Source organism: Synechococcus sp. Minos11 (assembly GCF_014279855.1).
Taxonomy (GTDB): domain Bacteria; phylum Cyanobacteriota; class Cyanobacteriia; order PCC-6307; family Cyanobiaceae; genus RCC307.
In genome coordinates this window covers 1407801-1458533 of record NZ_CP047953.1, presented here as the reverse complement: position 1 = coordinate 1458533, position 50733 = coordinate 1407801, and the positions used below count along the sequence as shown (strand labels likewise).

Sequence of the window (50733 nt, the reverse complement as noted above, 5' to 3'; positions counted from 1 at the left end):
AGCTTGGCTGTGCTTCTGTGCATCAAAACAACGGACGTTGGATGCCCTGCTCCGATGAAGCTGAATTGCATCGCATGCTCAGAAAGCAATGAAGCCGAGAGTGGTCCACAGGGCAGTGGTTGTTGTGGCGGCATTGCCGCTACTCATCACTTCGGCAACAGGTTCGATCTATAGCTTGTTATTGGAGCAGGGAATCGATGCATTTTGGCTGCTCAAAATTCATACCGGCCGTTTTGGAGTGATTAATCTCCAGCCCTATTACTCCTGGCTGCTTGGAGTGCTAACGCTCCTCGCGATTGGCTCGGGAATCCTGTTGCTTTTGGTCAAGCCAAGACGCGCATTTAAAAGTTGAAGACCAGTCCCCCTCTGAGGATTTGAACAAGGCCTGGCTGTTCAGCTTGAAAGATGTAAGTCGGTTCGTATTCCACAAATAACTCATAGTGATCTGTTGGGCTGATTCGAAAGTCGACTTTGCCCGCCAGGTCTGTGTGTGGAGACCTGTTATCGCTCCAGCGAAAGCTTGGTCCCGCTTCCAGGGCGAAGGCAACTTGTTCAATCTCAAGACCGTATCCCAACCTGGGGCTTGCCAGGATCAACTCTTGATGTCCACCAACACTCCAGGCACCTTCTTGCTCAATCTTGAGGTAAACATCCGAAGCATCTGCAAAGCCTTGGCCAACATCAAATTGTGGTTGACTGGAAGGGCTAAGGGGAATGACCAGGCCCCATTTGGCTGTTTGGTAAAGCCCACTATTGTCAGTTTCAGTGCTTAATGCAGGCTCATATTCACCGTAAATTTCGAAGGGAGTGTTTTCCGGAACCCATGCTCCTTCTAGTTTTGCACTCCAGTCAGTTCGATTCTGCAAATCAAACGTACTGATGAAGCGCGGACCGAGTTCGAATCCAATCGTGAGTTGAGGGCCTTCCACTGCATAGCCAAGCCGTGCAGATGTCACTGCTGCTTCGGCATCTCCTTTCAACCATCCAACTTCTTGTTCCGTATAGAGGTAGAAGCCGTCACTAATTCCCGTTGTTTCCAATTCTTGAGCATTGGCTGGAACAGCGAATACTGAGGTGGTCGCGAGCAAAAATAATCCGAGAGCGCGATGCACCTGAATTGGACGGTAGTTGCCGAGAGGCTAGACGGGGTCTCCCCGTCTAGCCGTGAGGGTTGGCTCAGAAGCTAAAGGTCACACCGCTGCCGATGTGATGTTGGAAACCTTTGCCCCAACCTTCACCGCCTTGGGTGCTGTACATGGGCTCCCAGTGGGCAAACAAGACTGCGTTCTTGCTAACTGGTAATTCGAGAGCTATCTCCCCACCCCAATCGGTGCGACTGGGCAGTTTGGCGTACGAGCCTGGGGTGTAAAAGCGGGGGCCTCCTGAAATGGTGATGTTTAGGAGGTCGTAGTTAAAGCCAAAACCAGGCCAAACATCAGTGTAATTGCCGACATACATGCCATCACTTTCCCAGCCAGTTGCATTTTTTGCTGAGATGAAAATGCCATCAGCAATGGTTTCCAGCCCATCGCCCAAGGCAAAGTTCACATCGCCATCACCAAAGGCATAAATCGCGCCAAACACCATTTCGTTCTTGAGGCCTTTGGTCTCTTCATCGCCTTGGTCAGCGGTTACGTAGTAGGGCTTCCACTCAGCTGAGAAGGCGAGCTTTTCGTTGGGCTCATAGCGCACTTGCAGGTAGCCCTTCACATCCGTACGGCGATAGGGGGAGCCACTGCTGTGGCCATGGTCTTCGTGCTCTTCTTCGGCGTGTTCATCGTGCCCTTCTTCTTCCTCGTGATGATCGTCTTCGTGCTCCTCAATGTGCACCAAGCCATAGAAGTGCTCGGCTTCTCCCCAGACGGCAGCCTGTCCAACCTGCGCCTCAATCGCCAAGCTGCCGCCATTCTCTAGACCCCATTCCAGGACGCCGCCGAACAGGCCATCGATGGCGTAGTGCTGAGGCCTCCCCTCCAGGTTGTTCTCAAAGCCGCCATGGCCTTCGATGGTGATGACCGGCCGGGCGCGGAATTCTCCAGGCTCGAGCTCCTCTCCTTCGCCATCACCATGGGCATGCGCCTGAAGAGTGGTTGGCCCTGCAAGGCCCAATCCGCAGGCCATAGCAAGGCCTAGTGCCTGAGCGGTGTGTCTCGTCAGGCGAGGTTGAAAGGAGAAAAGCACCGATTCACTGGAAGAATGATAATCATTCTCGTTATTGGTCGGCTCGTTGGCTGCCTGCGTGTTCGCTTTAGTGGCTGACTGCTTTTGGCGAGCTCCTCAGCGGTCGTTGCTGCAATTCACGCAATACCCAAATACTTCCAGGGTGTGGAAGAGCGGCCTGAATCCGTCTGGGGTTGGCAGCGTTAGCCCTTGCTGCTCCATCGGGCAGAAGTTCAGCGGTTCACTGCTGCCGCATTCCAGGCAGGTGAGGTGATGAACATCCCGGCCCAGGGGGGCGTAGAGGGCTTCACCACTGGGCAAGTGGCGGCAACGAACTTTTCCTTGCTGCTGCAGAACCCGCAGATTGCGGTACACCGTTGCCAAGCCCATGGCATTGCCTTGCTGTTGGAGCCCGGCATGCAGCGCTTGGCCGCTTAATTCATTGGTGCTGGCTTCCAGTACAGCCAAGATCTGTTGCTGGCGGGCACTCAGGGCAGTCGTCGTCATCGAACCCAATCGGGCTTGGCCTCCCAGTAGGCGGCATTGCTGGAATTCTCCCTTGCTTCCACCTTCCAGCACCAGCTGCGTCCGCCATCGCGCTCCTGCAACAGGGCATTGACCTGCTCCCATACCCAGTGGGCACTGCCTTCCATGCCCACATTGGCCATCACCCTCAAATCCAAGGCGCCGAGCTCATGCAGCCGCTCCCACTCGCTCAGCAGGGGGTCATCGCTGTTGGCCAGAAAGGTGTGATCGAACTGATCGTTGAGCTGTTTTCTCAGTTCTTTGAGGCTGGAGAAATCCACCACAAACCCGTTTTCATCGAGCTCGCTGGCGCCAAACCAGCAGGTGAAGCTGCGGCTGTAGCCATGCACAAACCGGCAATGGCCCTCGTGGTTCGGCTGGCGGTGGCAGCACGGGAAGCCTTCGAAGCTTTTTGAGCAGGTGTACATCGCGCTGCCGCTGCGCTGCAAAGCTAGGTATAAGTCTCCCTTGCCCCATGGCCGAGCCGTTGCAGCTGCCGATTGAGCAGCTGCGTTTCAACGCCGATGGCTTGATTCCAGCGATTGCCCAGGACTGGCTGGATGGCGCCGTGCTGATGGTGGCGTGGATGAATCGCCAGGCCCTGGAGCTCACTCTCTCCACGCGCGAGGTGCACTACTGGAGCCGCTCACGCCAGGAGCTTTGGCACAAAGGCGCCACCAGTGGCCATTTCCAGGATTTGAAGGCCATCCGCTACGACTGCGATGCCGATGTCTTGCTGCTCACCATTGAGCAGCGCGGTGATGTGGCCTGTCATACCGGCGCCCGCAGCTGCTTTTACGAAGACGGACCTGCCCCGACGGCTGGCGGGCCCCAAGCTCTTCCTCCTCCAGCCGATGCCTGCACCGAATTGGCCCGGGTGATCGCAGGCCGCCGCGATCAGCCTGAGGAGGGCAGCTACACCAACAAGCTCTTGGCCGGTGGTGACAACCGCATCCTCAAAAAAATTGGTGAGGAGAGTGCTGAATTTGTGATGGCCTGCAAAGACGACGCCAAAGACGAGATCGCTGGTGAAGCCGCTGATTTGATCTTCCACATGCAGGTGGCCTTGGCCCACCACGGCGTGGAGTGGCGTCAGGTGCTCGAGGTGTTGGCGGCCCGCCGCGGTGCACCCCGGCGCAACTGAGTGATCTGCCGCGATGGCAGCCAGCCGGCATGGCCGATTGGCCCGGGGATCGCTTGCAGCACGCCGGTGTCGACGGTAAGCAGGTGGGCTTCAGGCAGGGCTTGGCTTGCCCCTTGCGCTGATCGCTGCTTAAGCAGCAACAGCAAGGCGCGCCGGCTGGGGTCGTAGTGCATCTGGCTGCCGGGTTCTGGTTCGTAGCCCTCTAGGGCCATGCGCTTGAGCACCTCACCGTCGCGGTTGAGCTCAACGAGCTCCAGTAGCGGGTCGGCCAGGCCACTGAGCAGCAGGATCCAGATGCGATCGGCTGCTCCAGCACAGGCGCTGCTCAATAGGGCTTCGGTGCCAATCCAAAGCTGCCGCGGTGCCCGTCCGGGTTCCAGCAGTTCGATCGAGCGGCGGTAGTCGGGCCAGTGGCGCACCAATACAGCGCGTCCGGCTTGCGGGCAGAAGCTGCTGAGATCGCGCAGACCAGGTAGGAAATCGCGCTTGGCCGGCAACGGCGGCAGGGTTTGCAGGGTGATGCCGTCTTCTTCTGGCACCACCGCCAGACCGCCTTGGGGCACAAGGCGGATGGGGCCGCCTGCCGTCATCGGCAGTTGGCGGCGTTTGCCTTTGGCATTCCAGAGCTCCACTTGGGCGTAGCTCTGTTGCAGCTTGGAACGCTGCACCAACAGATCACCGGCGTTGTTGGTGCTGAGGCTGGCGAACACCACCGGCTCCCGCTCCAGGGGGCGCTGGTCGATCAGAGTCAGATCTGGGGACAGCCGCAGCCGTTGCACCTGTTTTTCCAGTGGGTCGGTGGCGGTGACCAGAGCTGCCCCAGAGCCATTGCCGAGTGGCAGTAGGGAATGAACGCTGCCGCTGAGGTTGGTGAGCTTTTGCCAGCCCGTGGCCTCTTGCCAGCTGAGGAGTTGCTCGTTCTCGCCGGCCGGCCGGCTAGCCAAGAGCGCCGGGCGCGGTTCCCATTGCCATTGGCTCGGCTCGAGCGCATTGCCGCGTTGATCCACTCCGGCGATCTGCAGCGTGAGCGGCTTGCTGATGGGAGTGGTGCCGCTGAGCTGCAAGCGCCAGCGGTTGCCTTCACCCAGCAGTTCATGGGGTTGATCGGCGGGCAGCTGCAGATTGGCCTGCAAGCTCGCCCCATCCATCGGCCGGCTGAACTGCAGCTCCACAGCGGCCAAGCCTGAGCCGGCGGCAGCTGGTTCGATCGCCAGCAATCGTGGTGGCCGGCGCTGCAGCCACTGCTGCTGCACCGCCGCCAAGGCCAGAGCCAGCGTCAGCGGGATCCAGAGCCGCTTCATGGCTCAAACGGGCGTTTGGGTTTGGGGATTGGCTGCACGCGCTCAGCGATCACCACACTGCGCAGCACCCCGCCAACGCGTTCCACGCCCATCTCTCCGCTCACGGCGAGCCATTCATCAGCCTTTAGCGATTCACCCTCTGGCCAGATCACCGGAATGCCAACTGGTGTGGCATCAGCCAGACAGCAGCGCACGGTGAGGCGGGCGAGCACTGGAGCTGCCTGTGGGGTTGGCATCACAAAACCGCTGATGCGCACCGGATCGCCGCGATAAAGCTCAGGGTCGGGCTGACTGCGCAGCAGTCGCACCCAGTCGGTGAGGCTGCGCTGCTCTGGTGGGGAGAGGAAGGTGAGCGTTTCGTTCTCTCCTTCCAACGCACCACTGCTGCGGTTAGCAGCGAGGGTTGAAAACGAGGGCCGCGGCGGAATCAGCAGCACCAGCGGTGCCGCCAGCAGCATCACCAACGCGGGCGTGCGGCCGCTGCGGCGTTTTGGGGCAAAGCGCGCAGCCAGCCCAGCCAACGCCAGCAGCAGTAGGCCTGAGACCAGCACAAGCCAGTGGAAATCAGCTTGCAACAGCAGGTTCAGCCGGCCGCTGCCCCAGGCCTGCAGCAGCACAGCGCCCCAAAGCCCCAGCACAAATGGCGGGAGCCAGTTCATAGCAGCACCAAGTTGAGCCATTGGCCGATCAACAGCACTGCCACCACAACGCCAGCCAGCATCAAAAGGATGCCGCGGCGGCGAAAGATGCGGCTAAACAGGCTGATGCTTTTTAAATCGATCACCGGCCCGAGCAGCAGAAATGCCAGCAGTGCCCCAGGGGTCACCATCGCTGCAAATCCCAAGGCCAAAAAGGCATCCACGCTGGAGCACACGCTCACCACCACCGCCAGCAGCATCAAGCTCAACACCGACAGGGTTGGTGCTTGGCCAACGGCGAGAAACAGATCGCGGGGAATCAGGGTTTGGATCGTGGCGGCGATGCCGCAACCCAGCAGCAGCAGGCTGCCCAATTCCAAAAATTCCCGCAGACCGTGATCCAGCAGCACGCCCATTGAGGGTCGTTCGGCTGCGATGGCAGGCGTTGTGCTCAGTGGTTGGTTGCCGATCAAGCCGCTACGTCGATCCAGCAGGCTGGCGGTGGCCAAGGGCTGGCCCATGCGCCGCTCCTCCAACAGATCAGGGGCCAGCAAGGCAGCTTCACTGAGTTGTTGCAGCAATGCGGTGAGCACCAGCGCAATCACAACGCTGCCAAGCGGGCGCAGCAGCAATAACCAAGGGCGATCAGGGAAGGCGGCCCAGGTGCTCAGCAGCACGATTGGGTTGAGCACCGGTGCGGCAAAGAGGAATCCCAACGACGCTCCCATGGGCGCGCCTTGGGCTAGCAAGCGCCGGGCCACCGGCACGTTGCCGCATTCACAGGCCGGCAGTGCAAAGCCCAAAGCAGCGCCACTCAGCGGGCCGAGCAAGGGATGGCGCGGCAGCCGTTGTAGCCAGCGGCCGCGGGGATCCCATGCCCGCGCGGCCGTGGCAATGGCCACGCCAATCAGCAAAAAAGGAATGGCTTCCAGCAGCAACCCTTGAAAAACGGCCCAAACGGTCTGCCATTGGGAGCCATCGGGCCAATTCATTCCTAGTTTGAGAACGATTCCCATTCAGGTTGAACGGCGTGGCTCGTTGTCTCAGAAGGTTGGCGGGGACTCTGGCATCTGTGCCGCTGTTGGCGATGGCGGTGGCCTGTTCTTCAACTGAGCCGGTGGATCAGGCCAGCAGCCAGAAGCTGCAGGTCGTCACCACGATCCTCACCACCACCCTGTTCACCAAGGCGGTGGCTGGTGATTGCGCCCAGGTCAGCTCGCTGCTGCCAGCTGGTGCCGATAGCCATGCCCATCAAGCGCGTCCCCAGGATGTGGCCAGCCTCGGCAAGGCCCAGGTTTTAGTGATCAATGGCCTGGGCATGGAGAGCTTTCTGGAGCCAGTGCTCAAAGGTGCTGAAAACAAGGAACTGATCACGATCGACAGCAGCTCTGGGATCAACCCCTTGGCGATGGAAGAGAAGGACGATCACGGTCATGGCCATCATCACCATCACGACCATGGCCATGCCCACGGCGATGCGGTAGAAGCGGTGAACCCCCATGTGTGGCTCGATCCCACCTTGGCGGCCAAACAGGTGGAGACCATTCGCGATGGCTTGATGAAAGCCGATCCCAGTTGCGCCGATGGCTACCGCAACCGCGCCGATGCCTACATCACCAAGCTGCAACAACTTGATAGCGAGCTGGCCGCTGAGCTGGCGCCGTTTCAAGGCCGCACGGTGGTGAGTTTCCACGAAGCCCTGCCTTACTTCACCCGCCGCTACGGACTCAGTGATGAGGCCCTGGTGACCCTGCCGGAAGATCAGCCTTCACCGGCTGATGTGCAGCGCATTAATCAGGTGCTCAAAGCCAACAACATTGCTGGGGTGCTCACCGAGCCTGGTGGGGGCAGTGCTGCGTTGCAGTCGCTGGCGAAGGATTTGACCCTGCGCCTGGAGGTGTTTGATCCCCTGGAGCTGGTTCCTGAAGCTTCAAAGCGCACGCCGGAGCTTTACATCGAGGTGATGCGCCGCAATGGTGAAGCTGTCAAAGCCACCATGAAGTCTTGACGGCGTCCCTGCTGGAGGTGAACGACCTGTGCATCTCTCGCGCAGGTCATGAGGTGGTGTCTGGCGTGAGCTTTGCCCTGCAACCCGGTAGCGATACCGCTGTGATTGGTCCCAACGGGGCGGGCAAAAGCACCTTGGTGCAAGCCCTGGTGGGGTTGCTTCCCCATCAGGGGGGCACCATCCGTTTGTTGGGGCACACCCTGCCGCGCAGCGGTCGCCTGCCCAGAGAGGTGCGCGATCAGGTGGCGTACCTGCCGCAAAAGTTGCTGCTCGACGGCCGCTTCCCCTTGTCGGTGAGTGAATTTGTGCGGCTGGGCTGCAGCCCGTGTTGCAACCACCGCAAGGCTGTTCCCGCTGCTTTAGAGCGTTTGCAGGTGAGCCATCTGCGCCGCCGCTTGCTCAGCGAGCTTTCCGGCGGTGAGCTGCAGCGGGTGCTGCTGGCCTTTTGCACCGTGCATCCGCGCAAGCTGCTGGTGTTTGATGAGCCGCGCACGGGCCTCGATCCCCAGGCTGCTGTGCAACTGCAGGAGCTGTTGCAGCAGCTACGGCTCCAAGAGGGGCTGACGATTTTGCAAATCACCCACGACCTCTCGATGGTTCGCCGCAGTTCGGATTGGGTGCTGTGTTTGAACCGAGCCCTGTGCTGCCAAGGGCCGCCAGAGCACACCCTCAGCCGCGAGGAATTGGAGCGCCTTTATGGCCGCGACTACGTGCTCTATGAGCACAGCCATCACCACTGATCGCTATGGCACCTGAACTGATCAGCAGCCTCAGCTTGTGGCAAGAGCCCTTCATGCAGCGGGCGCTGATCGGTGGTGTGATCAGCGGCATCTTGGGGGGCTGGGTCGGCAGCATTGCTGTGCTGCGGCAGCTTTCTTTCTTTGCTGAAGCCTTGGGGCAGGCCTCGCTGTTGGGCATCAGCTTGGCGCTGTTGGTGGGCTTGAGCCCGCCTGTGCTGCTCTGGCCCTTCGCCCTGGGGTTTGCCTGGCTGCTGCGGGAACTGCTTAAACGCAGTTCGCTCTCAGCTGATGCGCTGCTCAGCTTGATGTGCTCGGGGGCCTTGGCCCTCTCGGTGGTGTTGTTGAGCTCACTGCCTGGGGCGCGCTTGAGCCTGCAACAGCTCCTGTTTGGCGACATCCTCGGCATCGCCTGGGCTGATCTGCTGCCCCTGACGCTGCTGTTGGTGGTCACGCTGGCCTATGGCGTAATCAGCCGCCGCGCCCAAATCCTGATCAGCGTCGATCCGGTGCTGGCTCGCTCCCGCGGGGTGGCCGTGGAAACTCACCGCTTGATCCTCTTGGGTCTGTTGGCCTTGGTGGTGGCGGCCTCGATCAAGGCGGTTGGGGTGCTGCTGATCAGTGGCTTTGTGGTGATCCCGGCCTGTGTGGCCCGGTTGCTCAGCCGCAGTTTCAACGTCTACGTGCTGCTGGCTGCAGCGATCGGAGCGCTGTCGGCGGTGGTGGGGTTGTTTGGATCGGCAGTGTTCAATCAGCCGTCAGGTCCGATGGTGGTGCTGGTTCAGGCGCTGTTGTTTGTGGTGGCGCTGTTGGCAGGGCGCTGGGTTGGTCAAACAACCACTGCAGCGTCTGTTGATCGCGCTCGCTGAGCTCGAGAGCTGGCTTGGCGCCGGGCACCGCTCCCATCACATCACTGCTCAGCTCGCTGTGGCCCCAGAGCCCAAAGCCATGGCCCAGTTCATGCAATGCCGTGGCTTGGATGGCCGCTTGCCGTTGCCCCGGGCTGATCAGCACCTCCACCAATGGTTCCAAGGCGGAGCTGTCGCGTCCTTGGCGTTGCACCTGTTGCAGCTGCAGCAGAGCCCGGCCATGGCTGGCCCTGCCGTTTTGCAGCGGCGGGCGCCGGCGCCAGAGTCGAAGTTGCGCATCCTCTGGGTTGCTGACGCGCACCAGCCGCACCTGCTCCCCCCAGGTTGAGAGGGCGGTTGTCACAGCTGTTTGCCAGCGCTGATTCCAGCGGTCGGTTGTTGGGCCCGGCTCCACCCAGACGCACCATTGTTTTTGGGCCACCCAGCCCCAGCGTGATGGCCGCAATTGGCTCGCGTAGCCAGGCGCACTCGCTGGAGCGGGTTTCGTTGTGACCTCAGCAGGCGGTTCAGCCGGTTGCCGCCACTCCACCGGCGGACAGGGAATCATCCCGGCAGGCCAACACCACGCGCCATCAGGCTGGCCATGAAGGGCAGGCTGCCGAAGGCCACAAGTTCAATGTTGATCACCCAGCCAATGCGGCTGGCCACCCCAGCGCTGACATTGGGGGCTTCGCCTTTGCGCAGCGGGATGGCCCACAGGATGTAGGTGATGGTGGGGTACAGCGACAGGGCACCGGCGCCTAGGTAGAGGCCAACCTTCCACCAGAACAGCGGGTTTTGGGTGTAGAACTCGCTGCCCTGGCCGAAATAAAGGACGCGCATGATGCCGCTGCCCAGCAGGGTCAGCGCGGCGAGGCCGTAAATGATGTCGGTGATGATCAGCTTTGTGGCTGTTCCCTGATCGGGGTCAGGGCGGATCATCAAGCGTTCAGCGGTCAGCGCTGCAAAACAGACCATGAAACTCAGTTCATGGGCGTAGGCCATCCCGGCACGGCTGAGCAGGTCTTCGGGCATGGCAGGTCAGCAATCGCCGGGACAGTAGCTCGAACGCTCGCGCCCTGGAGTGCTCATGCATGGTTCCGCTGAAGGAAGGGATTGAAGAACTAAAGGATTTGTGCTGATAAAGAGCTCAAAACATTGTCGATCCCAAAGGAAATGTTGAAGTGTTTGGAACTTGTTAAGTGAGAAGGAAATAGGAACTTGGAAGCCTTTGTGAGTCTTGCTGGGAAACCAATCATTTCCCCTAGGTTCAAATCATTGATATTTCGAGGGGCTTCGATATGACCACCAGTTCCCTGAGCGCGTTCCTTGGCGAGATTGGTCGTCACAAGCTTTTGACCCCCGAGCAGGAGCTCACCTTGGGCCGCAAAGTGCAAGCCATGGTGCCACTGCAAGACAAGCCCATCGAGAGCCTCAGCGAAGACGAGAAGAGGGTTCTGCGCCTTGGTGAGCGCGCCAAGAACCAGATGATTACGGCGAATTTACGCTTGGTTGTAAACCTGGCCAAGCGTTATCAGGGCAAAGGGCTCGAGTTGCTTGATTTGATTCAAGAAGGAACGCTTGGTTTAACTCGCGCCGTAGAAAAATTTGATCCAACTCGTGGACACCGATTTAGTACTTATGCCTACTGGTGGATTCGCCAAGGATTGAATCGCGCGTTGTCAACGCAAAGCCGCACAATTCGTATTCCCGTCAACATCAACGAGAAGTTGACCAAACTTCGTGCAGCCAAAGCCCGGTTGTTTCAGTCAACCGGTCGCCAGCCCATTGCTGAGGAATTGGCTGACTACCTCAAGCTGCCCCTCGATGAGGTGGAGGATCTGCTGGGCTGTGAGCTGCGCAGCGTCACCGTCAGCCTGCAGGGTGTGGTGAAGTCGAAGTCCGATCCCTCTGAGCTGGTGGATGTGCTCCCCAGTGAAGAGATGCCGCCGATGGAGCGCGCTGAGCTTGATGAGCGCACCCAAACGGTGTGGAAGTTGCTGGATCAGGCCAACCTCACGCCCAAAGAGCGCACTGTTGTGATGCTGCGCTTCGGCCTCGATGGCACCAATGAATGGCGCACCCTGGCTGAGGTGGCACGTCAGATGAGCTGCAGCCGCGAGTACTGCCGTCAGGTGGTGCAGCGCTCGTTGCGCAAGCTGCGCCGCGCTGGCATTCAGTCGGGTTTGGTGGAGTCGTCCTGCTGATTGGATTCAGCCTGTCAGCTCGTAATGCCAATCTGGAGGGATCGCGGTTCCAAAGGGACCATGGCCCCCAGCACACGGCTCGACCCTGACCAACTCGAGCAGCTCGAGTCATTCCTGAAAGATTGGCTGCGCCACAGCGGCCGCACCCAGGCCGATCTGCGCCGTGCGTTGCGGGCGGGATCGATTCGAATGCCGGTGTTGCTGCAAGAGCTGCAGCTCACCGTCTCCAAAGGCGGGGTCACAGCCTTGGCTGATCGTTTGTGCACCATCGAGGCGCAATGGGCCAGCGGAGCACCGGAGCTCCTGGAGGGCGGTGCGGCTGATAACGACGACATGTCGCAGCTCGATTTGCTGCTCAAATCAATCCAAAGCGATGCCGCTTGAGGCGGGTCTCAGGCAAAGTAACTCGATCGTTTGTGCCTCAGTGATGGCCCTTCGTTTCGCCTTGCTTGGAGCTGCAGCTGCTCTGCTGTTGCCAGCAGCAGCTATGGCCCAGTCGGGTAGCTACATCCTTGGACCCGGTTCCGATGTGGGCAAAGAGACCCGTATCGAAGAAAGCAACTGCGTCACGGCGGCTGATGGTTCGGTGACCTGTGACACCAAGATCGTGAATCCGCCGGGGCAAACGCGTGCGCGTCCCCAATTTGAGCCCTTCAGTAACTGAGGTCTGAGCTTGTGAATGGGCCCAAGAATTGGTTGAGCGACGACAGTGTCTTCCAGCAAGGCTTGCTGCGCTTTCAGCGCGTGCTGGCCAAGGTGTTGGCCGTGGCCATGGTCATCGTGATCATCGCCGCCACACTGCAGCTGTTGACGGTGCTGGCTTGGGAAGTTGCTCCTGCGCAGTTCCCCTTTTTGCTATCAGAGCTGGAGATGGTCCTCGGCCAGGTGCTTGAGCTGCTGATTGCCATTGAGGTGCTGGAGAACATCACCGCCTATCTCAAAGACCATCACATCCAAGTGGAGCTGGTCTTGGCGACGGCGATCACCGCTTTGGCCCGCAAAATTATCGTGATGCCCGAGCCGACAGCGGCTGTCGACAAGCCGCTGTTGGTGATCAGTTTGGGGGTGGCGTGTTTGGCACTCTGTGCTGCTTATTGGCTGATTCAGCGCAGCAGGGCCCGGATCCGTTCCAGCTCCCGCTGACGCGCTTCCAGATCAGCTAGGCGGTTTTCAAGGCGTCGCTGCAGTTTGGGGTGACAACTTCCTTTGCTCACCAGCGGCCGCAAACCCAGCAGTTCCAGGCTGTTGCAACGACGCTCAGCCTCAAGATCCTGTCGAATGGTGCCAAGCGAGAGGGATACCCCCATTCACCGTCTTTAGCTTTCCTTAATTTACTGCCCGGGGGGTGTTCCAGGCGTCATCAGATCGCCCATGCCCTGCTTCATCAGCACCTCACGGATGCCCTGGTGAAAGCTGCTCCAGTTCTGGTTTTCAACCCGATCCAAGATGCCTTCGCTGCAGCCGATGGCGCCATAGGCCTTGCGCTCGCCCATGTAGGCGGCATAGGCCTTGACCATCGCTTCCATCAATTCGCGGCGCGGCAGGCGCTCTTCGGCGCCAGAGGGTGCGGAATCAATCCAGGCCTGGGCCACGCGGCGGCCGGCTGATTCATCACGCCGCTCCTCGGGAATGGTGCGGCAAATGCGGAACGAATCCGCGGCATCGCGCATGCTTTGCGGCTTTTTCTGCTCCTGCGCCATGGCCGCGGTGGGGGCCAACAGCAGCAGCAGGCTGAGCAAAATTTTCATGGGCAGAGGTTAAGCGGCAAAAACAGGGCTAACCAGAGGCAGCCGCGCCCGCCATCGGTGGCCTCAACTCGGTGGCGCCGGTGCGGGGCAATCCAGAGCCAGTCGCCGGCCTGCAGTTGCCGCGGCTGGGGTTCATCTTCAAAGCGCAGTTGGGCGCTGCCCTGCAGCAGAGCCACCCACTCCCCTTGCTCTTGGTCGTACCACTGGCCTTCTGGAGTGCTGGCTGCGCAGGAATGAATGCGCTCCAGCTTCAGCTCGCCTTGCTCCAGCAGCACTTCGATCTGTTCGCTGCCCGCAGGAGGTGGGGTGCTGGCCAGCAGGTTGCGTTGCTCACTGGCCGCCGGTGGATCGCTTTCGCCCCAGCGGCGGCCGATCTCCAGTCCCAAAGTCGAGGCGAAATCCACCACCTGCCGGTGGGTGTCGCAACCAGCGAGGCGCGCGCGTAGCTGGGGATCAGCGTCGATCAGGGCCACCAGGGCATTGAGTTGCTCCACTTTGTGGAGAAAGCGCTGCAGCTGTTCCTCGGCCACCGGTGTGCTCATCGCCTTGTCCGATGATGCAGCGGTGCCGGCCCGTGTAATCCAACCGGTAGAGATAGGCGACTTAAAATCGCTCCAGTGCGGGTTCGAATCCCGCCACGGGCACTGTTCTTTGCCGTTGTTTCCTTGCCGTTCCAGCAGCTCCTCTCGCAGCTTCCTGATCAAGCCCTGCCAGTGCTGCTGGCCTATGGAGCCTTAGGTGGCGCCTATTTACTCGTGGTGCCTTTGGCGCTGCTGCTGTGGATGAACAAGCGCTGGCATCAGATGGGCAAGATCGAGCGCACTGCCATTTACGGCATGGTGTTCCTGTTTTTCCCCGGCCTGATCTTGTTTGCTCCCTTCATCAACCTGCGCATGGCCGGACAAGGGGAGGCCTGAGCAATGACGCGCGCTAAAGCGCTGCTGCTATCCCTGGCTGTTTTCGTGCTCGGTGGTGCGGGCTATTGGGGGTTCTCGGCAGCTGGTTTTGAAGATTTCGATGCCGGCATCGCCGCTTCGGTGGTGTTGCTGGTGGTGGTGGTGGGTTGGACCGCCACCTATCTGACCCGGGTGGTCACCGGAAAGATGACCTTCATGGAGCAGCGCCGGCGCTACCGCAGCGCCTATGACGCCATGGAGACCGAGGCGATGCGCGAGAAGTTCAATAGCCTCAGCCCGGAGGAGCAGGAGGCCCTGCTCAAAGAGGTGGGTCAGCTGGAGAAATAGGCTGCGCCACAGCAATCCCTGCCCGCTGCCATGACCGTGGCCCCTGGCTCCACTGCCATCTCCAGCCGCTTTGCTGGGCTCAAGCAGCAGGGCCGTTGCGCGCTGATGCCTTTCCTCACCGCAGGTGATCCGGATCTGGCCACCACGAGTGCGGCCTTATTGGCCCTGCAAGCCAATGGGGCTGATCTGGTGGAGCTGGGCATCCCCTACAGCGATCCCTTGGCCGATGGCCCGGTGATCCAGGCCGCTGCCAGCCGTGCCCTTGAGGTCGGCACCACACCGGCGTCGGTGCTGGAGATGTTGGCTGGGCTGAAGGGCGAGCTCACCATGCCGGTGGTGCTGTTCACCTACAGCAACCCGCTGCTGAATGTGGGCATGGAGCGCTTCTGCGCTGATGCCGCTGCTGCTGGAGCGGCTGGCTTGGTGGTGCCTGATCTGCCGCTCGAGGAAGCCGAGAAGCTCTCCCCCATCGCGGCGGCCCAAGGGCTGGATCTGGTGCTGCTGGTGGCTCCCACCACACCGGCTGAGCGCATGGCCCGCATTGCAGCCGCCAGTCGCGGCTTCACCTACATGGTGAGCGTGACTGGTGTCACCGGTGAGCGGGCGCAAATGGAATCGCGGGTGGCGGGCTTGGTGGGCCAGCTCAAGGCCATGGGGCCCACCCCGGTAGCTGTGGGCTTTGGCATCTCCGGCCCGCAGCAAGCCATTGAAGTGCGCAGCTGGGGCGCTGATGGCGCGATTGTGGGCAGTGCCTTGGTCAAGCGCATGGCCCAGGCCAAAGCTGAAGGCGGCGATCCGGTGGCCACAGCTGGTGCCTTCTGCGCAGAGCTGCGTGCTGCCCTCGATAGCTGAGCCGTAGGCTCCAAATCAGCACCGAATTGGCCATGCGTTTTGTCCTCTGGGGCACCTATTGCGAGAACGCGCTTGAGAAGCGCGCCCCCTACCGCGAGGAGCATCTGGCTGGACTGCAGCGCCTCAAAGATGACGGCATTTTGGTGACCTTGGGACCAACCGAAGGCAGCACTCACGTGTTCGGCATCTACGAGGCTGAGAGCCGTGAGCAGGTGGAAGGCCTCGTTAAAGGAGACGTCTACTGGCGTAACGGCATCTGGACCGCCGTTGAGGTCTATCCCTGGATTCAGGCGTTCTAGGACCAGCCCTCTTGCGCTTGCTGCCAGATCCACTCGGCTACAGCATCAGCGCCTTGCTCGCCAAGCACTTCGCCATAGCCACTCATTTGACCGCGCCCTTCCGTCGCGATCATCGCGATCTCTAGTGGGCCTTCAATTCCATTGCGCTCGAGGGCTTTGAGCTTCAGCGTTTTGCCGCGGCGAATGATGTTGCCGCCGTTGAGGTGGCAACCCACGCAATGGGCTTCAAACAGGGCAGCGCCATCTGCAGCGGCATGGACTGGCGCTGGAGCCATCCAGAGCCCAAGCATCAGCAGCAAGCCAACAAGCCACTTCATCTGCTCCAGCCCCGGTCAGAAGTTGGCGTCAGTCTGCTCCTATGACGACACTGAGGATGCAAGGCGCCTCCTTGATGTCCCCCAAGCCACCGCTGGTGCTCGTGCATGGCCTGTGGGACACCCCCAATGTGTTTCGGCGTTTACGCCAGCATTTAGAGGATTGGCCAGCGCCGATCTTGGCGCCCCATCTGCCCCACAAGCTGGGCTTCACGCCGCTGAAAACCTTGGCCCAGGATTTGGAGCTGGCCATTGATGAGGCCTTTGGTCCAGATCAAACCATCGACCTGCTGGGCTTTTCGATGGGGGCGGTGATCTCGCGCACCTGGCTGCAGCTTTATGGAGGTCACCGGCGAACGCGCCGGTTTGTCAGCCTCGGCAGTCCTCAAAACGGCACCTTGGTTGCCCAGCCATGGCCACGCGCCTTGGTGCCAGGTGTGGCCGATATGAAGGTGGGCAGCGCGCTGTTGCGCCAACTCAATGGCGATCCCTCCCTGCTGCGAGGCATCGACTGCATCAGCTTCTATTGCCCTTGGGATTTGATGGTGATCCCGGCCTGGACCGGGGTGTTGCCGGTGGGGCCGATCGTGCGGCTGCCGGTGTGGAACCACCGCGAGCTCATCCAGTCGCCGCGCTCGTTGGTGCCGGTGAGCGCCCATCTGCTCCAGGGGTGATTCACATTGAGCTTTAAGAAATTGGAGCAGAACTAGCCCAATTGCAGGCCCTCACTAGCTTGGATGCGAAGACAGTCCTGCTATGTGTTTTTCTGCTTCCGCCAGCTTCACGGCGGCTGCCGTCTTGGTGCCGATCGGCTTCTATGGCACTCACATCGCGCGTACAACCGATCAAAAGGCCTATGCGCCATTGGCCATGACGCCAGCTTTTTTCGGCACGCAGCAATTTGTTGAAGGCCTGCAGTGGATCGCCCTCGATAACGGCGGCCTGGAGCCTCTCGGCACCATCACGGCAAGAGGTTTCCTCTTCTTTGCCTACTGCTTCTGGATGATCTGGATTCCCTTCTGCGCTTACAGCATCAGCAAGGCGACGGACACGGAAGCCTTGCAGAAGCGCTTGAAATGGGTCTGGATCGTCGCCTCGATTTTGGGAATTGGCTTCTATTTACCCGTCTTTTTCCACCCAGAATTAGTCCAGCCAGCCGTTGAGGCTGGGCGCATCGTCTACAACGTCGACACCATCTGGCACAACTTCGTCAACACCGAGCCTTTGGGGCAACTCGTCTACTGGGGCTTCATTGTCTTGCCATTGGTGGCCCTCAAAGACAAAGGCGTGAAGATGTTTGGGGGCTTGATCTTCATCTCCATCTTCCTGACCTGGTTCACCCATTCCCAGGCCTTCAACTCGGTCTGGTGCTTCTACTGCGCTGTGCTGTCGATCTTCATCCTCTGGATCATCAACCGCCCTCGCCTGAAGCATGCTTGAACAGCGGCTCGAGCAGCTGGTTGAGAACACCGTTGTCTCTCTGCCAGAAGCCCACACAGGGCTGGTGCTCGTGGTGTTGGTGGGGTTTTCCTTTTCGCTATCGCACGTTTTCTCGCTGCTGGCGAATCGTTTAAAACCCCGCCAAATCCTGTTGCATGTACTGCTTGATTCCTTGGTGTTGGCGGCGGCTCTGCTGATCGCCAGCTTCATCAACATGGTGTTGATTGCGCTCCACACCCAGCTGTTGGTGGAGCCCAAGCAGTTTTTCAATGCCATCGGCGGCGCCTTGGCCCCAGGCCTCTTCTATGTGTTGGTGGCCGCTCCTTATGTGAGCGATTTGATCGCTATCGCAATCTGGGTGTTGATCCATCTCAACGTGATCACCCTGGTGCATTTGCGCTTTGGTCTTCCCTATGCGGAGGTGGTGCCGCTGGTTACCCCCGGGTATGTGGTGGCCCTAGTGCTGATTGCCTTGCTGTTCCGCTCCAGCTGGCGCCGCAGTTACGACCGCCTCGCCTCTGAGTTCAGGGCTTGAGCCATGGGCACCTCTGCTCCCCACATCCAAAGCCAAGTGCATCGCCACCGTGCCAATTGGCGCGGGTTGGTGGTGGTGTTGGTCTTGGCGGTGGTGATTGCCCTGGTGGGCGTCAGCCGCATGGAGGCGTTGCTGCGTGATCTGGTCAGTCTCAGCATCCTGCGCCAGGTGGGGATTGGCATTGGCCTGTTCTTCTTGATCCTGATCCCGCTCACGGGGATCTATTCGGTCGTCAGCCAATACGCCTTTTGGGAGGGCTGGCTGGAGGGCATCCCCCAGCCAGCTGAGTTGTTGCAAGCCAATGCCCGCCATGAGGGCGGCCAGCAGGTGCGCCGTTTTGTGATTTATCTCGATGGCATCCATCAGCAGGAGAAAGATCACCCGCCTCGGGTGAGTGCCTTTCTCGAGGAGCTCAAGCAACGCCTGGATGATGACCACCGATTGGTGCGTGATCTCGAGACCTACACCTTCCTGCCCGTTGCCTTGGCCGATGACAGCGGCAGTGCTTGGTTTTGGCGGCGCCTCTTCCACTGGCAGGAGCACCACCCCAACGGCTTTGTGCAGTTGCTGGCGGCGGTGCTGGTGCAGGCCAACAACGTGATCAAGGTGGGGATTTCATCGGATCGCCGTTATGGCCCGATCCGCAACTACGAGCTGGCCCTCAAGATCACCCTGCGTTTGGCGGAAGAGGGCTTTGATCCCAGCCAAGGGAGTGAGCTGGTCCTCCTCGGTTACAGCGGCGGTGGCGAGATGGCCATGGGTGTTGCCGACTATCTGCGCAGCATTTGCAAGGTGCCTGTGCAGATCATCACCTTCTGCGGTGTTTTCAGCGGTAACCAACTGCTCGAGCGCACCAAGCAGGTCACCTTGGTGGTGGGCACCCGCGACCCGGTGGCGGCCTTTGGCCGCATTGCCTACCCAGGCCGGCTGCCGCTGCTGCCCTTCAGCAAGTGGAACAAGGTGTGCCGCCAGGGATTGGTGCAACGTGAAGTGATTGCCGGCATGAATCACAACGGCAACCGCGGTCCCTTTTCAGAGCGCTACCGCGGTGAAGTCGTTGGGCGCGTGTTGGATGTGTTGCGACAGACAGAAAGGGCTGGATAGGGGCTGACAGCCCTGCAGGCGTCGCCAGGCCTCAGTACTGCTGCTGCCGTGATGGGAGAGATCCAGTGGTAGCTCCATCAGCGCCTTCTGATAGCGCTGCAGCGCGCTGCTAGCCGGTAGCCGTTGGCTGGTGCGCAGTAGCCGTTCCCTCCAGATGCCATTGAGCAGTAGCGGGAACAGATCGCACTGATCCAGCAAGGCCTGTTGCACCAGGGCGGTGGTGTCGATGCAGTAGCCCACCGAGCCGTAGCCGCCCCAGCGCAGCTGCAGCTCACTGGCCACGCTGTTGTGCACCAGAGCCATCACATCGGTGAGGTCCATCAGCTCCAGTAGGTTGCTTCCCTGCCATGGCTCGCCCATGTAGCGAACCGTGCCGTTATGGCGATCGTTCTGCCAAGGGCGCTGCAAATCATTGAGGGCTTCCCAGCCGCAGATCCCTTCAGTGCCTTGATAAAACTGCAATAGCAGCTCGCAGCCTTCCCCGCACAGCTCCATCTCCACAGCGCTGTGGGGCAGCAGCATGGTGATCTCTTGACCGTTTTGATCCAGCAAGCCGCTGCGCATCGGTAGGCCGATGGGGATTTGCTGCCAGCTGTCGCTGGCTTGGCTGCGGAAGCAGGCCCCCAGTCCAAAGCTCGCCACGCTGGCGCGGAAGCGGGCTTTGATCTGCCAGCCCCGTTGTTGCAGCGTTTCGATGAGCTCGCGGCTGCCGCCCCGGGCGGCATGGTGGTTCAGCCATTGCGCGGCTGCGCTGTTGGCCTGGCGGCGCGCCTGGTTCTGGCTGTAATGCAGCCCCAGGTTGTTCCACACCAACCCAGGTGCCAGATGGCTGGCTTTGGCCTCAGCACCTGTGGCATCAGCCGGCGCATCGCTCTGGCTGAGGGCCACCACCTCGCTCCAGGGCTTGAGGCTGGATTCACCAGCGCCGCGCCATCGCTCCAGTGGTGTGTTGGCTTGATCCGGTTGCGGTAGCAACTGGGCCATTTCATCCCCCAGCACTGCCAGCAGGCTGGGGGTGAGCAAGCCGCGCTCCAGCAATTGAGCCAGGCCATGGAGCTGCTGCGGCAGCTGCGCTGGGGCCAGCCGCCAGCGGCGCGGCAAGAGCCAGAGCAATGGTTGCAGCCTGGGTTTGTGCAGATCTTGGACAAGCCGTTTGATGTAGTCCTGCCGGCTCAAACCGCTCTGCAGCAGGCTTTGCTCGAGCGCTGTTTCCAGATCCAGCAGCGGCACCGCTGAGGGCCAGGCCGGATCCAGCTGCAAGGGATCCATGGCCTCAGCTCTCCTGCTCCTCAACCGGTGTGGTGTAAGGCACAACCACCAGAAACAAGCCCCACCAAGCCAGCACCGGCAGGCTTACCAAGGCCGATAGCCACCAGCGCTCAAACAGCAGCCAACTGCCGGCCATGATCACGGCCCCGGTCAGCAGGATCGACCAGGGCTGACACCACCAGGGCTTTTGCGACCAGAAGGACTGGGCCATTGTGGAAGCCTTCCTATCTCCGCAGCCTGCCATGGACGACGGGCGTCTGCATTTCCCGGCCACGGCTCGCAATCGTCAGGCAATTGCCGAGGTGTTGGAGCCGTTGCTGCCTCAACGCGGGCTGGTGCTGGAGATCGCCAGCGGCAGCGGCGAGCATCTCTGCCATTTTCAGCAGCAGTTTGCTTCCAGCCATCCATTGCTGCGCTGGCAGGGCAGTGATCCTGATCCGCTGCACCGGCGCAGCCTGCAGGCCTGGGCCGATGCCTTGGACCTCAAAGCCATGGAAGAGCCGTTGGACCTCGATGCCACCGCAGTGCCTTGGCCCGCGTTGGATCCAGCCTTGATCCTGTGCATCAACATGATTCACATCGCCCCTTGGGCTGCCTGCCAAGGACTGCTGGCTGAAGCCGGCCGGCAGCTCCCGAAGGGCGGGCAGCTGGTGCTTTACGGACCCTTTGTCGAGCCGTCGGTGCCCACCAGCCCCAGCAATGAGGCCTTTGATGCCAGCTTGCGCAGCCGCGATCCAAGTTGGGGATTGCGCTCCCTCGAGCAGGTGTCGACTTTGGCAGCCAGCCATGGGCTGCAGCTCATCGGCCGCTCGGCCATGCCCGCCAACAACCTCACCGTGGCGTATCGGCATTCTGGCTAACGATGCCGCTCCACTGCACCGCCTTGACCTGATCGCGCCGCCAGGAGTGAAACAGCTCCGGTTCAGCCACCGTGCACAGCGGGCAAATCGAGATTTGCTCGGTTCTCAATCCGAATTGCAGCAGTTGCCAGTGGGCCGCCCGGCGAATGTCGAGGCGATCGCGGCCCTCTTGCGGGTCATCCAGCAGTGCGCCGGCAGCCTGCAGATCGTCGATGGGGCCGAGCTGTTCGCTGGTGGATCGCTCCACTTGGTAGTTCGGGCCGCTCACGGCCGGGCCTAGGGCCACCAGCAGCTGCTCACGGCGGCAGCCGCTGGCCTCGAGCTGGCTGATGGCGGTGGTCAAGATGCCAGCCGCCACGCCGCGCCAGCCGGCATGGCAAGCCGCCACGCTGCCGCTGTCTGGATCAGCGATCAGCACCGGCGTGCAGTCAGCACCAGCCACCCACAGGCTTTGGCCGCCGGCATCACTCACCAGCCCATCGGCTTCTGGCCAGGGATCGTTGTGAGCTGCAGAGGCTGCCAGCACTCGGCCGCTATGCACTTGTTTGAGCCGGTGCACACTCACCCCGGAGCTCACATAGCCCACCAAGCCACCCGGTTCACGGCCATGCCATAGGCGCGTAAAAAAGCCGTGCTCAAAGGCGCTGAGCTGATCGCACTGCAGGTAGTAACCGCCGTAGGTGCCCACCCATGTCCAGCCAACGAGGGTGTTGAAGTCCTTGTCGGGGCGGTCGAAGGGCGGCTCGACGTGTTCAGACATCCGGAAGGTCGCGCAGCAGCCAAAAGCCAGCAAATTCTGTGGCGTCCGGCCCGCTCTGCACAGCTAAGAACTGCAAACCGCCCGCCTCTTGCCGTGCGGCCTCTAGCGCTTGCTGGGCGGAGTCAGCCTCGCCGTTTTGCAGATCGCTCACCAGCCAACGATCCTCTAGGCCAGCTTCCAGCACCAGCTGCTGCCCGCAGACCTCTAAGCGCACAGGCTCCAAACCACTGAGCCAGCCCGCCAGAGCCAGGGCCCGGCTGCTGCTGAACAGCCGCACGCCAGGCACCATCGCTTCAGCTTTGGTGTTGGGCAGGGGCACCAAGCCCGAAAAATCCATGGGCCATTCGCTGGCCTCCGCCAGGCTGGCGGCCGGCAGGCTGGCCCAGCCCCAGCTATCGCCGCGTACGGCTTCCGGCAGCGGCAGCGGTGCTGCTTGCAACGGTTGCGGTGGTGGCGCCAATGGGCCATTGAGATGGCCCTCCATTTCGGGGTAGATGCTGGCTTCGCGCTGCTGCAACCACTCCACCAGCGCGTAACAGCGGCGGCTGGGCACCATCTCCAGACCCACGCCTTCAGCGGCTCGCTGCACCATGGTGCGCATCGAGCTGCGCCAGCAGCGCAAGCGTTTGGGGGCTGGGCTGCTGGCCTCGTCTGCGGCAGCGAGGGCATCGCTGAGCGCTGTTTTCAGCCAAATGGAGTTAACGCTGTCGGCCGGGCAAAAGCGCTGCCACTGGAAGCTGCCATCACCAGAGCAGATCAGCGCTTCCCAGCGTTTTTTGCCGTTCTCATCGAGCAGGGGACGGGAGTAGAAGTCCAGCTCCCAGGTGTTGGCAGGCAGGCTCATCCCGCGCCCTGTTCTTGGGTGCGCAGCATGTTGCGGGCCCGGTTGGCTCGGTCTTTGGCCTCAGCCATCACCGCCTCTTTGTTGATCAACAGCTCGCCGGGCTGGTTTTCCAGCAGAGCTGTGTTGAGGCCGATGCGGCCGCGTCCAGGATCGAGTTCGGTGATCAGGGCCTGAAGGGAGTCGCCGGAATCAAAGATCTCCCGCAGTTCGCGCATGGTGCCGCCGGTGATGCAGCTGTGGTGCAGCAGCCCGCTGACGCCACCAAGATCCACGAAGAAGCCATAGGGCTTCACGCTGGTGACCAGCCCGCTCACCAGTTGGCCCACCTCCAGGTCGGCAAAGAAGGCAGCCATCGCGGCTTTTTTCTCAGAGAGCACCAACTTGCGGGTGTCGGGATTCACCTCGAGGAAGGCCACACCAACGGTTTTGCCCACCAAGGCTTCGTGGTTTTCGCCTTCGTTGAGCTGGGAGCGGGGAATGAAGCCGCGCAGACCTTCGAGATCACAGGTGCAGCCGCCGCGGTTGAAGCCGGTGATCTTCACCTGCACCACCTTCCCTTCCTTCTCCAGCTGGCGCACCTTGTCCCAGGCCTGGCGCAGGGCCAAGGCACGGCAGCTCACCGTGACCATGCCATCGGCGTTCTGCTCGCGGGTAACCAGCACCTGAACTTCGAGTCCTTTAGGGAAACGGTTCTTGAGATCGACGATCACCCCAAGGCCGCACTCGTTTTTGGGCATGAAGCCCGGGGCTTTGCCGCCGATATCGACATAAATGCCGTCGCTTTCGTGCTCAATGACCTTGCCGGTCACCACATCGCCGGTGGCGCCAATCGGCTCGTTTTCATCGAGGGCGGCGAGGAAGGCTTCTTCGTCGAAGTCGAAGTCATCCACCACCCGATTGGCAGCAGGGGTTTTGGGTGCTGCCTTGGGTTGATCAGCTGGACCCAGCAGGTCGTCCATGCTCAACCCGGCCAAGGGGTCGGGCGCATCAACGCCGCCTGCGGCGCTTGGCACGTTGGGCTGCTGCAGTTGCTGGGGTTGCTCGAGCTTGGCCTTGGCGGCCTCGGCCTCAGCTTCCTTGCGGCGCTTCTCTTCTTCCTCTTTTTTATTGATGGCCAAGATGGCCAGGGGCTTCTGCAGAGAGCCAGCGGCAAAGGGCTTTTTGGGGCTGTCGCTGCGGGAGCCGCTCATGACCGGGTTGGACGCGATCCCACACTGTAAGAACAGCACCCCTAAAGCCATGCGACGGCTTGAGCACCTCTGGTGGCCGGCACTGCAGGCTGCCGCGCAACAACCAGGCAGCACGGTGGTGCTTCCAGTGGGTGCTTTTGAACAGCACGGCCCCCATCTGCCGATGGGCACCGATCTGCTCTTTGCCGAGGCCGTGGTGGATCGCGTTTTGGACCGGCTCCCAGCAGAGCTGCCGCTGTGGCGTTTGCCGGCGGTGGCATTTGGTTTTTCCCCGGAGCATTTGGGGTTTCCTGGCACGGTGAGCCTCAGCGCGGAAGCCCTGTTGGCCCAGCTGCAAGGCATTGCTGCTGCCCTGAGTGAGGCTGGATTTCGCCGCTTGGTGCTCTTCAACGGCCATGGCGGCCAAATTGCGTTGCTGCAGGTGGCTGCCCGGCAGTTGCAGCAGCAGTTCCCCTCCTTGGCGGTGCTGCCCTGGTTTCTGTGGAGCGGGCCGCCGGGGGTGTTGGAGCAGATCCCTGAACCTGAGCGCAGCCAGGGGCTCCATGCCGGCCGCTTGGAAACCAGCTTGATGCTGGCGCTGCATCCCGAGCTGGTGGGTGAGCTGCCGGCTGGCGAAGCGATGGCATCACCACCGGCTGGGTTGTCGCTCGAAGGAGCTGTGCCCACGGCCTGGCGCACCCGCAGCCTCTCAAATTCCGGGGTGGTCGGAGATCCAGCTGGCGCCTCTGCTGCGGAGGGAGAGCTGTTGCTGCAAGGGCTTGTTGGGGGTTGGTGTGAGCTGTTCGACACCTTGTTGCGCAGCGATTGGCCCCACATGCGGCCCGTCGTCGGTACGATGCAGCGTCAATAACCGCCGCCCAGCTGTAATGGCTTCCTCACTTCTGGATCCTGCTGTTGACGGCACCCCTGTGCTGGACGTCGAATTGCCGGATTTCACCACCGAGGCTTACAAGTCGGCCTACAGCCGCATCAACGCCATCGTCATTGAGGGCGAGCAGGAAGCCCATGACAACTACATCTCACTGGGCACCCTGATCCCTGATCAGGCCGATGAGTTGGCTCAGCTGGCCCGCATGGAGATGAAGCACATGAAGGGCTTCCAGGCATGCGGCAAAAACCTCAGCGTTGAGCCCGACATGGTCTTCGCCAAGGAGTTCTTTTCTGACCTCCACGGCAACTTCCGCAGCGCCCTCGAGGAGAACAAGGTCGTCACCTGCTTGGTGATCCAGGCCCTGATGATCGAAGCCTTCGCGATCGCGGCCTATCACATCTATATCCCTGTGGCCGATCCCTTCGCCCGCAAGATCACCGAAGGCGTGGTCAAGGACGAATACACCCACCTCAACTACGGCCAAGAGTGGCTGAAGGCCAACTTCGACAGCAGCCGCGACGAGATCATCGAGGCCAACAAGGCCAACCTGCCGATCATTCGCCGCATGCTCGAAGAGGTGGCCGATGACGCCGCTGAACTCAAGATGGAAAAGGAAAGCCTGATCGAGGATTTCCTGATCGCTTATCAGGAAGCTTTGATGGACATCGGCTTCAACTCCCGCGATCTGGCCCGCATGAGTGCAGCAGCTCTGGTGGCCTAGGAATTGCTTGAACCGGATGGTGTCGTGGGACACTCATTCGGTTCTCCTTCCGGATCCTGACGTTTTGGCGTCAGTCAGTCAGCTTCCCGAATGTTTGGTCTGATCGGTCACTCCAGCAGCTTCCGTGATGCCCGCAACACGGCGCGGGATCTGGGCTTTGAAGATCTGGCTGACGGCGAACTGGATCTTTGGTGCAGCGCACCGCCCCAACTGGTGGAGTCCTTTGAGGTCACCAGTTCAACGGGCAAGACGATCGAGGGCACCTACATCGATTCCTGCTTTGTGCCGGAGATGTTGAGCCGTTTCAAAACGGCCACGCGCAAGGTGCAGAACGCCATGGAGCTGGCCCAAAAGCGCGGCATCAACATCACGGCCTTGGGTGGTTTCACCTCGATCATTTTCGAGAATTTCAACCTGGCCAAGTTTCAGCAGATCCGCTCCACCCTGCTGCAGTGGGATCGCTTCACCACCGGTAATACCCACACGGCCTGGGTGATCTGCCGTCAGGTGGAGCAGAACGCTCCGAGGCTGGGAATCGATCTCAAGGCCGCCAAAGTGGCCGTTGTTGGCGCCACTGGCGACATCGGCAGTGCTGTCTGCCGTTGGATGGCCAACAAAACCGGTGTGGCTGAGCTCTTGCTGGTGGCCCGTCAGCAGCAGCGCCTGGAAGATTTGCGCGAAGAGCTCGGTGGCGGCCGCATCCTCACGCTGGAGCAGGCCCTGCCCGAAGCCGATGTGGTGGTGTGGGTGGCTTCGCTGCCCCAAACGCTGGAGATCGATAGCAACAGCCTGCGCAAGCCCTGTTTGATGATTGATGGGGGCTACCCCAAAAACCTCGACAGCAAGGTGATCTCTGAGCACGTCACGGTGCTCAAGGGAGGCATTGTTGAGTTCGCCCGTGACATCGGTTGGCAGATGATGACCGTCGCCGACATGGCCAACCCGCGCCGGCAGCTGTTTGCCTGCTTTGCTGAGGCGATGCTGCTTGAGTTTGAAGGCATCCACACCAACTTCAGTTGGGGCCGCAACAACATCACCCTGGAGGCCATGGAGCAGATCGGTATGGCCTCGATCCGCCACGGTTTCTCAGCTCTGGGAATCGACCCCAACACCTTGAACCCCCAGCCCCTCGCCGCTTAAGCCCTGATGGCCCCACGTCGCCTGCTGCTTGATTTCGAAAAGCCCCTGGTGGATCTCGAGGAGCAAATCGAGCAGATCCGCCAACTGGCTCGCGACTCCGAAGTGGATGTCAGCCAGCAGTTGCTGCAGCTCGAAACCCTGGCGACCCGTCGCCGCGAAGAGATCTTCAGCTCCCTGACCCCAGCCCAGAAGATTCAGGTGGCCCGCCACCCCCAGCGCCCCAGCTGCCTCGATTACATCCAGCTGCTCAGCGATGACTGGATTGAGCTGCACGGCGATCGCTCTGGCAGCGATGACCAAGCCTTGGTGGGCGGCCTCGGGCGCCTGGATGGCCGCGCGGTGCTGTTTATCGGTCACCAAAAAGGGCGCGACACCAAAGAGAACGTGGCCCGCAACTTCGGCATGGCCTCTCCCGGCGGCTACCGCAAGGCTTTGCGCTTGATGCAGCACGCCTCCCGCTTTCAGTTGCCTGTCATCAGCTTCATCGACACCCCCGGTGCCTACGCCGGCCTGAAGGCCGAAGAACTCGGTCAAGGCGAAGCCATCGCCGTCAACTTGCGCGAGATGTTTGCCCTGGAGGTGCCCGTGATTGCCACCGTGATTGGTGAAGGCGGATCGGGCGGTGCCTTGGGGATTGGCGTGGCCGATCGTTTGATGATGTTTGAGCACTCCGTGTACACGGTGGCCAGCCCTGAAGCCTGCGCTTCGATCCTGTGGCGGGATGCAGCCAAGGCCTCCACTGCGGCCGAAGCCCTGAAGATCACCGCCCGCGATCTCAGCCAGCTGGGGATTGTTGATCGGGTGCTGGGCGAACCTTCAGGAGGCAATCACTGGGCTCCGTTGCAGGCTGCAGACACCCTGCGGACGGCTCTGTGTGATGAGCTCAATCAGCTCACTTCCCTGTCAGGCCAAGAGTTGAGGGATCAGCGCTACAGCAAGTACCGCCGCATTGGCCGCTACTTAGAGCACCCCGAGATGGAAGCTGCTGCTACGTCAGACACCCTGGAGTCGTCAGCCAGCGCGTAATATTCCTTAAAGAACCGGGCATTCGACCGGTTTGTCCACGTTCCTTTTTTGTTGTTGTCTTCGACTGCACTGATTACCGGGGCTTCCCGGGGCATCGGCGCTGCCACCGCTCAGCGGTTTGCTGAAGCGGGCTGGTCTCTCCAGCTCATGGCGCGTTCGGCCGATGCCCTTGAAGACGTCGCTCAGCGCTGCCGCTCCTTTGGGGTGTCAGTAGCGACTGAATGCGTCGACTTCAGTGATCCTGCTGCCATTGCACCGGCCATTGCCCGCTTGCAACAGCAGGAGGGCACCCCAGCGGTGGTCATCAATAACGCCGGTGCTGCGCTCACCGCTTCCCTCTCTGAGGTGAGCTTGGAGCAGTGGCAGTGGCTGATGCAGCTCAACGTCACCAGCGTGTTTCAGGTTTGTCAGGCTGTGCTGCCAGGGCTTCGTGCCCAAGGCGGCGGCTTGATCGTGAACATCAGCAGCCACGCGGCGCGCTCGGCTTTCCCCGGTTGGGGGGCCTATTGCACCAGCAAGGCAGCGGTTCAAGCTCTAACGCGCTGTTTCGCCGAAGACGAACGGCAACACGGGATCCGCCTCAGCACCCTCACTTTGGGCGCTGTGGACACTCCGCTGTGGGATACACCCACGGTGCAGGCGGACTTTGATCGTTGTGCCATGCTCCCCGTGGCCAAGGTCGCTGACACCCTGCTGCACATCGCGCAGCAACCCCCCCAGCTCCTGCTGGAGGACATCACCCTCATGCCCGCCGCTGGCGCGCTCTGAGCTCCATGACTGCACTCGACGACACCACTGCAATGGCGTCTGCTTCTCCTTCCATTGGTTCGCCTGTGCTGGATGGCTCCGCTGTGGCCCGCAGCATCACGAAGACCCTGCCGCGTTCCATCAGCTCCGTGATTCGGGCCCGCCTGGAAGCGGCCGATGCCCCCTACCTGGCCAACGACAACATCGCTGACCACCTCAAGCCCGGCGAGCTTGAGCTGCTCCAGCAGGAAGTCACCGACAAGGTGCGCGATCTGCTGCGTTCGCTTGTGATTGATATCGAGCGCGACCACAACACTGAGGAGACGGCAGAGCGCGTCGCCAAGATGTACCTCCAGGAGGTGTTCAAGGGCCGTTATCTCGAGCAGCCCAAGATCGCCAGCTTCCCCAACGTCAAAAATCTCGATGAGATTTACACCGTTGGTCCGATCACGGTGCGTTCGGCCTGTTCACACCACCTGGTGCCGATCCTTGGCAACTGCTGGATTGGCATCAAGCCTGGCTCCAGTGTCATTGGCTTGAGCAAGTTCGCCCGCGTGGCCGATTGGGTCTTCTCCCGTCCTCACATCCAAGAGGAAGCGGTGATGATCCTGGCCGATGAAATCGAGCGGCTGTGTGAGCCCAAGGGCCTGGCCATCCTGGTGAAGGCGCAGCACTACTGCATGAAGTGGCGCGGCGTGAAAGAGCCCCAAACCAGCATGGTGAACTCTGTTGTGCGCGGTGATTTCCGCCACGACCCCAGCCTCAAGGCCGAGTTCTTTGAGTTGGTGAAGCAGCAGGAATCGATGCTGGGCTAAGGCCGCACGGGCCCCAGCGGCCCTGAGGCCACGCGCCGGTGCCCCTCAGGGGTGATCACGATCGCCACAGCCATCAAATCCAGCCCCACATCGCTGGATTGTGCGGTGTAGCTGCTGCCAACGGCACCTGGAATCAGTAACCAGCCTGATTCACCTTGCCGATACCAGTGGATAAGCGTGGGCTGTGGACCTGTTGGGTTGGCAGCCAACCAGCGGGCTTCAATCAATTGACCGGCGATCGCTTCGCCTGCGAGCTCCAGCTCACCCAGGCTCTGAATCGCCGCTTGCAAATCCGAGGCCCGCTGGCTGGTGGCATCGATTTGCTGTTTGAGCACCTTGATTTCCTGCTGCGGCTTGAGGTGGTCCATCCCCGGCACGCACTCCAGTTGACCGCCGATCAACTGACAACCCATCAGCAGTCCTTGGGCCAACAGCCATGGAGCCGGCATGGCGGCAAAGCAACTAGCTGAATTGTGCGCATTTCAGCCGTGAACGGCTTTGATGAGCGCCTCCACCAGCTGCAAATCTTTCAGTCCCGGCGCTTGCTCCACGCCGCTGCTGGCATCGAGCCCCGTGGGCGTCAGCCCCTGCTGCGCCAGTTGATCAAGGGCGCTGCGGGCATTGCTGGGGCCGAGCCCGCCGGCGAGCCACCAGGGCAGCAGCGGCTGAAACCCTTGCAACCATTGCAGCGGCAAGCGCTCGCCCGTGCCGCCATGGGCCGAGTCACTCCAGGCATCGAGCAACAGGCCATCCACCACGGCGCTGTAGGCCTGGGCTTGTTGGAGGTCAGCGGCGCTGCGGATTCGCAGGGCTTTCCACAGGGGCAAGCCCAGCTCATCACGCAGTTGCTGGCAGCGCTCTGGCGTTTCTTCGCCGTGCAGCTGCAGCAGTTGATGGCCCTGCTCAGGCCGCAAACTCTCCAGCTCGCTGTCGCTGGGATTGACCACCACCAGCACCCGGCAGCAGTTGGGGTTGGTGCCTGCCACGGCCTCCCAGAGGGCTGGCCGCTGTGCTGGTTCTAAAAAGCGGGCGGAGCGGCGAGCAGCGATCACCCCGATGGCATTGGCGCCGAGCCCTGCCACAGCCGCCGCTTGCGGCGGTTGCATCAGTCCGCAGATTTTCAGCTGTGCAGCCATGACTGCGTTTCTAGGATGGTGGTTGTCGAAAGGGGGCAAGCAGGTGAGCAACGCCCCACAGGGCCAAGGCTGGAAGGTGATGAGCCTGGCCGGAATTCCGCTTTATATCCATCCCAGCTGGCTCTTTGTTCTGGTGCTGGCCACGGTTCTGTTTAGCCAGCAATTTGATGGCAACCCTGCCTACGGATTCCTGACAGCACTGCTGCTGTTCATTTCCGTGGTGCTGCACGAACTCGGCCATTCGCTGATGTCGCTGCGCCTTGGTGTCAAGGTGCGCAGCATCACCCTGTTCATGCTGGGCGGGGTGGCCTCCGTTGAGCGGGATCCCGCTACACCCATGGGCACTTTGTTGGTGGCCGCCGCTGGCCCGGCGGTGAGTGCGCTCTTGGCTTTCCTGTTGGCCTTGGCCGTGCATCCTTTGAGCCACATTCAGCCCCCCTTAGGGGAGGTGGCCCTGGTGCTAGCCCAGCTCAATTTGCTGCTGGCCTTGTTCAACCTGCTGCCCGGCTTGCCCCTCGATGGTGGTCAGATCGTTAAAGCTCTGGTGTGGCAGGCCAGTGGCAGCCGCGAGAAGGGCGTGCGCACGGCCACCCGCTGCGGGCAGCTGTTGGGGTGGATGGGCGTGGTGTTTGGCGTGTTCCTGTTTCTGCGCACGGGCTCCTTTGGTGGCTTGTGGCTTTTGCTTCTGGGCTGGTTTGCCCTGGGCGCCTCCCGCAACCAACTGCAGCTGCTGGCCTTGCAGCGGGCACTGCAGCATCTGCAGGTGAAAGATTCCGTGAGCCGCCGTTTGCGGGTGATGGAGCCCGGCAAAACCCTGCGGGACCTCAGCCAAATGCGCCTCTCCAATGATTCGCCGCGCCCGGATTGGGTGCTGATCTGCCAAGGGGGGCGTTGGAAGGGGTTCATTGATGATCAGCCTCTCAAGCAGGTGCCCGTGCAGCGCTGGGATGTGGAAACCCTCGAGCAGCACCAGCGGCCCCTCACTGATCTGCCCTCAATTGCTGAAACCGCGCCGCTGTGGCGGGCCGTGTTGGCTTTAGAGGAATCGCAGCAGGGCCGGCTGCTGGTGCTCAATCCAGCGGGGTTGCCGGTGGGCACGTTGGAGCGCCCTGAGCTGTCGGAAGCGGTGATGAGGCGGCTGTCGGTGCGGTTGCCCCAGCCCTTGCTGGAGCAGGCTCGCCGCCAAGGCGCCTACCCCTTGGGCTTGTCGCTCGGGCCTGTGGCTGAAACCGTGGCGGCCTTGCCTGAAGTGATGGCGGCCAACCGCTCAGGCTCCTCGGGCCAAGCCAACTGATTCGGCTTTGATCCCAAGAGCCACTGCTCGGCAAGCTGCACCAACACCTTGCGCAGCCGATTGGGGCTGAAGGCCTCAGGTAGGGCTGGGGGAGCTGGCTCATTGAAGAGCTGCTGCCAGAGCTCAGCTGGCGGCTGCAAGGGAATCGAACCGTGCTGCAGCAGCCGGCCCCGCTGCCAAAGCTGGGCGCTGCCGATCCGTTTGATGCCAAGCGGGTCCACCAAATCAGCCTCGGTGGCTTGGCCAAAGCAATTCTGTTGCCTGCGTTGCTGCTCGCTGTTGCCATCGATCAAGGCGCTGCCCAAGTGCGCAAAGCCCGCTTGCAACCATTGGTTCAGCAGCCGGTAGGCCCGTCGCTGCCCGCGGGGCGGCTGCGCCAAGGCGATGGCATAACAAAGATCGCCGCCATGGAGAACGGCCGCTCCGCCGGTGGGTCGGCGCACCACAGGGACATCCAGCCCTGCACTGTTGGGGAGAGGGCCCTGGTGATGCCCAAGCGAGAGGGTGGGCTGCTGCCATTGGTAGAAGCGCAGCAGCACCGGCTGCTCCTCGCTGAGCTGGCCCAGCATCCAGCGATCCAACCCCATCTGCACGCTGCCGGAGCTGTTCAGATCCGGATAGAGGCCCCAACGTTGGCCGTGGATCAACGAAGCTGGGGCCGATTGTGATGGGAGGGGATGCTCCAGCTGCTGTTGCTGCTGCCGTTAGGCATCCTCGCCGGTCTGTTGTCGGGCTTTTTGGGGATTGGCGGCGGCTTGATTTTCTCGCCGCTGTTGTTGGCGCTTGGTTTGGATCCCCATCAGGCGCTGGCCACCAGCACCTTGGCCATTGTTCCCACCACGGCGGCAGGCAGCTGGGCCCACTGGCGCCAGGGCCGCTTGCCACTGCAACCCGCGCTGGTGATTGCCCTGGCGGCTCTAGCCAGTGGTCTCGGCTTTGCGCTGGTGGGCAAGGTGCTCTCGGGCTGGCATTTGCTGGCGGTGCAAGCGCTTGTGTATGCGCTGGTGGCCCTGTTGGTGCGGCCGCGCCAGCAGTCCGCCACCGCTGTTAACAGCAGTGATCCCTCCCCGGCGCTGCTTCCGCTGGCCTTGGTGGGCTGCATCGCCGGGCTCTGCGGCGGCCTGCTGGGCTTGGGCGGCGGTTTGGTGATGGTGCCGCTGATGGTGGCTTGGTTGCGCATCCCCATGTATCTGGCCATCCGGCTCAGCACGGTGGCTGTGCTGCTGGCTTCTGCGGGAGCGGGGTCGCTATTTGTGCTCGAGGGCCGCGGTGAATTGCTGCCGGCGTTGCTGTTGGGGGGGCTGGCGGCGGTGGCGGCCAAGTGGGCGGCGAGCCGGTTGCAGCGCGTCAGTCCGCGCCAACTGGCCTGGTTGCTGCGGATTTTGAGCTTGGCCTTGGCGATCGACAGCAGCCGCCGCGCCATCACGCTCTGGCTTCAGGCCTGAGGCCAGAAGCCGGCTTCCACGTTGAAGCCCAACACGGCTGCCATTTGACCGAGCCGTCCGCGTAGGGCAAGCCCGTGTTGGTTGCCCCATTCATCAAGCCAGAAGAGGCGATGGCTGATCCAAAGGCTGAGGTCATCGGGATCAAAGCGCAGGCCTTCCGTGCGACTGAACTCATGCAGCACTTGCATGGCCACATGGCGGCTGAGTTGGCCGTCGCTGCGTTGCAGCAGCAGCGTCAGCCAGGGGCAGAGCGCATCGGCCCGCAAGCTCCACAGGCGGCACTCCGGCACTTCACTGAGTTCGCGGGGATCGTCATCGGCGCGGGGCCATTCCAGTTGCAGCGCGAGGCCGTCTTCCAGTTCCAGCAGGGCGGTGGCAGGGCGCTGCCGCAGCTCCTGCAGCGGGCTCATGTCTAGGCAGCGGATCTGGTCTGCACTGACATTGATCACAAGGCTTTCGCTCATGGTTCGCGCCGCGCCACCCGCTGGCTCACATTCACGGCATGGTCGGCCATGCGCTCAATGCAGCGCAGCACCAGCACCAGCATCAACTGATGATCCCGGCATTCGCTGGAGGTGCAGGTTTGAGTGAGCTCTTCCACCAGACGTTCGTAGTCCCGGTCCACCAGGTCATCGAGGGCCTGGAGCCTGGCCCCGGCGCTGAGGTCTTCCTCGCTGAGGCTGTTGAGGGCAAGGGCTAAGAGCGAGCGGCAACGATCGAGCATCGTCAGCACCTCGTCGCGGAGCATCACCGGCTGCGCCGGCAGCAATTGCTCGCCCAAGGTGGCCAGCTCTTTGCAGTAGTCGCCAAAGCGCTCGAGATCGCGCAGGCAGTGCATGTAACTCAGCACCTCGCGCACCTGGGTTTGGCTGAGGCGCTTGTGACACAGCAGATCAGCGCATTCCTCCTCCAGGCGCCGGTAGAGCTTGTCAATTCGGTCGTCGCCACGGCGGATTTGTGGTGCTGCCTCCATGTCGGGTCCCGACAGCACGGCCCGGGCCAGCACAGCTGATTCCTCCACCATTGAGCCCAGGCGCAACAGCTCTTGCTTCAGTGCCCCCACCGCATCAGCTCCTGAGCGCGCAGGCACCTGATTTCTCCAGGCGGAGAGCAGCATGGCGTTCAATCCTCTGCTGGCAACCTAGTTCTGACGGCCATCAAGAGCTGTGACAGCCCCCTTGGGAAGTCGGGGCTGGCACGGAAAATGGAGAGGTTCTTGTTGCGCACCATGGCTACTGCCTTGTCTCAGTCTGAGATCTACATCGCCCTCGTGGTGGCAGCCCACGCTGCCATCTTGGCCCTGCGTCTGAGCGTCAGCCTTTACCGCTCCTGAGGTCTGGGTGACTTGGCAGCTTCGGTGACGTGCGCTACAAGCGGGTGTCATGGAAGCTGTGGTGCCCCGGACTCGCCGCCCCGCAACGCGTCTCACCGCTCGGCAAGGGTCTCATCGGCCAGCGCCCTCGTCGTCGCAGCCTGAAGTCGTTTTGCCGTCTTCAGCAGCTATTGCCCGTGAAGAGCTGTTGTTTGCCTTTCTTGGCCTTGCCTTGAAGGCGGTTGGGTTGACCTTGGCGTTTGTCACGCTGGCCAAATTGGCCTTGGCCCATCAACAACGGCTGGATCGTCACAGCGAAATTCAAGCGGTTCTGGCGCTGCAGCTCGACCGGCTTGAGGGACAAAAGCGCTCCCTCGATCGCCTGTTCAGCATTGATGGTGAGCAAGCCCTGCTGCAGCAAGAGCAGCAATGGATCGCGCCCAACCGCCGCCGCATCATTTGGCTTCCGCCTGAAGCCGCTCCCACCCCTTAAGCATTCGTTCCATGACCAGTAGCCCGTCTTCCTCTCCATCGGCGCCACTGGCCATCGTCACTGGAGCCTCATCGGGCGTTGGTCTGTGGACCACCAAAGCCCTGATCGATCAGGGCTGGACGGTTGTCATGGCGTGCCGCGATGGCGCCAAAGCCCAACAAGCCCTGGTTGAGCTGGGTTTGGGTCGTCCGGCTGAGGCGATCATCCTGCCCCTGGATCTGTCCGATTTCGAGTCGGTCAAGGCGTTTGTGGAGCTGTTCCGTGGTCTTAATCGGCCCCTGACGGCGCTGGTGATCAATGCAGCGGTCTACAAACCGCTGCTCAAAGAGCCGGAATGGAGTGCCCAGGGCTACGAGCTCAGCATGGCCACCAACCATCTGGGTCACTTCCTGTTGGCCCGCCTGTTGCTGGATGACCTCAAGGCCTCACCAGCCGCCGACAAACGCCTCATCACCTTGGGCACGGTGACCGCCAACTCCAAAGAACTCGGCGGCAAGATCCCCATTCCTGCCCCTGCTGATCTGGGTGATCTGTCCGGCTTTGCCCAGGGATTTAAGGCGCCGATCGCCATGGCCAGTGGTAAGAAGTTCAAGCCTGGAAAGGCTTACAAGGACAGCAAGCTGTGCAACATGATCACCAGCTTGGAGTTGCACCGCCGCTTCCACGGGTCCACCGGCATCAGCTTCAGCTCGCTGTATCCCGGATGTGTGGCTGATACGCCGCTGTTCCGCAACAGCCTGCCGGCATTCCAAAAGATCTTCCCCTGGTTCCAGAAGAACATCACCGGCGGTTATGTGAGCCAAGCCCTGGCCGGTGAGCGGGTGGCCCAAGTGGTGGCTGACCCTGCCTTCCGCAGTTCCGGCGCCCATTGGAGCTGGGGCAACCGCCAGAAAAAAGATGGGAAGCAGTTTCAACAGGAGCTCTCCGATAAGGCCAGTGATCCGGCCACAGCCCTACGGGTTTGGGACCTCTCCAGTGCGCTGGTGGGCTTAACCCCTTAGCTCTTATTCGTTTGGCAGGGCGGCGAGAGCCTCTTTGCTGCCCATCACCACCAAGCGTTCACCGGCCTGCAGCACCAGTGAGGCCGGTGGGTTAACCGTGAACGCGTGTTGGGGGCCGGCGGCCAGCACGGTGACGTGATGGCTGCGGCGCAGGTTGAGCTCCCGCAGCGATTGGCCTGAGAAGGCTTCTGGCACCAGGATTTCTTCAATGCTGTGGTCGGCATCAAGCTCCAGCCGCTCCAGCAGATTGGGCCTCACCAGCTCCTCGCCCAGCCGCTGGCCCTGCAGCTTCAACGGATAGACCACCCGGTCAGCGCCCACCCGTTGCAGCATCTTCATGTGGATGTCGCTGTTGGCCCTGGCGATCACTTGTTTGACGCGGCTGCCGGGGGCGTCTTTGGCGATCAGCGTGGCGGTGATGCTGGCTTCAATCGAGCCGGCAATGGCCACCACAACCGTGCCCACTTGCAGCACGCCGGCTTCGCGCATGGCTTCTTCATCGGTGCAGTCCACCAAGCGCGCTTCAATCGAGGGTTCAACTTGGCGCAGCTCATCAACGGCCCGCTCTTCATCGTCGATGGCCAGCACCTCAGCACCCCAGCGCACGAGCTCTTCGCAAACCGCCAGGCCAAAACGCCCCAGGCCGATCACCGCATAGCCATCGGAGAGATCACGGCGATTGGATTGGGATAACCAGAGCTTGCCGGTCATGGCGTTCACGGTGGTGACTACAGGATGAGTTCTTCTTGCGGGTAGCGCACCCGGCTGGGGGGACGCCGGCCAAAGAGGGCCGAGAGCAACAACAGGATGCCGAGTCGGCCGATGAACATGCCAACCAGCAGCACCAGTTGTCCCCAGCGGTCCAAGCGGGCGGTGATGCCGAGATCAAAGCCAACCGAGGCAAAGGCTGACACGCAGGTGAACAACTTCTCCAAAAAGGTGAAGTCTTCATCCCCCAGCACACCGGCTTCGGTGTCCCCCAGCCCCAACAGCATGGTCATCAGCACCACCACTCCGGCCGAAGCCAGGGTGATGCCAACGGCCCGCAGCACCTGTTTGCCGGGGATGCGGCGGCGATTGATCACCACCTCGGTGCGGTCTTCCAGGGTGGAACGGGTGGTGCACAGCAGCACCGCAAAAGTGGTGGTTTTGATGCCACCCCCAGTGCCCCCGGGGCTGGCGCCAATGAACATCAACAGGATCAGCAGGAACAACCCCGCATGGGAGATGGTGTCGAGCGACAGGGGCACGGAGACAAACCCTGCGGTGCGCGCTGAGATCACCTGAAACAGCGAAACTCCAACCTTTTGCAGCAGCGGTAGGCCCCCCACCACACCAGCGGGGGCTAGCCGTTCGGTGAACAGCAGCCCCAAGGTGCCGGCCGCGATCAACAGCACGCTGCTGCGCAGCACCACGCGGCTTTGCAGGCTCAAGCGGCGCCATTCCAGGGGGTTGCGCCGATGAATCCAGAGATCGGAGAGCACGCGCCAGCCAATGCCCCCAGCGATCACCAGCGCTGCCACCACCGCGCAGACCACGGCATTGCTCTGATAAGCCTCAAGGCTTCCCGACCACAGGCTGAATCCGGCGTTGTTGAAGGCGCTGATGCTGTGGAACATCGCGGCCCAGAGCCGCTCGGCTGGGTTGCTGATGTCGGTGAAGCCGAAGGCATAGAGCAGCACCGTGCCAATCAGCATCAGCACACCGCCACTGATCACGATGGCCCGGAAGGTGGAGCCCACACCGCCCACGCCGAATTGGTCGAGGGTGCGGCCCTGGTCGATGCGTTGACGCAGGCCCGTGCGGCCCTGCACAAAGCCCTGCAGGAAGGTGCTGATGGCCATCAGTCCCAGGCCGCCGGTGATGATCAACACCGCCAGCACCAGCTGTCCAAAGAACGTCAGCTCCGTGCCGACATCAATGATCGAGAGGCCCGTCACCGTGATGGCGGAGGTGGCGGTGAAGAGCGCCTCCCAGAGGTCCACTGATGGCCCAGAGCACAGCGGCGTGGCCAGCAGCAGCGTGCCAAGGGCAATCACCAGCAAACCGCTGACAACGGTGAACTGCGGAACGGTGAGCTGGCGCTGCCAGGCGCTCATTGCAGTTCAAACAGCAGCAGGTCGGCGCCAGCGCTGCTGCTCACGATGGTCTGCCCCGGCGCGCCCTCGAAGCCCAAACCATCACCCCGTTGCAGTAATTGCCCATCCAGTGTGATGGCGCCATCAATCAGCTGCAGCCACCCCTGCCGGTTGGGCTGCAGGGGCAGTTCCAGGGGGATTCCTGGTTGCTGTTGGCTGCGCCAGAGCCGCACCGGCCGCTGAATGGCCATGGCCTCCGCCGCGCCGCTGGGATCCAGCAGGCAGGTCCAGCCCTCTGCGATGGCAAAGGGCTTTTGCTCGTATTGCGGATCTCCCCCAGGGGTTTGCGGTTCCACCCAGATCTGCAGGAGCCGGCAGGGGGAGGCGGATTGGTTGATTTCGCTGTGCACCACGCCTCGGCCGGCGCTCATGCGCTGCACCTCGCCGGCGCGGAGCACTTCGCGGTGACCCATGGAGTCTTGATGGGTGAGCTCACCTTCCACCATCACGGTGATGATTTCCATGCTCTGGTGCGGGTGCATGCCAAAGCCTTGGCCTGGGGCGATCGTGTCGTCATTGATCACTCGCAGCGGACCAAAACCCATCCAATCGGGGTCGTGGTGGTGCGAAAAGCTGAAGCTGTGCCAGCTATCGAGCCAATCGAGCTGGCTGTGGAAGCGTTCTGCAGCAGGCCGCAAGCGGCCCAGGCTGCGCAGAGGGGGTGTGGTCATCGCTGCTCAGGTGCCCAACGCGAGTGGTTGCATCTGCATCAGGCGGCGCAGCAAGTCTTGGATCGAGTCGTCTTTGGCTGGCTTGGCGAAATTGCTGAGCAACTGTCGCCCCACCACCTGGGCGCCGAGGTGGGTGAGTTGGATCCTCAGGGAGAGCAATAGCTCCATGCCGCCACCTCCAGAGAAGGTGGCCATGGCCACGGGCCGGCCGTTGAACAGGGCGCGAAAGTCATCCCCCTGCACCGAGAGCCAGGCCACGGCATTGCTGAACACTGGCGGGATGGAGCCGTTGTATTCCGGCGCGCAGATCACCCAGTGGGGAGCGGCCATGAGCCGCTCGTGTAAGCGCGCTAGATCAGCCGGACTGCCATTTTTTTCGGCTTTGGGGCGATAGAGGGGTAGATCCAGCAGGGTGAGATCCAGCACCTCGGCGCTGGATCCCAGCTTGCGGGCTTCATCGGCAAAGCGTTCGGCCAATTTGAGGTTCTCGCCATTGCTGGCGGCGAGCACCAGCACATCGACTGGTGTGGAGCTGCTCATCGTTGGCCTGGAGGTCTGAGATAAGCACATTGTGTTTTGCGCGGCGCCTCTCCACAAGACGGCAGCGCAAGCAGCGGTTAAGCCGGCCCGTTCACCAAGCTGATCCAGGCCTGCTGCAGGCTGATGGGGATGGGCAGCGGCCGGTAGTCACGGGCATCGGGTTCGCCATGACGCTGCACGGCATTCACCATCAGCGCCGGTGATCCCCCGCGGTTGATGGCCCCATGGGGAATCCCAGGGGGGATGCGAATCCAGCAGGCGTTCTCCACGCGCATGGGGATGGTGTGCAGCTGTTTGTCTTGCAGCACCACAAGATCCACCTCGCCTTGAAGCAGCAGCAGTTGGTCGGTCTGCTTGCGGTGGCAGAAGAGTTCGTGGGATGGGGCGGTGCCCACCGTGGCAATCAGGGTCTCGTCGCTGGGTTGGGGCGATGAAAACAGGGTGGAGCCAGCTTGGCTGGCTTGCATCGGCAGAATTTCAACCCTCGCTGGTGAACGCATCGGGGTACTTAGAAGTACCCCGAGCGTGCCGTGCGAATTTCTCGCTGGTCGTGTTGAAACGTACGAATTGACCCTGCCCGTGTGGGCAGTTGCTGACGATCAATGCGGCTTAATCGAAACCCAGCAGATCGAAGATCTCGCGATCTTTGAGTGATTCGGCTTCCAGTGGCTCGACGTGGTCGAGCATGTTTTGCGCCAGCCGGAGATATTCGTTTTGCACGGCCTCCACCCCTTCCTCGTCTTTGTCCATTTCAAAGATCGTGCATTTCTTCAGGCGTGAGCGCCGGATCGCATCCACATCGCGGAAGTGGGCCATGGTGCGCAGGCCGGTGCGCTCGTTGAACTTGTCGATCTGATCGGTTTCCGCTGAGCGATTGGCCACCACTCCACCAAGACGCACCTTGTAGTTCTTGGCCTTGGCTTGAATCGCTTGCACGATGCGATTCATCGCGAAGATCGAATCGAAATCATTGGCCGTGACGATCAAGCAGTAGTTGGCGTGCTGCAGCGGTGCGGCAAAGCCGCCACAGACCACATCCCCCAACACGTCAAAGATCACCACGTCGGTGTCTTCCAGCAGGTGATGCTCCTTGAGCAGTTTCACCGTTTGACCCGTGACGTAGCCACCGCAGCCGGTGCCAGCAGGAGGGCCGCCGGACTCCACACACATCACCCCATTGAAGCCCTCAAAAACGAAGTCTTCGGGCTGCAGCTCCTCGCTGTGGAAGTCCACCTCTTCGAGGATGTCGATCACCGTCGGCACCATCTTGTGCGTGAGGGTGAAGGTGCTGTCGTGCTTGGGATCGCAACCGATCTGAAGCACCCGTTTGCCGAGTTTGGAAAACGCAGCTGAGAGATTCGAAGAGGTGGTGGACTTGCCGATTCCCCCCTTGCCGTACACCGCAATGACCAGAGCCCCCTCCTCGATCTTCAGCGAGGCGTCCTGGTGCACCTGCACACTGCCATCGCCGTCTTCACGGCGACTGCTTGGTGGCGTCAAGGTTGTGGTCATGGCATGAACCGAACGGAGGGGCCTTTTCAACAGGTACCCACGCCAGCCAACAGCAACTGGGGGGTAAACAAAAAATCCGGCGGATCAAAAGTTGATACCGCGTTACTCAGTGGAGGCTCACCGGGAAAAGTGAGCCTTGGCTTCGTAGAGCACTTCATCGGTGATGTTGATGATGCCGCGCTCTTGCGCGTAGCTCTCGGTGTTCCGCTTCACCTTGCCGCGAACAAAGAAGGGAATACGGCTCAGTTCCGCCTGCCCTGAAGGGGCCCAGCGCAGCAGCTCCGCCTCATCCACCCCATTGGCCTCAGCGGCCAGGGTGATTGGATCAGCGGCCTCCGGCCCGGGTGGCTTTTCGCCCTTGTGGCTCATGTGGCCATCGACGAATTCAAAGTCGTGGCGGAACATTCCAATGAGGTGTTCCTCCAAGCCCATCATCAGCGGGTGAACCCAGCTGTCGAAGATCACGTTGGCCCCCTCCCAGCCCATTTGGGGCGCATAGCGGGCCGGCACGTCTTGGACGTGCAGGGGTGAAGAGATCACCGCGCAGGGAATGCCAAGGCGCTTGGCGCTGTGGCGCTCCATCTGGGTGCCTAGCACCAGCTCTGGGGCGGCTTCAGCCATGGCCGCTTCCACCTCCAGGTAGTTGTCGCTGATCAGGGCGGTGAGCCCGAGTTCCTCAGCCGCCGCTCGCACGGCGCGGGCCTGTTCGCGGCTGTAGCTGCCCAGGCCCACCACCTCAAAGCCCAGTTCGCGGGAGGCGATGCGGGCCGCGGCAATGGCATGGGTGGCATCGGCAAAGATGAACACCCGCTTGCCGGTGAGGTAGGTGGAATCCACCGAGCGCGAATACCAGGGCATGCGGCTCTGGCCACGGCCTTGGCTTGTGGGCTCGAGCCCCAGCAGCTCCTGCAATTCCCTGCAGAACATCTCAGTGGCGCCGATGCCAATCGGCACGGTGCTCACCGTGGGCATGCCGAACTGCCGCTCCAACCAGCGGCAGCTGCTATCGGCAACTTCGGGGTAGAGGCAGATGTTGGCCTCGGCTTGGGGGATGCGCCGTAGATCCTCGGGGCTTGCGCCCAAGGGCGCCACCACATGGGTGTCGATGCCGAGCTCATCGAGCAGCACCCGCACCTCCCGCACGTCATCGCGGCAGCGGAAGCCCAGCAGGCTTGGCCCCAGCAGATTCACCCGAGGCCGCCGGCCTTGCTCCTGCCAGCGCTTGGGGTCGGGTTTGCTCAAACCCGCCGGTGGAAGTTGCGGCTTGAGCAGTGTGCGAATCAGTTGGTAGAAGGTTTCTGCAGCCCCCCAGTTCTCTTTCTTGGAGTAAGCGGGTAGCTCCAGGCTGACCACCGGCATCGGCAGATTCATGCCCTGGGCGAGGGCGCCCGGTTGATCCTGGATGAGTTCCGCGGTGCAGCTTTCTCCCACCAGCAGCGCCTGGGGTTGGAAGCGATCTGCCGCATCGCGGATCGAGCGTTTCACCAGCTCGGCGGTGTCACCCCCCAAGTCCCTGGCTTGAAACGTGGTGTAGGTCACCGGCGGGCGCTGGTCGCGCCGCTCGATCATCGTGAACAGCAAATCGGCGTAGGTGTCGCCTTGGGGGGCGTGGAGCACGTAGTGCACCCCCTGCATCGAGGCCGCGATGCGCATCGCGCCCACATGGGGTGGGCCCTCATAGGTCCAAAGGGTGAGTTCCATGGCGCTCAGGCGAAGGTGAGGGCGCCGCGGCGGCGCAGGGGTCGGGCGAAGAGCTCCGCCAAATCGCCGGCTTGATCGCAGCCATGGATCGGGCTGAAGACCAGCTCGATCGACCATTTGGTGGTGATCCCCTCGGCTTCCAGCGGGTTGGCGAGTCCCATGCCGCAGACCACCAAATCGGGATGGCTCTGACGAACCCGCTGCAACTGCTCCTCCACGTTTTGGCCTTCGCTGAGTTGCACATCAGCGGGCAGTAGATCGAGCTCCTGCTGCTGCAGGGCGCGATCGAGATAGGGAGTTCCCACCTCCACCAACTCCATGCCGCATTCCCGTTGCAGGAAGCGCCCGAGGGCCAGCTCCATTTGGGAATCCGGCAACAGGAACAGGCGTTTGCCCTCCAGGGCTTTGCGGTGGGGTTCCAAAGCCGCACGCCCTCGGGTCACCAGCGGCTCGAGCACGGAGGTGGTGTGCTCATCGCTGATGCCAAAGGCCCTGGCAGCAGCCCGGAACCACAACTCGCTGCCTTCAACGCCGAGGGGGTAGGGGCTACTGATCAGCTCAGCGCCTTTGGCTTGCAGGGCCCTGGCTGTTTGCCCCAAAAAGGGTTGGGTGAGCAGAAGCTTGGTGCCTGGGCCAACGGCTGGCAGCTCGGTGGAACGCCGCGGCGGCAGGCTGGCGACAGGGCCAATCCCAAGGCGCTCAAACAGCGTCAGGAAGCGCTCTTCCACGCCATCAGCCAGGGTGCCCACCAACAGCAGCTGCGGCGTTGTGCTTTGCGGCATCAATGGCACCAGGGCGGTTAACGCCTGGTCTTCCCCTTGGGTGAAGGTGGTTTCGATGCCACTGCCGCTGTAGTTCACCACTTGCACGCGGCCGCGATGCTGCTGATTGAGGCGCTCAGCGGCTTTGCTGAGATCCAGCTTGATCACTTCGCTCGGGCACGATCCCACCAAAAAGAGGGTGCGGATTTCGGGCCGCCGTTGCAGCAGATCAGCCACCACCCTGTCGAGTTCCTCGTTGGCATCGGCGAGGCCCGCGAGATCCCGTTCGCCAAGGATTGCGGTGCCAAAGCGGGGTTCGGCAAAGATCATCACGCCGGCGGCGCTTTGGATCAGGTGTGCGCAGGTGCGTGAGCCCACCACCAGAAAAAAGGCATCCGGCATGCGCCGGTGCAGCCAAACAATGGAGGTGAGGCCGCAGAAAACTTCTCTCTGACCGCTCTCTTTAAGCAGTTGCAACTGCAATCTCCATGAACTCCCCTTCTTAGCTCTGGTGAGCGCTTCTAGGCCACGATTGCTTTACAGGGATCGCTCGGGATTGGTGACAAACCAGTAGCTGATTCCGTTTCGATAACCCAAATAGCCGGGCAACGAGGACGCACTGAGCTGTTGGCCGGCCACCACCTTGGCGAGGCCGGCGAGCTGGAACAGGTTGAGGTTGGTCTTGATGTTGTCGTTGGCGATCCGCAGCAGCTGGGGAAGCTTGGCCATGGCTTCGGCTGTTGCCAGTTGCCCCATGAGCGCATCCACCGCTTGCCGCTGCCGCCGCATTCGGCCGAGATCTCCTTCGCCGTCATTTCGAAAGCGCAAGTAGCCCTCGAGAGCGCGCCCCCGCAGGCGCTGATGGCCTGGCAATAAGTCGATCTCCAGGTTCTGGCTGCGGTCGCTGTACCGCATTTGTTTGGCCACTGTCATTTCCAACCCGCCCAGGGCATCCCCCAGTTCCCGCAGGGTTTCGAGATTGAGCACGATGTAATGCGGCATAGGCCGTCCAATCAGCTCCTCAGCCCCAGCGCTGATGGCTTTGATGCCTCCAAAGGCATAGAGCGCGTTGACCTTCTGCTCACCGTGTTGGCTGGAGCGAATGAACGTGTCGCGCGGGATTTGCGTCAGGTGGGCCCCCTCGCCGGTGAGATGCAAGCTGGCGATCACATCGGTGCGTAGGCCTTCGGCATCGGTTCCAAGGAGCAACACCTCCTGTGGAACGGGCGCCAGTACCTGCTGGAGCTGATGGGCACCCAGGCTGGTGCTCGAGCCGCTCAGCCGCAGCAACAAAGGCTCAACAGCAATGGCGCCAAATCCGAGGCCCCCCACCAGGGCAATCCCCATACCGATCAATGGAGTCAGGAATCTGAATCGCCGCTCTCGCTTCGTGGGAGCCATCGCAGGACCCTCCCAGATAGTGGTGTAATTCTTTCAATTCTCGATATGAAATTGAAGCGGTGGCGCTAGCTTCCGTTTTGCTTCTGATCAGCCTTTCCAGCCGGCCATGCGAGAGGCAGCGGCCGAGCGGGCATAGGCCCTGGCTGCTGGCAGAGCTGGCTCCAGTTGTTGTGAGTTGAAGGGCGGCAATGCTTTGCGCCTGAGCCAGGCCGCCCAGCGAAATTCATGGAAGGGAATCAGCGGAGCGCGATCAATCACGCCTTCGCGCTTCAGCTTCCACACCAAGCTGCGGTAGGGGTCGTCTTGGCAGCCCAGCAGGGTCTCGGGAAGTTCTTCTGGTGCCAGTGGTCCGAGCCCCCGGCCGTCATAGAGGTAAAGCCAGCCGCGCTGTTGCAAGGCCTGCAGCACGGCGCTGCGGTTGTTGAAGGGCAGATCCAGGGCGATGTAGCCCCAGCCGGTGGCCTCGGGATCCACCGCTAGTAGCCCCCGCAGGCGGTGATGGCGATCCACCATCCAGAGCTCGCCCGCTGAGCTGCGCACCAACGGAATCGGCTTGGTTTTCAAATAGCGCCGGCGCTCCTTGGGGGATTCGTTTTGGAAGTCAGCGATGCGGTGCTGGATCTCAGCCATGCCCACACACAGTTGGGTGGGATGGAGCGCCGCAATCGCCACTTCGATGAGATCACTGGCTGCTTGGGGCGCCTCGGGCAGGGGCTCGTAAGCAGGAAGTGGCAAGGTCATGGCAAAAGCGTAAGGGCCCCCGCCAGGCGGAGGCCCTTCTAATGCTCAGGCCTGACGGCCTGGTCCCTAACGGTGTAATGGCGCCCGAGGGCGGTATTGATAAAAGCGATGTCGCTGTTGTTGGAACGCGTCAAACGTTCCGGAATCGATGCTCAAACGGTTGGAACAGAACGGAAACAGGGCACTGGTTGTGTGAGACCCCTCATCGATTAGCCCTTGGCTGCGGGCCAAGACAGTGCTTGTCACTGCTGAGTTGTCGTTGCCCCTGAAACCATGGCGGCGTTGGTGGATGGTGATTCCAAGCGGGAAGGCGCTAATCCTGTTTTTCAGTCCACAATTCAGGATTTACGAATTCACGTGGGTGCAATGATTGCTCTCCCTCAATGTCAACGCGCTAGAGAATAAAAACTGGTAAGCAGCGCGATGGATTCAGGCGAAAAGCAGCACAGAATCACTGGCTTTGAAACGGTGTTCGATAACACCACAACCTCCTAGTCCAGGTTCATCGAAGGGGCCAGTTCACCCCGGAACAGCTGGCTTTGGAAAGATTGCTAGCTCAAAGCAGAGCAGTGATTGTTCACTGATCCATGCTCAACGTTGTCGTGGTGATCGTGCGCTCTCGGGTGGAGTGGCATCCGTCATTGGACCCTCCCTGTGTTGATGTTTTTAGTGTTGCTGATTCGCGCAGCAAAGCCAATAGGAGCAATTGCTGTTTCTAACTGTGTGCTCTTGTGAATGAGAATTTCATGTTCTCGAGCCCATTTTGCTGTGCGCTAGCGGCCTTGATGTCCAAAGATTTCGTGATCATGAAGGAAAACTGGAATCCACGGCGATCCCTGGAGAGTCCGGGCAATGTCAGCGAACTCACACAACCAGGAGGCCGTGATGAACAGCCGGTCCCCTCTCCCTTGGGCCCTGACTTGGGACGCCAATGGGGAGCTTGCTAATCACGATCGCTACGACTTACTGCAGGCCGATGCCGCCCTCGACAAGACCTGCGCTCTGCAGATCAGCTCTGAGATGTCGGGAAGCGGCGCGTGGCCTCCATCGTGCAAGTTTCACGGGCCGTACCCAGGCCATCACCGGCTTTGATGCGCTCACCCAGGCAGTCACAGGTGAAAGCTCCCATGCCTTCAGGCGCTTCTTTGCCGGCCTGAGCAAAAGCATTGTTGAAGCTGGCCACGCACAGCTTCTGGATCAGTTGCATGTCGCTGGCGCTGACTTCGGCGCGCGCTGGCATCGGGAGGAATCCCAAGCCAGCAGAGAGCAACGCCACAGGGAGGCAACCCTTCCAAGCGGTCATGGTTAGGACCTAAGTGGGATCGGTCTAAAGGCAGGGCGTGGGGCTTGTCAGCGCCGGCGGGGCAGCTCGTTAATCAGCCCATGGCCTGGCGGCTGATGCGCAATTCCTTTTGCATCACCCGAACCCCTTGCAGGCGCTTCATCAATTCCGGTGGCATCCCCTCGGGCAGATCCACAGTGCTGTAGTCATCAAAGATCGTGATCTTGCCGATCTGACGACCGTCTAGGCCGCTTTCATTGGCGATGGCACCCACCAGATGGCCCGGTTTGATGCGGTCTTGCCAGCCCACCTCAACGCGGAAACGCTCCATCGACTGCTGCACCCGGCCAGGGCTGCGGCGCTCTTGGCCGCGACCTTGTGGATTGCGGTTGTTGACCGGCATCGGTGGTTGCGGCACCACCAGCAGCGGTGAATCCCCTTGGGCCAAGCGCAGGGCGGCCAGAGCCAACTGATCGGGGGTGACATCCGATTCCCGTTGCAGGCGCTGCAGGATCTCGCCCATCAAGGCCACTTCCTGCTGCCGGTCTTCAGGGACTGGTTCGCTGACGAGATCACTGAGCTGCTGCTGCAGGTTGTCGAGGCGCTGCTGGTTGATCTCCGCATCGCTCGGCACATCCATTGCATCGATGCTGCTGCCGACAGCGCGCTCGAGGCTGTGGAGCAAACGGCGCTCCCGGTAGGAGAGGAAGAGGATGGCGTCGCCTTGGCGTCCGGCGCGGCCGGTGCGGCCGATGCGGTGCACGTAGGCCTCGCTATCGAAGGGTGCGTCGTAGTTGACCACCAGGCCAATGCGATCCACGTCGAGTCCGCGAGCTGCCACATCGGTGGCCACGAGCACGTCGATGCGCCCTTGCTTGAGGCGCTCGATGGTGCGCTCACGCAGCGACTGGGGCACATCACCATTGAGCACTGAGCAGGCGATTCCCTCGGCCTCTAAGGCTTCAGCCACCGTCACCGTGACGGCTTTGGTGCGGGCAAAGATGATCACCCCGCCAGGGCCATGGGCTTCGAGAACCCTCAGTAGGGCGCTCAGTTTTTGCTGATGGGGCAGCAGGATGTGGCGTTGGCGAATCCTGCTGGCGTCCGCTTTCTGCGTGCGGATGATCACTTCAGCGGGGTTCTGGAGATGCTGCTGAGAGATCCGCTTGATTTCTGGCGGCATCGTTGCCGAGAACAGCACCACCTGACGCTCGCTGGGGAGCTGTTCAAGCACCCACTTCACGTCATCGATGAAGCCCATGCGCAACATCTCGTCGGCTTCATCGAGCACCAATGTCTCCAGTTGGGAGACGTTCAGGGTGCCTTGGCGCATGTGATCCATCACCCGGCCTGGAGTGCCCACCACCACGTGAACGCCGCGGCGCAGCTTGTGGATCTGATCGCGGAAATCGGAACCGCCATAGAGCGGCAGCACGTGCAGCCCAGGCGTGCAGGACGCATAGCGCTGGAAGGCCTCGCTCACCTGAATTGCCAGCTCGCGTGTTGGCGCCAGCACCAGCACCTGCGGGTGGCGTGCTTCGAGATTGATGCGCGCCAGCAGGGGCAGGGCAAAGGCTGCTGTCTTGCCAGTGCCGGTTTGGGCTTGGCCGAGCAGGTCACGGCCGAGCATCAGCTCAGGGATCGCTGCCGCTTGGATTGGCGAGGGCTGCTCGTAGCCGCACTTCGTCAGCGCTTCGAGCAGGGAGTCGGGCAAACCGAAGCCAGCAAAGCCGCTGGTGGATTCGTTCGACACGACAAGTTGGTCTGTTTGGGTCACAGAAAAAGGCGTAAACGCCGCGGGTTGGCCTGAAAGTCCTTGTTCAGGCCGGCAGACCCACGTTCTGAACTGCCTTGCCTTATCTGCAGGAATTTCAACTCCCGAAAACTATCACCCCACCGGTGCCGCCACCCGGCCGTAGTCATCGGCGAAGCGTTCGATGTCGTCCTCACGAAGGATGCTGCCGCGCTGCACCTCCACGATCAGCAGCCCTTGATCGCCTGCGGTGGCGCGGTGCACGCAGCTGCAGGGCACATCAAAGCTGCTGCCGGCTTGGGCCTTGTGTTGGGTGCCATCGAGGTTCACCACGCCCTCGCCAGCGGCGACATACCAATGCTCAAGCCGATGCTGATGGCGCTGCAGTGACAAGCGCTGGCCGGGTTCGAGCCACAGCCGCTTGACGAGATAACCCTCCCCTTCGGTGAGGGTTTCGTACCAACCCCAGGGACGAGTGCAGCGCTCCATAGGCTGCTTTTAGCAGGCCTGAGACCGAGGGGCTAGCACCATTTCAATGAAGCTCTGCACATGCTGACTGTCGCTAAGCACGGGCCTCAGCCTGGCGCCAAAGGCCGCCAGTTCCGATGGTGAGAGCCGCTGCATCAACCCCTGCAGTTCTTCGCGGGTGCTCACGGACAGGGGCACATCACTGAGCCACAGGAAGGCGGCTTCCTGAAGCTTGCTCCAGGCCAGTAGGTAGAGATCGGAATCCATGCCCAGCATCAGCGGTCCATTGGCAACCTGGCAGAGCGGCCTGCCCTGAGGCCAGCCCTTGGCGAGAAGCGTTACGCCTCGAGGCTGTCTAACGGCGGACTCAGCAAGTCCAGCCGCTCTTGGGCCCGCGTTAGAGCCGTGTAGAGCAAGCGGCGATCCAATCCGCTGCCCGCTGGCAGCACCACGATCAGCTCGCGAGCCTGACTGCCTTGGCTTTTGTGCACCGTGAGGGCAAGGGCTGGTTCGGGGCAAGGCAACAGTTCCAAAGGCAGCCGCCTGGGGCCTTCGGCCGTGGCGATCACGGCCTCTTGTCCCTGCGGACCTGGCCGTACCAGGCCGCGGTCACCATTGGCGAGCCCCAAGGAGGCATCGTTGCGCCCCACCAGCAGGGGGGTGCCCGCAGGCCAATGCCAGGGCTCCCGTTGGGTGAGAGGCAGCCACCGGCGGTTCAGTTGGCTCACCCCCTGACGGCCACTGCGCCGTGGCGAGAGCACCAGCAAGTCCTCGAGGCAGGCCAGGGCCTCGGCATCACTGAGAGCCGTGTTGTGGGCCTGTTGCTCCAGCCGTTGGCGGTGCTGCTCGATGCGCTGTTGCAAGGCCAGGGGCCATCCCTGCTCAAGCGGCCACCAATGCAGGTTGCTGTGCTCAGCTTTGGCAGCCAGTTGTTGCTGTAGTTCAGCGGTGGGGCTGCCTCCGCGCAGCTGTTGCACAAAGCCCCCCAGAGCTGTGGAGTCGTTGAAGCGATGGGAGCGCTCCAGCTGCAACAGCAGCTGCGGCCGGTGTTGCTTGAGCTGCTGTTCGAGCGGTTCCAGCACGCTGCTGCCGCCAATGGGCGGCAATTGGGCGGAATCACCCACCAACACAAGCCTGGTGTTGCTCGGCAGCGCCTCCAGCAGGGCTTGCATCAACTGGGTGTCCACCATCGACACCTCATCGACCACCACCACCTCGGCATTGATGGGGCGCTGCTGGTTGCGGCCAAAACCACCGCTGGGATTGGCTTCCAAGGCGCGATGCAAGGTGGAGCACCGCATGGAGGCTGGCAGCGGGCTGAGGGCTTCCCGCAGCCGTGCCGCTGCCTTGCCGGTTGGTGCCAGCAGCAGGGTGTGGCGTTCACGCTCATCAGCGAGCAGTTCCCTGACGCGGGTGGTTTTGCCCGTTCCGGCGCCGCCGGTGAGCAGCAGCCCCCTGTGTTGATGCAGCCGTTGCTCCAACTCCATCAGCAGGCTCTGCTGCTGCTGGTGTTGCCGCCGGCTCCAGAGTTCAGCGCCTTGCGCGCCCTGCTCAACCAGCACCACGGGTAGCTGCTGCAGGGCGGATTGGCTGGCCGCCGTGAGTTCAGCGCGTTCGGCTGCATCGAGCTGCAAGGGTTCACGGCCCTGGAGTTGGCAGAGCAGCAAGCGTTCGAGCAGTGGTTGTAAGCCTTTGGCTTCCGCCTGCACCGCGGCTGGGGCCAGGCTCAGGAGTCGG

At 61.7% G+C, this 50733-nt stretch carries 67 protein-coding genes and 1 tRNA gene (2 of these 68 running past the window's edge); 31 read left to right on the top strand and 37 right to left on the bottom strand.

All coding sequences use genetic code 11. From position 1 onward, the window contains the following. Positions 1-92, top strand: partial view of a DUF3721 domain-containing protein gene (locus SynMINOS11_RS08225; protein ID WP_370586161.1) — the 3' portion only. Its footprint begins 139 nt before the window's first position; the window shows 92 of its 231 coding nt (coding positions 140-231); its start codon lies off the left edge, out of view; the stop codon is at positions 90-92. After that, the gene (locus SynMINOS11_RS08220) at positions 89-352 is read left to right on the top strand and encodes a hypothetical protein (protein WP_011936041.1); all 264 of its coding nucleotides are present in this window, start codon (positions 89-91) and stop codon (positions 350-352) included. The genes SynMINOS11_RS08225 and SynMINOS11_RS08220 overlap by 4 nt, the downstream gene beginning before the upstream one ends. Here SynMINOS11_RS08220 and SynMINOS11_RS08215 read toward each other — a convergent pair. From SynMINOS11_RS08215 to SynMINOS11_RS08200, 4 genes are all read right to left on the bottom strand, one after another. Beyond that, positions 342-1112 (bottom strand): hypothetical protein, encoded by a 771-nt coding sequence (locus SynMINOS11_RS08215; RefSeq protein ID WP_186547851.1) that lies wholly within the window; start codon positions 1110-1112, stop codon positions 342-344. The genes SynMINOS11_RS08220 and SynMINOS11_RS08215 overlap by 11 nt on opposite strands. Positions 1113-1176: 64 nt before the next feature. Continuing rightward, positions 1177-2121, bottom strand: a complete 945-nt coding sequence (locus SynMINOS11_RS08210) for a hypothetical protein (protein ID WP_186547850.1) — start codon at positions 2119-2121, stop codon at positions 1177-1179. Between the two features lie 156 nt (positions 2122-2277). Further along, positions 2278-2667, bottom strand: coding sequence for a Fur family transcriptional regulator (locus SynMINOS11_RS08205; protein WP_186547848.1), 390 nt, complete (start codon positions 2665-2667; stop codon positions 2278-2280). Continuing rightward, complete coding sequence (locus SynMINOS11_RS08200) at positions 2664-3113, bottom strand: 6-pyruvoyl trahydropterin synthase family protein (protein WP_186547846.1); 450 nt, start codon at positions 3111-3113, stop codon at positions 2664-2666. Before SynMINOS11_RS08200 ends, SynMINOS11_RS08205 begins: the two co-directional genes overlap by 4 nt. A 47-nt stretch (positions 3114-3160) precedes the next feature. Here SynMINOS11_RS08200 and hisIE point away from each other — a divergent pair, with 47 nt between their 5' ends. Next, entirely contained in the window at positions 3161-3829 is a 669-nt protein-coding gene (gene hisIE, locus SynMINOS11_RS08195) for a bifunctional phosphoribosyl-AMP cyclohydrolase/phosphoribosyl-ATP diphosphatase HisIE (protein WP_186547844.1), read from the top strand. On the opposite strand, the gene SynMINOS11_RS08190 is transcribed toward hisIE, so the two are convergent. From SynMINOS11_RS08190 to SynMINOS11_RS08180, 3 genes are read right to left on the bottom strand one after another with little or no spacing between them, the layout of a single operon-like run. Beyond that, positions 3778-5130, bottom strand: a complete 1353-nt coding sequence (locus SynMINOS11_RS08190) for a hypothetical protein (RefSeq protein WP_186547842.1) — start codon at positions 5128-5130, stop codon at positions 3778-3780. The genes hisIE and SynMINOS11_RS08190 overlap by 52 nt on opposite strands. Beyond that, complete coding sequence (locus tag SynMINOS11_RS08185) at positions 5127-5789, bottom strand: TIGR03943 family putative permease subunit (protein ID WP_255445359.1); 663 nt, start codon at positions 5787-5789, stop codon at positions 5127-5129. The genes SynMINOS11_RS08190 and SynMINOS11_RS08185 overlap by 4 nt, the downstream gene beginning before the upstream one ends. Continuing rightward, entirely contained in the window at positions 5786-6760 is a 975-nt protein-coding gene (locus tag SynMINOS11_RS08180) for a permease (RefSeq protein WP_255445358.1), read from the bottom strand. Before SynMINOS11_RS08180 ends, SynMINOS11_RS08185 begins: the two co-directional genes overlap by 4 nt. A 59-nt stretch (positions 6761-6819) precedes the next feature. On the opposite strand from SynMINOS11_RS08180, the gene SynMINOS11_RS08175 reads away from it, so the two are divergent. Genes SynMINOS11_RS08175 through SynMINOS11_RS08165 form a run of 3 tightly spaced genes read left to right on the top strand, consistent with a single transcriptional unit; the run spans position 6820 to position 9382 of the window. Next, a complete protein-coding gene (locus SynMINOS11_RS08175; RefSeq protein WP_255445357.1) occupies positions 6820-7776 on the top strand; it encodes a metal ABC transporter solute-binding protein, Zn/Mn family in 957 nt (318 codons plus the stop codon). Continuing rightward, a complete protein-coding gene (locus SynMINOS11_RS08170) occupies positions 7773-8516 on the top strand; it encodes a metal ABC transporter ATP-binding protein (protein ID WP_011936030.1) in 744 nt (247 codons plus the stop codon). The genes SynMINOS11_RS08175 and SynMINOS11_RS08170 overlap by 4 nt, the downstream gene beginning before the upstream one ends. 5 nt (positions 8517-8521) lie before the next feature. After that, the gene (locus SynMINOS11_RS08165; RefSeq protein ID WP_186547836.1) at positions 8522-9382 is read left to right on the top strand and encodes a metal ABC transporter permease; all 861 of its coding nucleotides are present in this window, start codon (positions 8522-8524) and stop codon (positions 9380-9382) included. 543 nt (positions 9383-9925) lie between these two features. Here the strand turns inward: SynMINOS11_RS08165 and SynMINOS11_RS08160 are convergent. Further along, entirely contained in the window at positions 9926-10396 is a 471-nt protein-coding gene (locus SynMINOS11_RS08160) for a DUF2214 family protein (protein ID WP_011936027.1), read from the bottom strand. 266 nt (positions 10397-10662) lie between these two features. On the opposite strand from SynMINOS11_RS08160, the gene SynMINOS11_RS08155 reads away from it, so the two are divergent. Genes SynMINOS11_RS08155 through SynMINOS11_RS08140 form a run of 4 tightly spaced genes read left to right on the top strand, consistent with a single transcriptional unit; the run spans position 10663 to position 12711 of the window. After that, on the top strand, positions 10663-11568 hold the full coding sequence (locus SynMINOS11_RS08155) for a sigma-70 family RNA polymerase sigma factor (RefSeq protein WP_186547834.1): 906 nt from the start codon (positions 10663-10665) through the stop codon (positions 11566-11568). 60 nt (positions 11569-11628) lie between these two features. Next, positions 11629-11952, top strand: a complete 324-nt coding sequence (locus SynMINOS11_RS08150; protein WP_043738186.1) for a hypothetical protein — start codon at positions 11629-11631, stop codon at positions 11950-11952. A gap of 43 nt (positions 11953-11995) precedes the next feature. Then, the gene (locus tag SynMINOS11_RS08145) at positions 11996-12232 is read left to right on the top strand and encodes a hypothetical protein (protein ID WP_043738184.1); all 237 of its coding nucleotides are present in this window, start codon (positions 11996-11998) and stop codon (positions 12230-12232) included. Positions 12233-12264: 32 nt separating this feature from the next. Then, a complete protein-coding gene (locus SynMINOS11_RS08140; protein WP_186547831.1) occupies positions 12265-12711 on the top strand; it encodes a phosphate-starvation-inducible PsiE family protein in 447 nt (148 codons plus the stop codon). Here SynMINOS11_RS08140 and SynMINOS11_RS08135 read toward each other — a convergent pair. The 3 genes from SynMINOS11_RS08135 to SynMINOS11_RS08125 are packed head-to-tail and all read right to left on the bottom strand — an operon-like array spanning position 12672 to position 13858. After that, the gene (locus tag SynMINOS11_RS08135) at positions 12672-12875 is read right to left on the bottom strand and encodes a hypothetical protein (RefSeq protein WP_011936022.1); all 204 of its coding nucleotides are present in this window, start codon (positions 12873-12875) and stop codon (positions 12672-12674) included. The two genes, SynMINOS11_RS08140 and SynMINOS11_RS08135, sit on opposite strands and share 40 nt — an antisense overlap. 24 nt (positions 12876-12899) lie before the next feature. Then, positions 12900-13316: a hypothetical protein gene (locus SynMINOS11_RS08130; protein WP_186547829.1), complete on the bottom strand. Its 417-nt coding sequence runs from the start codon at positions 13314-13316 to the stop codon at positions 12900-12902. Beyond that, positions 13313-13858 carry a Nif11 domain/cupin domain-containing protein gene (locus SynMINOS11_RS08125; RefSeq protein ID WP_186547827.1) on the bottom strand — a complete coding sequence of 182 codons (546 nt, stop codon included), beginning with the start codon at positions 13856-13858 and terminating at the stop codon, positions 13313-13315. Before SynMINOS11_RS08125 ends, SynMINOS11_RS08130 begins: the two co-directional genes overlap by 4 nt. 28 nt (positions 13859-13886) lie before the next feature. On the opposite strand from SynMINOS11_RS08125, the gene SynMINOS11_RS08120 reads away from it, so the two are divergent. From SynMINOS11_RS08120 to SynMINOS11_RS08100, 5 genes are all read left to right on the top strand, one after another. Continuing rightward, a tRNA-Leu gene (locus tag SynMINOS11_RS08120) sits at positions 13887-13960 on the top strand. 21 nt (positions 13961-13981) lie between these two features. Next, positions 13982-14233, top strand: coding sequence for an NAD(P)H-quinone oxidoreductase subunit L (locus tag SynMINOS11_RS08115; protein WP_043738178.1), 252 nt, complete (start codon positions 13982-13984; stop codon positions 14231-14233). Between the two features lie 3 nt (positions 14234-14236). Continuing rightward, entirely contained in the window at positions 14237-14560 is a 324-nt protein-coding gene (locus tag SynMINOS11_RS08110; RefSeq protein ID WP_011936018.1) for a DUF3007 family protein, read from the top strand. 30 nt (positions 14561-14590) lie between these two features. Next, positions 14591-15412: a tryptophan synthase subunit alpha gene (gene trpA, locus SynMINOS11_RS08105; protein ID WP_186547825.1), complete on the top strand. Its 822-nt coding sequence runs from the start codon at positions 14591-14593 to the stop codon at positions 15410-15412. 32 nt (positions 15413-15444) lie between these two features. Then, positions 15445-15711 carry a YciI family protein gene (locus SynMINOS11_RS08100; protein ID WP_011936016.1) on the top strand — a complete coding sequence of 89 codons (267 nt, stop codon included), beginning with the start codon at positions 15445-15447 and terminating at the stop codon, positions 15709-15711. Here the strand turns inward: SynMINOS11_RS08100 and SynMINOS11_RS08095 are convergent. Continuing rightward, positions 15708-16028, bottom strand: coding sequence for a c-type cytochrome (locus tag SynMINOS11_RS08095; RefSeq protein ID WP_186547823.1), 321 nt, complete (start codon positions 16026-16028; stop codon positions 15708-15710). The two genes, SynMINOS11_RS08100 and SynMINOS11_RS08095, sit on opposite strands and share 4 nt — an antisense overlap. 56 nt (positions 16029-16084) lie before the next feature. Here SynMINOS11_RS08095 and SynMINOS11_RS08090 point away from each other — a divergent pair, with 56 nt between their 5' ends. From SynMINOS11_RS08090 to SynMINOS11_RS08075, 4 genes are all read left to right on the top strand, one after another. Then, positions 16085-16699, top strand: coding sequence for an esterase/lipase family protein (locus SynMINOS11_RS08090; protein ID WP_255445356.1), 615 nt, complete (start codon positions 16085-16087; stop codon positions 16697-16699). A gap of 82 nt (positions 16700-16781) precedes the next feature. After that, on the top strand, positions 16782-17465 hold the full coding sequence (locus SynMINOS11_RS08085) for a DUF6629 family protein (RefSeq protein WP_186547819.1): 684 nt from the start codon (positions 16782-16784) through the stop codon (positions 17463-17465). Next, positions 17458-18000 carry a hypothetical protein gene (locus tag SynMINOS11_RS08080; protein WP_186547818.1) on the top strand — a complete coding sequence of 181 codons (543 nt, stop codon included), beginning with the start codon at positions 17458-17460 and terminating at the stop codon, positions 17998-18000. Before SynMINOS11_RS08085 ends, SynMINOS11_RS08080 begins: the two co-directional genes overlap by 8 nt. Positions 18001-18003: 3 nt before the next feature. Continuing rightward, positions 18004-19104 carry an alpha/beta hydrolase gene (locus tag SynMINOS11_RS08075; protein WP_186547816.1) on the top strand — a complete coding sequence of 367 codons (1101 nt, stop codon included), beginning with the start codon at positions 18004-18006 and terminating at the stop codon, positions 19102-19104. Here SynMINOS11_RS08075 and SynMINOS11_RS08070 read toward each other — a convergent pair. Next, a complete protein-coding gene (locus SynMINOS11_RS08070) occupies positions 19033-20373 on the bottom strand; it encodes a hypothetical protein (RefSeq protein WP_186547814.1) in 1341 nt (446 codons plus the stop codon). The genes SynMINOS11_RS08075 and SynMINOS11_RS08070 overlap by 72 nt on opposite strands. A 4-nt stretch (positions 20374-20377) precedes the next feature. After that, positions 20378-20584, bottom strand: a complete 207-nt coding sequence (locus SynMINOS11_RS08065; protein WP_186547812.1) for a DUF6737 family protein — start codon at positions 20582-20584, stop codon at positions 20378-20380. 31 nt (positions 20585-20615) lie between these two features. Here SynMINOS11_RS08065 and SynMINOS11_RS08060 point away from each other — a divergent pair, with 31 nt between their 5' ends. Then, positions 20616-21233: a DUF938 domain-containing protein gene (locus SynMINOS11_RS08060; RefSeq protein WP_186547810.1), complete on the top strand. Its 618-nt coding sequence runs from the start codon at positions 20616-20618 to the stop codon at positions 21231-21233. Here the strand turns inward: SynMINOS11_RS08060 and pgeF are convergent. From pgeF to SynMINOS11_RS08045, 3 genes are read right to left on the bottom strand one after another with little or no spacing between them, the layout of a single operon-like run. Then, the gene (gene pgeF, locus SynMINOS11_RS08055; protein WP_186547808.1) at positions 21205-21993 is read right to left on the bottom strand and encodes a peptidoglycan editing factor PgeF; all 789 of its coding nucleotides are present in this window, start codon (positions 21991-21993) and stop codon (positions 21205-21207) included. The genes SynMINOS11_RS08060 and pgeF overlap by 29 nt on opposite strands. Further along, the gene (locus SynMINOS11_RS08050; protein ID WP_186547806.1) at positions 21986-22837 is read right to left on the bottom strand and encodes a Tab2/Atab2 family RNA-binding protein; all 852 of its coding nucleotides are present in this window, start codon (positions 22835-22837) and stop codon (positions 21986-21988) included. The genes pgeF and SynMINOS11_RS08050 overlap by 8 nt, the downstream gene beginning before the upstream one ends. Next, complete coding sequence (locus tag SynMINOS11_RS08045; protein ID WP_186547804.1) at positions 22834-24027, bottom strand: S1 RNA-binding domain-containing protein; 1194 nt, start codon at positions 24025-24027, stop codon at positions 22834-22836. Before SynMINOS11_RS08045 ends, SynMINOS11_RS08050 begins: the two co-directional genes overlap by 4 nt. A 49-nt stretch (positions 24028-24076) precedes the next feature. Here SynMINOS11_RS08045 and SynMINOS11_RS08040 point away from each other — a divergent pair, with 49 nt between their 5' ends. From SynMINOS11_RS08040 to folE, 6 genes are all read left to right on the top strand, one after another. After that, a complete protein-coding gene (locus SynMINOS11_RS08040) occupies positions 24077-24877 on the top strand; it encodes a creatininase family protein (RefSeq protein WP_186547802.1) in 801 nt (266 codons plus the stop codon). A gap of 16 nt (positions 24878-24893) precedes the next feature. After that, a complete protein-coding gene (locus SynMINOS11_RS08035; protein WP_011936003.1) occupies positions 24894-25619 on the top strand; it encodes an aldehyde oxygenase (deformylating) in 726 nt (241 codons plus the stop codon). 90 nt (positions 25620-25709) lie between these two features. Further along, on the top strand, positions 25710-26759 hold the full coding sequence (locus tag SynMINOS11_RS08030; RefSeq protein ID WP_186547800.1) for a long-chain acyl-[acyl-carrier-protein] reductase: 1050 nt from the start codon (positions 25710-25712) through the stop codon (positions 26757-26759). Positions 26760-26765: 6 nt separating this feature from the next. Further along, on the top strand, positions 26766-27785 hold the full coding sequence (locus SynMINOS11_RS08025; protein ID WP_186547798.1) for an acetyl-CoA carboxylase carboxyltransferase subunit alpha: 1020 nt from the start codon (positions 26766-26768) through the stop codon (positions 27783-27785). A 48-nt stretch (positions 27786-27833) separates the two neighbouring features. Then, positions 27834-28553: an SDR family oxidoreductase gene (locus SynMINOS11_RS08020; protein WP_186547796.1), complete on the top strand. Its 720-nt coding sequence runs from the start codon at positions 27834-27836 to the stop codon at positions 28551-28553. Between the two features lie 5 nt (positions 28554-28558). Further along, positions 28559-29347, top strand: a complete 789-nt coding sequence (gene folE / locus SynMINOS11_RS08015; protein WP_011935999.1) for a GTP cyclohydrolase I — start codon at positions 28559-28561, stop codon at positions 29345-29347. Here folE and SynMINOS11_RS08010 read toward each other — a convergent pair. Beyond that, on the bottom strand, positions 29344-29796 hold the full coding sequence (locus SynMINOS11_RS08010) for a hypothetical protein (RefSeq protein WP_186547794.1): 453 nt from the start codon (positions 29794-29796) through the stop codon (positions 29344-29346). The two genes, folE and SynMINOS11_RS08010, sit on opposite strands and share 4 nt — an antisense overlap. Before the next feature lie 33 nt (positions 29797-29829). Further along, positions 29830-30483 carry a phosphoribosylanthranilate isomerase gene (locus SynMINOS11_RS08005; RefSeq protein ID WP_186547792.1) on the bottom strand — a complete coding sequence of 218 codons (654 nt, stop codon included), beginning with the start codon at positions 30481-30483 and terminating at the stop codon, positions 29830-29832. On the opposite strand from SynMINOS11_RS08005, the gene SynMINOS11_RS08000 reads away from it, so the two are divergent. Further along, entirely contained in the window at positions 30404-31777 is a 1374-nt protein-coding gene (locus SynMINOS11_RS08000; protein WP_011935996.1) for a M50 family metallopeptidase, read from the top strand. The two genes, SynMINOS11_RS08005 and SynMINOS11_RS08000, sit on opposite strands and share 80 nt — an antisense overlap. On the opposite strand, the gene SynMINOS11_RS07995 is transcribed toward SynMINOS11_RS08000, so the two are convergent. Further along, positions 31675-32424 (bottom strand): lipoyl protein ligase domain-containing protein, encoded by a 750-nt coding sequence (locus SynMINOS11_RS07995; protein ID WP_186547789.1) that lies wholly within the window; start codon positions 32422-32424, stop codon positions 31675-31677. The genes SynMINOS11_RS08000 and SynMINOS11_RS07995 overlap by 103 nt on opposite strands. A gap of 30 nt (positions 32425-32454) precedes the next feature. Between SynMINOS11_RS07995 and SynMINOS11_RS07990 the strand changes: the two genes are divergently transcribed. Then, a complete protein-coding gene (locus tag SynMINOS11_RS07990) occupies positions 32455-33222 on the top strand; it encodes a sulfite exporter TauE/SafE family protein (protein ID WP_186547787.1) in 768 nt (255 codons plus the stop codon). Here SynMINOS11_RS07990 and SynMINOS11_RS07985 read toward each other — a convergent pair. Together SynMINOS11_RS07985 and SynMINOS11_RS07980 are read right to left on the bottom strand one after the other, a co-directional pair. Further along, positions 33213-33686 (bottom strand): CRR6 family NdhI maturation factor, encoded by a 474-nt coding sequence (locus tag SynMINOS11_RS07985; protein ID WP_011935993.1) that lies wholly within the window; start codon positions 33684-33686, stop codon positions 33213-33215. The genes SynMINOS11_RS07990 and SynMINOS11_RS07985 overlap by 10 nt on opposite strands. Next, complete coding sequence (locus tag SynMINOS11_RS07980; protein WP_186547786.1) at positions 33683-34339, bottom strand: phosphate signaling complex PhoU family protein; 657 nt, start codon at positions 34337-34339, stop codon at positions 33683-33685. The genes SynMINOS11_RS07985 and SynMINOS11_RS07980 overlap by 4 nt, the downstream gene beginning before the upstream one ends. Positions 34340-34450: 111 nt before the next feature. On the opposite strand from SynMINOS11_RS07980, the gene psaM reads away from it, so the two are divergent. From psaM to SynMINOS11_RS07965, 3 genes are all read left to right on the top strand, one after another. Beyond that, entirely contained in the window at positions 34451-34555 is a 105-nt protein-coding gene (psaM, locus tag SynMINOS11_RS07975) for a photosystem I reaction center subunit XII (protein ID WP_186550781.1), read from the top strand. A 187-nt stretch (positions 34556-34742) separates the two neighbouring features. Continuing rightward, complete coding sequence (locus tag SynMINOS11_RS07970; RefSeq protein ID WP_050815476.1) at positions 34743-35027, top strand: hypothetical protein; 285 nt, start codon at positions 34743-34745, stop codon at positions 35025-35027. 11 nt (positions 35028-35038) lie between these two features. After that, positions 35039-36028, top strand: coding sequence for a protochlorophyllide reductase (locus SynMINOS11_RS07965; RefSeq protein WP_186547784.1), 990 nt, complete (start codon positions 35039-35041; stop codon positions 36026-36028). Positions 36029-36031: 3 nt separating this feature from the next. Here the strand turns inward: SynMINOS11_RS07965 and SynMINOS11_RS07960 are convergent, their stop codons facing one another. From SynMINOS11_RS07960 to SynMINOS11_RS07890, 15 genes are all read right to left on the bottom strand, one after another. Continuing rightward, the gene (locus SynMINOS11_RS07960; protein WP_011935988.1) at positions 36032-36739 is read right to left on the bottom strand and encodes a potassium channel family protein; all 708 of its coding nucleotides are present in this window, start codon (positions 36737-36739) and stop codon (positions 36032-36034) included. 17 nt (positions 36740-36756) lie between these two features. After that, a complete protein-coding gene (locus SynMINOS11_RS07955; RefSeq protein WP_011935987.1) occupies positions 36757-38127 on the bottom strand; it encodes a potassium transporter TrkG in 1371 nt (456 codons plus the stop codon). Continuing rightward, entirely contained in the window at positions 38124-38837 is a 714-nt protein-coding gene (locus tag SynMINOS11_RS07950) for a pirin family protein (protein WP_186547782.1), read from the bottom strand. Before SynMINOS11_RS07950 ends, SynMINOS11_RS07955 begins: the two co-directional genes overlap by 4 nt. Before the next feature lie 6 nt (positions 38838-38843). After that, positions 38844-39377 carry an NADPH-dependent FMN reductase gene (locus SynMINOS11_RS07945; RefSeq protein ID WP_186547780.1) on the bottom strand — a complete coding sequence of 178 codons (534 nt, stop codon included), beginning with the start codon at positions 39375-39377 and terminating at the stop codon, positions 38844-38846. Between the two features lie 77 nt (positions 39378-39454). Further along, the gene (locus SynMINOS11_RS07940; RefSeq protein ID WP_255445354.1) at positions 39455-39844 is read right to left on the bottom strand and encodes a cupin domain-containing protein; all 390 of its coding nucleotides are present in this window, start codon (positions 39842-39844) and stop codon (positions 39455-39457) included. A gap of 142 nt (positions 39845-39986) precedes the next feature. After that, positions 39987-40889, bottom strand: coding sequence for a ferredoxin:protochlorophyllide reductase (ATP-dependent) iron-sulfur ATP-binding protein (bchL, locus tag SynMINOS11_RS07935; RefSeq protein ID WP_186547776.1), 903 nt, complete (start codon positions 40887-40889; stop codon positions 39987-39989). A gap of 117 nt (positions 40890-41006) precedes the next feature. Beyond that, positions 41007-42590 carry a ferredoxin:protochlorophyllide reductase (ATP-dependent) subunit B gene (locus SynMINOS11_RS07930; protein ID WP_186547773.1) on the bottom strand — a complete coding sequence of 528 codons (1584 nt, stop codon included), beginning with the start codon at positions 42588-42590 and terminating at the stop codon, positions 41007-41009. 5 nt (positions 42591-42595) lie between these two features. Further along, on the bottom strand, positions 42596-43834 hold the full coding sequence (locus tag SynMINOS11_RS07925; protein WP_186547771.1) for a ferredoxin:protochlorophyllide reductase (ATP-dependent) subunit N: 1239 nt from the start codon (positions 43832-43834) through the stop codon (positions 42596-42598). 54 nt (positions 43835-43888) lie between these two features. Continuing rightward, positions 43889-44698, bottom strand: a complete 810-nt coding sequence (locus tag SynMINOS11_RS07920; protein WP_050815475.1) for an LCP family protein — start codon at positions 44696-44698, stop codon at positions 43889-43891. A gap of 141 nt (positions 44699-44839) precedes the next feature. Continuing rightward, positions 44840-45493 (bottom strand): ParB-like protein, encoded by a 654-nt coding sequence (locus tag SynMINOS11_RS07915; protein ID WP_011935979.1) that lies wholly within the window; start codon positions 45491-45493, stop codon positions 44840-44842. 1009 nt (positions 45494-46502) lie between these two features. Next, positions 46503-46796 (bottom strand): hypothetical protein, encoded by a 294-nt coding sequence (locus SynMINOS11_RS07910; protein ID WP_011935978.1) that lies wholly within the window; start codon positions 46794-46796, stop codon positions 46503-46505. A gap of 73 nt (positions 46797-46869) precedes the next feature. Next, positions 46870-48528, bottom strand: coding sequence for a DEAD/DEAH box helicase (locus tag SynMINOS11_RS07905; RefSeq protein WP_255445353.1), 1659 nt, complete (start codon positions 48526-48528; stop codon positions 46870-46872). Positions 48529-48663: 135 nt separating this feature from the next. Then, positions 48664-49017 (bottom strand): phosphomannose isomerase type II C-terminal cupin domain, encoded by a 354-nt coding sequence (locus tag SynMINOS11_RS07900; RefSeq protein WP_186547769.1) that lies wholly within the window; start codon positions 49015-49017, stop codon positions 48664-48666. Positions 49018-49026: 9 nt separating this feature from the next. Continuing rightward, positions 49027-49263 (bottom strand): hypothetical protein, encoded by a 237-nt coding sequence (locus tag SynMINOS11_RS07895; RefSeq protein ID WP_186547767.1) that lies wholly within the window; start codon positions 49261-49263, stop codon positions 49027-49029. A 71-nt stretch (positions 49264-49334) separates the two neighbouring features. Further along, positions 49335-50733, bottom strand: partial view of an AAA family ATPase gene (locus SynMINOS11_RS07890; RefSeq protein ID WP_186547765.1) — the 3' portion only. 35 nt of this gene lie beyond the right edge of the window; the window shows 1399 of its 1434 coding nt (coding positions 36-1434); the start codon falls outside the window, past its right edge; its stop codon occupies positions 49335-49337.

Excerpts from the sequence above, each read along its gene's own strand:
- SynMINOS11_RS08160 (WP_011936027.1), bottom strand. The coding sequence starts at position 10,396 with ATGCCCGAAGACCTGCTCAGCCGTGCCGGGATGGCCTACGCCCATGAA.
- SynMINOS11_RS08110 (WP_011936018.1), top strand. The coding sequence starts at position 14,237 with ATGACGCGCGCTAAAGCGCTGCTGCTATCCCTGGCTGTTTTCGTGCTC.
- pgeF (WP_186547808.1), bottom strand. The coding sequence starts at position 21,993 with ATGTCTGAACACGTCGAGCCGCCCTTCGACCGCCCCGACAAGGACTTC.
- SynMINOS11_RS08210 (WP_186547850.1), bottom strand. The coding sequence starts at position 2,121 with ATGGCCTGCGGATTGGGCCTTGCAGGGCCAACCACTCTTCAGGCGCAT.
- SynMINOS11_RS08035 (WP_011936003.1), top strand. The coding sequence starts at position 24,894 with ATGGCTTCCTCACTTCTGGATCCTGCTGTTGACGGCACCCCTGTGCTG.
- SynMINOS11_RS08145 (WP_043738184.1), top strand. The coding sequence starts at position 11,996 with ATGGCCCTTCGTTTCGCCTTGCTTGGAGCTGCAGCTGCTCTGCTGTTG.
- SynMINOS11_RS08135 (WP_011936022.1), bottom strand. The coding sequence starts at position 12,875 with ATGGGGGTATCCCTCTCGCTTGGCACCATTCGACAGGATCTTGAGGCT.
- SynMINOS11_RS08070 (WP_186547814.1), bottom strand. The coding sequence starts at position 20,373 with ATGGATCCCTTGCAGCTGGATCCGGCCTGGCCCTCAGCGGTGCCGCTG.
- SynMINOS11_RS07985 (WP_011935993.1), bottom strand. The coding sequence starts at position 33,686 with ATGAGCGAAAGCCTTGTGATCAATGTCAGTGCAGACCAGATCCGCTGC.
- SynMINOS11_RS08005 (WP_186547792.1), bottom strand. The coding sequence starts at position 30,483 with ATGGCTGCACAGCTGAAAATCTGCGGACTGATGCAACCGCCGCAAGCG.
- SynMINOS11_RS08185 (WP_255445359.1), bottom strand. The coding sequence starts at position 5,789 with ATGAACTGGCTCCCGCCATTTGTGCTGGGGCTTTGGGGCGCTGTGCTG.
- SynMINOS11_RS08050 (WP_186547806.1), bottom strand. The coding sequence starts at position 22,837 with ATGAGCCTGCCTGCCAACACCTGGGAGCTGGACTTCTACTCCCGTCCC.
- SynMINOS11_RS08090 (WP_255445356.1), top strand. The coding sequence starts at position 16,085 with ATGCAAGGCGCCTCCTTGATGTCCCCCAAGCCACCGCTGGTGCTCGTG.
- SynMINOS11_RS08155 (WP_186547834.1), top strand. The coding sequence starts at position 10,663 with ATGACCACCAGTTCCCTGAGCGCGTTCCTTGGCGAGATTGGTCGTCAC.
- SynMINOS11_RS07960 (WP_011935988.1), bottom strand. The coding sequence starts at position 36,739 with ATGACCGGCAAGCTCTGGTTATCCCAATCCAATCGCCGTGATCTCTCC.
- SynMINOS11_RS07950 (WP_186547782.1), bottom strand. The coding sequence starts at position 38,837 with ATGACCACACCCCCTCTGCGCAGCCTGGGCCGCTTGCGGCCTGCTGCA.
- trpA (WP_186547825.1), top strand. The coding sequence starts at position 14,591 with ATGACCGTGGCCCCTGGCTCCACTGCCATCTCCAGCCGCTTTGCTGGG.
- SynMINOS11_RS07990 (WP_186547787.1), top strand. The coding sequence starts at position 32,455 with ATGCTCCAGCTGCTGTTGCTGCTGCCGTTAGGCATCCTCGCCGGTCTG.
- SynMINOS11_RS07910 (WP_011935978.1), bottom strand. The coding sequence starts at position 46,796 with ATGACCGCTTGGAAGGGTTGCCTCCCTGTGGCGTTGCTCTCTGCTGGC.
- SynMINOS11_RS08040 (WP_186547802.1), top strand. The coding sequence starts at position 24,077 with ATGCGACGGCTTGAGCACCTCTGGTGGCCGGCACTGCAGGCTGCCGCG.
- SynMINOS11_RS08085 (WP_186547819.1), top strand. The coding sequence starts at position 16,782 with ATGTGTTTTTCTGCTTCCGCCAGCTTCACGGCGGCTGCCGTCTTGGTG.
- SynMINOS11_RS07915 (WP_011935979.1), bottom strand. The coding sequence starts at position 45,493 with ATGACCTTGCCACTTCCTGCTTACGAGCCCCTGCCCGAGGCGCCCCAA.
- SynMINOS11_RS07980 (WP_186547786.1), bottom strand. The coding sequence starts at position 34,339 with ATGCTGCTCTCCGCCTGGAGAAATCAGGTGCCTGCGCGCTCAGGAGCT.
- SynMINOS11_RS08080 (WP_186547818.1), top strand. The coding sequence starts at position 17,458 with ATGCTTGAACAGCGGCTCGAGCAGCTGGTTGAGAACACCGTTGTCTCT.
- SynMINOS11_RS08205 (WP_186547848.1), bottom strand. The coding sequence starts at position 2,667 with ATGACGACGACTGCCCTGAGTGCCCGCCAGCAACAGATCTTGGCTGTA.
- SynMINOS11_RS07920 (WP_050815475.1), bottom strand. The coding sequence starts at position 44,698 with ATGGGGATTGCCCTGGTGGGGGGCCTCGGATTTGGCGCCATTGCTGTT.
- SynMINOS11_RS08100 (WP_011936016.1), top strand. The coding sequence starts at position 15,445 with ATGCGTTTTGTCCTCTGGGGCACCTATTGCGAGAACGCGCTTGAGAAG.
- SynMINOS11_RS08130 (WP_186547829.1), bottom strand. The coding sequence starts at position 13,316 with ATGAAAATTTTGCTCAGCCTGCTGCTGCTGTTGGCCCCCACCGCGGCC.
- SynMINOS11_RS07945 (WP_186547780.1), bottom strand. The coding sequence starts at position 39,377 with ATGAGCAGCTCCACACCAGTCGATGTGCTGGTGCTCGCCGCCAGCAAT.
- SynMINOS11_RS08060 (WP_186547810.1), top strand. The coding sequence starts at position 20,616 with ATGGACGACGGGCGTCTGCATTTCCCGGCCACGGCTCGCAATCGTCAG.
- SynMINOS11_RS08190 (WP_186547842.1), bottom strand. The coding sequence starts at position 5,130 with ATGAAGCGGCTCTGGATCCCGCTGACGCTGGCTCTGGCCTTGGCGGCG.
- hisIE (WP_186547844.1), top strand. The coding sequence starts at position 3,161 with ATGGCCGAGCCGTTGCAGCTGCCGATTGAGCAGCTGCGTTTCAACGCC.
- SynMINOS11_RS08025 (WP_186547798.1), top strand. The coding sequence starts at position 26,766 with ATGGCCCCACGTCGCCTGCTGCTTGATTTCGAAAAGCCCCTGGTGGAT.
- SynMINOS11_RS08030 (WP_186547800.1), top strand. The coding sequence starts at position 25,710 with ATGTTTGGTCTGATCGGTCACTCCAGCAGCTTCCGTGATGCCCGCAAC.
- SynMINOS11_RS08095 (WP_186547823.1), bottom strand. The coding sequence starts at position 16,028 with ATGAAGTGGCTTGTTGGCTTGCTGCTGATGCTTGGGCTCTGGATGGCT.
- SynMINOS11_RS07965 (WP_186547784.1), top strand. The coding sequence starts at position 35,039 with ATGACCAGTAGCCCGTCTTCCTCTCCATCGGCGCCACTGGCCATCGTC.
- SynMINOS11_RS07900 (WP_186547769.1), bottom strand. The coding sequence starts at position 49,017 with ATGGAGCGCTGCACTCGTCCCTGGGGTTGGTACGAAACCCTCACCGAA.
- psaM (WP_186550781.1), top strand. The coding sequence starts at position 34,451 with ATGGCTACTGCCTTGTCTCAGTCTGAGATCTACATCGCCCTCGTGGTG.
- folE (WP_011935999.1), top strand. The coding sequence starts at position 28,559 with ATGACTGCACTCGACGACACCACTGCAATGGCGTCTGCTTCTCCTTCC.
- SynMINOS11_RS08000 (WP_011935996.1), top strand. The coding sequence starts at position 30,404 with ATGGCATTGGCGCCGAGCCCTGCCACAGCCGCCGCTTGCGGCGGTTGC.
- SynMINOS11_RS08150 (WP_043738186.1), top strand. The coding sequence starts at position 11,629 with ATGGCCCCCAGCACACGGCTCGACCCTGACCAACTCGAGCAGCTCGAG.
- bchL (WP_186547776.1), bottom strand. The coding sequence starts at position 40,889 with ATGACCACAACCTTGACGCCACCAAGCAGTCGCCGTGAAGACGGCGAT.
- SynMINOS11_RS08200 (WP_186547846.1), bottom strand. The coding sequence starts at position 3,113 with ATGTACACCTGCTCAAAAAGCTTCGAAGGCTTCCCGTGCTGCCACCGC.
- SynMINOS11_RS08125 (WP_186547827.1), bottom strand. The coding sequence starts at position 13,858 with ATGAGCACACCGGTGGCCGAGGAACAGCTGCAGCGCTTTCTCCACAAA.
- SynMINOS11_RS08165 (WP_186547836.1), top strand. The coding sequence starts at position 8,522 with ATGGCACCTGAACTGATCAGCAGCCTCAGCTTGTGGCAAGAGCCCTTC.
- SynMINOS11_RS07940 (WP_255445354.1), bottom strand. The coding sequence starts at position 39,844 with ATGCAAGCCAGCCAAGCTGGCTCCACCCTGTTTTCATCGCCCCAACCC.
- SynMINOS11_RS08065 (WP_186547812.1), bottom strand. The coding sequence starts at position 20,584 with ATGGCCCAGTCCTTCTGGTCGCAAAAGCCCTGGTGGTGTCAGCCCTGG.
- SynMINOS11_RS07955 (WP_011935987.1), bottom strand. The coding sequence starts at position 38,127 with ATGAGCGCCTGGCAGCGCCAGCTCACCGTTCCGCAGTTCACCGTTGTC.
- SynMINOS11_RS08010 (WP_186547794.1), bottom strand. The coding sequence starts at position 29,796 with ATGCCGGCTCCATGGCTGTTGGCCCAAGGACTGCTGATGGGTTGTCAG.
- SynMINOS11_RS08220 (WP_011936041.1), top strand. The coding sequence starts at position 89 with ATGAAGCCGAGAGTGGTCCACAGGGCAGTGGTTGTTGTGGCGGCATTG.
- SynMINOS11_RS08045 (WP_186547804.1), bottom strand. The coding sequence starts at position 24,027 with ATGAGCGGCTCCCGCAGCGACAGCCCCAAAAAGCCCTTTGCCGCTGGC.
- SynMINOS11_RS07895 (WP_186547767.1), bottom strand. The coding sequence starts at position 49,263 with ATGGATTCCGATCTCTACCTACTGGCCTGGAGCAAGCTTCAGGAAGCC.
- SynMINOS11_RS08180 (WP_255445358.1), bottom strand. The coding sequence starts at position 6,760 with ATGAATTGGCCCGATGGCTCCCAATGGCAGACCGTTTGGGCCGTTTTT.
- SynMINOS11_RS07930 (WP_186547773.1), bottom strand. The coding sequence starts at position 42,590 with ATGGAACTCACCCTTTGGACCTATGAGGGCCCACCCCATGTGGGCGCG.
- SynMINOS11_RS08075 (WP_186547816.1), top strand. The coding sequence starts at position 18,004 with ATGGGCACCTCTGCTCCCCACATCCAAAGCCAAGTGCATCGCCACCGT.